37 protein-coding genes are annotated in these 49099 nt (G+C 69.6%); 17 read left to right on the forward strand and 20 right to left on the reverse strand.

Annotated elements, in window-relative coordinates:
- Positions 1–231, reverse strand: a 231-nt coding sequence (locus ON27_RS27485) for a Clp protease N-terminal domain-containing protein (protein WP_043734032.1), incomplete at its 3' end; no start/stop codon positions are given.
- Positions 232–559: 328 nt separating this feature from the next.
- On the opposite strand from ON27_RS27485, the gene ON27_RS27490 reads away from it, so the two are divergent.
- The 4 genes from ON27_RS27490 (at position 560) to ON27_RS27505 (ending at position 4687) form a co-directional block, all read left to right on the forward strand.
- Positions 560–1495, forward strand: a complete 936-nt coding sequence (locus ON27_RS27490; RefSeq protein ID WP_043734033.1) for an NADP-dependent oxidoreductase — start codon at positions 560–562, stop codon at positions 1493–1495.
- A 47-nt stretch (positions 1496–1542) separates the two neighbouring features.
- Positions 1543–2430 carry an LLM class flavin-dependent oxidoreductase gene (locus ON27_RS27495; RefSeq protein ID WP_043734034.1) on the forward strand — a complete coding sequence of 296 codons (888 nt, stop codon included), beginning with the start codon at positions 1543–1545 and terminating at the stop codon, positions 2428–2430.
- A gap of 305 nt (positions 2431–2735) precedes the next feature.
- On the forward strand, positions 2736–3893 hold the full coding sequence (locus ON27_RS27500; RefSeq protein WP_043734035.1) for a globin domain-containing protein: 1158 nt from the start codon (positions 2736–2738) through the stop codon (positions 3891–3893).
- A gap of 29 nt (positions 3894–3922) precedes the next feature.
- The gene (locus tag ON27_RS27505; RefSeq protein ID WP_043734037.1) at positions 3923–4687 is read left to right on the forward strand and encodes an FAD-binding oxidoreductase; all 765 of its coding nucleotides are present in this window, start codon (positions 3923–3925) and stop codon (positions 4685–4687) included.
- A 468-nt stretch (positions 4688–5155) separates the two neighbouring features.
- On the opposite strand, the gene ON27_RS27510 is transcribed toward ON27_RS27505, so the two are convergent.
- The 5 genes from ON27_RS27510 to dnaK all read right to left on the reverse strand — a co-directional run bounded on the left by ON27_RS27510 (position 5156) and on the right by dnaK (position 10965).
- Entirely contained in the window at positions 5156–6325 is a 1170-nt protein-coding gene (locus tag ON27_RS27510) for a globin domain-containing protein (RefSeq protein WP_043734038.1), read from the reverse strand.
- Positions 6326–6851: 526 nt separating this feature from the next.
- The gene (locus ON27_RS27515) at positions 6852–7271 is read right to left on the reverse strand and encodes a heat shock protein transcriptional repressor HspR (RefSeq protein WP_043734039.1); all 420 of its coding nucleotides are present in this window, start codon (positions 7269–7271) and stop codon (positions 6852–6854) included.
- Positions 7271–8428, reverse strand: coding sequence for a molecular chaperone DnaJ (gene dnaJ / locus ON27_RS27520; RefSeq protein ID WP_043734041.1), 1158 nt, complete (start codon positions 8426–8428; stop codon positions 7271–7273). Before dnaJ ends, ON27_RS27515 begins: the two co-directional genes overlap by 1 nt.
- A 24-nt stretch (positions 8429–8452) precedes the next feature.
- Positions 8453–9121, reverse strand: coding sequence for a nucleotide exchange factor GrpE (gene grpE / locus ON27_RS27525; RefSeq protein ID WP_043734042.1), 669 nt, complete (start codon positions 9119–9121; stop codon positions 8453–8455).
- Positions 9118–10965, reverse strand: a complete 1848-nt coding sequence (dnaK, locus tag ON27_RS27530) for a molecular chaperone DnaK (protein WP_043734043.1) — start codon at positions 10963–10965, stop codon at positions 9118–9120. The genes grpE and dnaK overlap by 4 nt, the downstream gene beginning before the upstream one ends.
- Positions 10966–11391: 426 nt before the next feature.
- On the opposite strand from dnaK, the gene ON27_RS27535 reads away from it, so the two are divergent.
- Together ON27_RS27535 and ON27_RS27540 are read left to right on the forward strand one after the other, a co-directional pair.
- A complete protein-coding gene (locus ON27_RS27535) occupies positions 11392–11832 on the forward strand; it encodes a winged helix-turn-helix transcriptional regulator (RefSeq protein ID WP_043734044.1) in 441 nt (146 codons plus the stop codon).
- A 57-nt stretch (positions 11833–11889) separates the two neighbouring features.
- Positions 11890–13053 (forward strand): zinc-binding dehydrogenase, encoded by a 1164-nt coding sequence (locus ON27_RS27540; RefSeq protein ID WP_043734046.1) that lies wholly within the window; start codon positions 11890–11892, stop codon positions 13051–13053.
- A gap of 10 nt (positions 13054–13063) precedes the next feature.
- Here ON27_RS27540 and ON27_RS27545 read toward each other — a convergent pair whose 3' ends face one another.
- From ON27_RS27545 to ON27_RS40080, 5 genes are all read right to left on the reverse strand, one after another.
- On the reverse strand, positions 13064–13708 hold the full coding sequence (locus ON27_RS27545) for an HhH-GDP family DNA glycosylase (protein WP_043734047.1): 645 nt from the start codon (positions 13706–13708) through the stop codon (positions 13064–13066).
- Between the two features lie 141 nt (positions 13709–13849).
- Positions 13850–15403, reverse strand: a complete 1554-nt coding sequence (locus ON27_RS27550; RefSeq protein WP_245560213.1) for a dynamin family protein — start codon at positions 15401–15403, stop codon at positions 13850–13852.
- Positions 15400–17262: a dynamin family protein gene (locus tag ON27_RS27555; protein WP_043734049.1), complete on the reverse strand. Its 1863-nt coding sequence runs from the start codon at positions 17260–17262 to the stop codon at positions 15400–15402. Before ON27_RS27555 ends, ON27_RS27550 begins: the two co-directional genes overlap by 4 nt.
- 37 nt (positions 17263–17299) lie before the next feature.
- Positions 17300–20278 (reverse strand): beta strand repeat-containing protein, encoded by a 2979-nt coding sequence (locus tag ON27_RS27560; protein ID WP_043734051.1) that lies wholly within the window; start codon positions 20276–20278, stop codon positions 17300–17302.
- Complete coding sequence (locus tag ON27_RS40080; protein ID WP_051047039.1) at positions 20208–21137, reverse strand: IniB N-terminal domain-containing protein; 930 nt, start codon at positions 21135–21137, stop codon at positions 20208–20210. Before ON27_RS40080 ends, ON27_RS27560 begins: the two co-directional genes overlap by 71 nt.
- Before the next feature lie 297 nt (positions 21138–21434).
- On the opposite strand from ON27_RS40080, the gene ON27_RS27570 reads away from it, so the two are divergent.
- The 6 genes from ON27_RS27570 (at position 21435) to ON27_RS27595 (ending at position 30925) form a co-directional block, all read left to right on the forward strand.
- Entirely contained in the window at positions 21435–23201 is a 1767-nt protein-coding gene (locus ON27_RS27570; RefSeq protein WP_051047040.1) for an Hsp70 family protein, read from the forward strand.
- Positions 23194–25782 (forward strand): LuxR C-terminal-related transcriptional regulator, encoded by a 2589-nt coding sequence (locus ON27_RS27575; protein WP_043734052.1) that lies wholly within the window; start codon positions 23194–23196, stop codon positions 25780–25782. The genes ON27_RS27570 and ON27_RS27575 overlap by 8 nt, the downstream gene beginning before the upstream one ends.
- A gap of 47 nt (positions 25783–25829) precedes the next feature.
- Complete coding sequence (locus ON27_RS27580; protein WP_043734081.1) at positions 25830–26939, forward strand: hypothetical protein; 1110 nt, start codon at positions 25830–25832, stop codon at positions 26937–26939.
- Between the two features lie 162 nt (positions 26940–27101).
- Positions 27102–28460 (forward strand): S1 family peptidase, encoded by a 1359-nt coding sequence (locus tag ON27_RS27585; RefSeq protein WP_043734054.1) that lies wholly within the window; start codon positions 27102–27104, stop codon positions 28458–28460.
- A gap of 175 nt (positions 28461–28635) precedes the next feature.
- A complete protein-coding gene (locus ON27_RS27590) occupies positions 28636–29898 on the forward strand; it encodes a S1 family peptidase (protein WP_245560215.1) in 1263 nt (420 codons plus the stop codon).
- Between the two features lie 139 nt (positions 29899–30037).
- Complete coding sequence (locus tag ON27_RS27595; protein WP_043734084.1) at positions 30038–30925, forward strand: NRDE family protein; 888 nt, start codon at positions 30038–30040, stop codon at positions 30923–30925.
- Positions 30926–30995: 70 nt separating this feature from the next.
- On the opposite strand, the gene ON27_RS27600 is transcribed toward ON27_RS27595, so the two are convergent.
- Entirely contained in the window at positions 30996–31715 is a 720-nt protein-coding gene (locus ON27_RS27600) for a DUF8020 domain-containing protein (protein ID WP_043734056.1), read from the reverse strand.
- Positions 31716–32176: 461 nt separating this feature from the next.
- Here ON27_RS27600 and ON27_RS27605 point away from each other — a divergent pair, with 461 nt between their 5' ends.
- Complete coding sequence (locus ON27_RS27605) at positions 32177–35314, forward strand: (Fe-S)-binding protein (RefSeq protein WP_043734058.1); 3138 nt, start codon at positions 32177–32179, stop codon at positions 35312–35314.
- 110 nt (positions 35315–35424) lie between these two features.
- On the opposite strand, the gene ON27_RS27610 is transcribed toward ON27_RS27605, so the two are convergent.
- The 4 genes from ON27_RS27610 to ON27_RS27625 form a co-directional block, all read right to left on the reverse strand.
- Positions 35425–35991, reverse strand: a complete 567-nt coding sequence (locus tag ON27_RS27610) for a YybH family protein (RefSeq protein ID WP_051047042.1) — start codon at positions 35989–35991, stop codon at positions 35425–35427.
- 285 nt (positions 35992–36276) lie between these two features.
- Positions 36277–37425, reverse strand: a complete 1149-nt coding sequence (locus ON27_RS27615) for an acyl-CoA dehydrogenase family protein (RefSeq protein WP_043734060.1) — start codon at positions 37423–37425, stop codon at positions 36277–36279.
- The gene (locus ON27_RS27620) at positions 37425–38654 is read right to left on the reverse strand and encodes an acyl-CoA dehydrogenase family protein (protein WP_043734061.1); all 1230 of its coding nucleotides are present in this window, start codon (positions 38652–38654) and stop codon (positions 37425–37427) included. The genes ON27_RS27615 and ON27_RS27620 overlap by 1 nt, the downstream gene beginning before the upstream one ends.
- 186 nt (positions 38655–38840) lie before the next feature.
- Entirely contained in the window at positions 38841–39380 is a 540-nt protein-coding gene (locus ON27_RS27625) for a YdcF family protein (protein ID WP_051047043.1), read from the reverse strand.
- A 140-nt stretch (positions 39381–39520) separates the two neighbouring features.
- Here ON27_RS27625 and ON27_RS27630 point away from each other — a divergent pair, with 140 nt between their 5' ends.
- Positions 39521–40843, forward strand: coding sequence for a UDP-glucose dehydrogenase family protein (locus ON27_RS27630; RefSeq protein ID WP_043734063.1), 1323 nt, complete (start codon positions 39521–39523; stop codon positions 40841–40843).
- Positions 40844–40994: 151 nt separating this feature from the next.
- Complete coding sequence (locus ON27_RS27635) at positions 40995–42302, forward strand: DUF7159 family protein (protein WP_063711381.1); 1308 nt, start codon at positions 40995–40997, stop codon at positions 42300–42302.
- A 57-nt stretch (positions 42303–42359) separates the two neighbouring features.
- Here the strand turns inward: ON27_RS27635 and ON27_RS27640 are convergent, their stop codons facing one another.
- The 3 genes from ON27_RS27640 to ON27_RS27650 form a co-directional block, all read right to left on the reverse strand.
- Positions 42360–43637: a YibE/F family protein gene (locus ON27_RS27640; RefSeq protein ID WP_043734067.1), complete on the reverse strand. Its 1278-nt coding sequence runs from the start codon at positions 43635–43637 to the stop codon at positions 42360–42362.
- Positions 43638–44024: 387 nt separating this feature from the next.
- On the reverse strand, positions 44025–45278 hold the full coding sequence (locus ON27_RS27645) for a pyridoxal phosphate-dependent aminotransferase (RefSeq protein WP_043734069.1): 1254 nt from the start codon (positions 45276–45278) through the stop codon (positions 44025–44027).
- Positions 45279–45378: 100 nt separating this feature from the next.
- Entirely contained in the window at positions 45379–46719 is a 1341-nt protein-coding gene (locus tag ON27_RS27650) for a helix-turn-helix domain-containing protein (RefSeq protein WP_083887839.1), read from the reverse strand.
- A gap of 229 nt (positions 46720–46948) precedes the next feature.
- Between ON27_RS27650 and ON27_RS27655 the strand changes: the two genes are divergently transcribed.
- Positions 46949–47398 (forward strand): hypothetical protein, encoded by a 450-nt coding sequence (locus ON27_RS27655; RefSeq protein WP_043734071.1) that lies wholly within the window; start codon positions 46949–46951, stop codon positions 47396–47398.
- A gap of 81 nt (positions 47399–47479) precedes the next feature.
- Here the strand turns inward: ON27_RS27655 and dcd are convergent, their stop codons facing one another.
- The gene (gene dcd, locus ON27_RS27660; RefSeq protein ID WP_043734072.1) at positions 47480–48079 is read right to left on the reverse strand and encodes a dCTP deaminase; all 600 of its coding nucleotides are present in this window, start codon (positions 48077–48079) and stop codon (positions 47480–47482) included.
- A gap of 112 nt (positions 48080–48191) precedes the next feature.
- Here dcd and ON27_RS27665 point away from each other — a divergent pair, with 112 nt between their 5' ends.
- Complete coding sequence (locus ON27_RS27665; RefSeq protein WP_043734074.1) at positions 48192–48965, forward strand: SDR family NAD(P)-dependent oxidoreductase; 774 nt, start codon at positions 48192–48194, stop codon at positions 48963–48965.
- Positions 48966–49099 lie beyond the last annotated feature (134 nt).

A 49099-nucleotide genomic window follows, 5' to 3' on the forward strand; every position in this document is an offset into this window, starting at 1 on the left:
GGCGCCGGTCGCCCGGGGCAACCGGTCCACGATGTCCTGGGCCTCGCGCCGCACGACCGCCGGGTCCGTTCCGACGGCCTTGAGCAAAGGCGCGGCGATGCCGTCGGTCTGATCCAGCAACGCCACCAGCAAGTGCGCCGGACGAATCTCCGGATTACCCGCCGCGGACGCCGCCTGCAGAGCAGCCGTCAGAGCCGCCTGGGTCTTGGTGGTGGGATTGAACGAGTCCACGAGTCACCTTCCTACTTGTCGATTCGCACGGCGCCGGGCACATCTTCGGACCGAAGCCCTGCTTCGCCTCGCCCGCCTCGACTCGGCGCCGTTCCTTACCGTCCAACGTCCGAAAGGTTGAGTCTGTTCCGCTCAAGTTTGAAATTTTCGCCGCGCCGGTGCGACACCGCCGAATCCTGTCGAACGCTACGCCCCGACACCGGCGAATGCGACGATTCGCGACACCTCCGATGCGATGATTCCGCACGTCGGCGGGCTTCGGATGCCTACGATGACCACGGCCGTCACTTGTTGCAGCACTCTTCAGCCCGAATCAAGGAGCGAATGGATGCGCGCGATCGTGGTACGGAAGTTCGGAGCGACGCCGGAACTGGCCGAGATGCCGATGCCCGAGCCGGGGCCGGGAGCCGTGCGGGTCCAACTCCAGGCGGCCGGGGTGAATCCCTTCGACCGGAAAGTGGCCGCGGGAATCCTGGAAGGCAAACTGCCGCATGATTTCCCGATGATCCTCGGGGTGGACGGCGCGGGCACCGTAGCCACGCTCGGCGCGGGCGTCAGCCGCTTCGCCGTCGGCGACCGGGTGGTCGGCAAGTTCCTCACCCCGCCGGTGGGCCACGGCAGCTTCGCGGAGTACGCCGTGCTGCCGGAAGGCGGCACGCTGGTGCCGATCCCGCCGGGGGTGCCGACCGTCGCGGCCGCGGCGCTGCCGACCGCGGGCGTGACCGCGCAGGACCTGGTGGACGCCACGCACATCGAGCCCGGCCAGACGGTGCTGATCGTGGGCGCGACCGGCGGCGTCGGCTCCTTCCTGGTGCAACTGGCCAATATCGCGGGCGCGCACGTCATCGCGACGGCGCGCGGTAGCTCCGCCGACCAGATGACCCGCCTCGGCGCGGCCCAGACGGTGGACTACACCGCCGGCCCGGTGCGCGACCAGGTCGCGGCCGCGCACCCGGACGGCATCGACGTCCTGTTCGACCTGGTGAGCCCGCCGGAGGCGCTCGCGGAGCTGACCACGCTGGTCCGTGACGGCGGCACGGTCTACTCCACCACCTTCGCCGCCGACGAGGACGCCTTGCGGGCGCGGTCGATCAAGGGCGGCAACATCGAATCGCAGGGCAAGGCGCCCGAGTTGGCCCGGCTGATCCAGCGGGTCGCGGCCGGTGACGTGGTCGTGCCGATCGACGCGACCGTCCCCCTCGCGGAGGGGCCCGCGGTCATCGGAGCGCCAGGGGCGCGCGGCAAGACCGTGCTGGCCATCTGAGCCGGACGGCGGCTCGGCCGTCCCCACGAGACCACCGGAGGTGTGCGATGAGCACCCGACCGCCCGAGTTCGGCCTGTTCCTGATCCCCGAGGCCGACGACTTCCGCAGGCTCGCCGAGCTGAGCGTGTACGCGGACGTGTCCGGACTCGACCTGATCGGCATCCAGGACCATCCCTACCAGCGCCGCTTTCTGGACACCTGGACCCTGATCACCGCTCTCGCCGGACGGACCGAACGGATCACCTTCTTCCCGGACGTGGCGAACCTGCCGTTGCGCCACCCCGCACTGCTCGCGAAGGCCGTCGCCTCGCTCGACATCATCAGCGACGGCCGCATCCAGCTCGGCCTCGGCGCGGGCGCGTTCTGGGACGCCGTCGCCGGGATGGGCGGCCCGCGCCGCAGCGGCGGCGCGGCGGTGCGCGCGCTGGCCGAGGCGATCGCGGTGATCCGCGCCCTGTGGTGGAGCGAGTCGCGGTCGGTACGGGTGCCCGGGGTCCACTACTCCCTCGCGGGCGCGCATCCGGGCCCGCGCCCGCGTCATCATCCCGGCATCTGGCTCGGCGCGAAGGGGCCGCGGATGCTCGAACTGACCGGGCGCGTCGCCGACGGGTGGGTGCCGTCGGCGGCGTGGGCGCCGCCGGAGTTCCTCGCCGAAGCGGGCAGGCGCATCGATGACGCCGCCGCGGCCGCGGACCGCGACCCGCTGTCGGTGCGGCGGGTGCTGAACGTGTCGGGAACCATCACCGCCGACGGGTCCGATCGCGGCTTCCTGGAAGGCCCGCCCGAGCGCTGGGCCGACGATCTGCTGGCGCTGCACCGCGACCAGCGCATCGACGGATTCGTCTTCTGGCCGACCGAAGGGGAACCGGTCGAGCAGATCCGTCGTTATACCGAGCAGGTCGTGCCCGCGGTCCGTACCGCCGCCGGGTCCTGACCGGCCGGGACCGGCGCCTTTCCACACCGGGGAAAGGTCCGGATCTCCGGCGCGGCTCGCCCGCGGTCCCGCTCGTGACGGGTCGGCGACGTCCGCCGTTTGCCCGCCGATTACCGTTTGGCCGGGACTTATGGCACCGAGGGCGCAGCAGGACGTAGTCCGTCTGTCGCCCGCGCCCGGCCGAAGCGAAGGTGAAGGTACGCCTATACCCACACGACCACGGCATTTTCGGGGATACTTGTCGGCGGGAGACCGCCGGTAACGGGTATGTCCCCGCAGAACTGAGGGAAAGGAAGCTCCACGTCGTGGATGCGCGTTCGGCTGCGCTGGTCCGCGCCAATTTCCGTTCGGTGATCGAGTCGCCGAATGGACCCGAGCGGTTGGTCAGTGCGTTCTACGGACATTTGTTCGCCGAGAACCCACGGCTGCGCGAATTGTTCCCGCCCGCCATGGAGATGCAGGCCAAGCGGATCGCCACGGCCATTCAGTATGTGCTCGATCACCTGGAGGACTGGGACCGGGCGCAGAAATTCCTGGAGCAACTCGCTCGCGACCATCGCAAGTACGGCGTGGAGGCCGCGCACTACGACGTGGCGGGCCGCGCGTTGCTCGCGGCGTTCCGCGCCTACAACGGCGCGGCCTGGAACCGGAGCCTGGAGGAGGGCTGGCGCGACATCACCATCCTGATCTCCGCGTCGATGGCCATCGGGGCGAACTCCGACAAGTCGCAGCCGGTGTGGGAGGCCACGGTGGTCGGCCATCGCCGCGTCCTCGAGGACTTGGCCATCGTGCGCCTGCAGTCCGATGGACCGGTGCCCTACCAGGCCGGGCAGTACGTGCCGGTGACGATTCCGCAGCGCCCGAAGATGTGGCGTTATTTCTCTCCCGCGATTCCGTCCAACCCGTACGGCGAGATCGAGTTCCACGTGCGGAAGATCCGCGGCGGCTGGGTGAGCCCCGCGATCGTCAACGAGACCAGGGTGGGCGACCGGTGGCGGATCGCGGGCCCGCTCGGCGGACTGCACGTCGACCGGGACAGCGGCCGCGACGTGCTCATGATCGGCGCGGGCACCGGCATCGCGCCGCTGCGCGCCCAGCTGATCGAGATGGGCCAGCGCGGCATCAACCCGCGGGTGCACTTCTTCATCGGCGGCCGCTACCCGTGCGACCTGTACGACGTGGAGAACATGTGGCAGCTCTCGCAGAGCAACCCGTGGTTGACCATCGTCCCGGTCTGCGAGCAGAAGTCCAATCCGTGGTGGTACCCGCATCCGCCGCAGGACGCACCGTACGGCATGCACCGGCGCCTGATCGGTAACCTTGGCGCCGTGGTCGCGAGCTTCGGCGCGTGGGCGGACCGCCAGATCCAGATCGCCGGCTCGGCCCGGATGATCGCGGACACCCGGCGCGCGCTGCTCGCGGTCGGCACGCCGGAGCAGAACATCAGCTGCGACCCTGTGTAACGAAGGAGGCCCCGTTGGGGGATCCGAGCATGCTCGGTAACGGCGCGCATCAGGCGCCGGAGTGGACCTCGACCGTCGTCGGTCATCATCGGCTGCGTCACGATCTCGCGGTGATCCGCCTGATCGGCGAGTTCGTGCCGTTCGCCGCGGGCCAGTCGGTCGAGGTGCGGGTGCCACAGCATCCCGGCGTGCGGCGCAGGTTCTCGCCCGCGCTGCCGCCCTCGCTGGACGGTAAGCTGGAGTTCCACGTGCGCACCGTTCCCGGCGGCTGGTGCAGCGGCGCGATCGTGGCCGACACCCAGCCGGGTGACGAGTGGCGGATCGGCGCTCCGCTCGGCGGGTTCTGGGTCGACCCGGACGGCGACGAGGTGGTGATGATCGCGGGCGGCACCGGATTGGCGCCGATGCGCGCGCAGATCCTGGAACTGGCGCGCAAGCCGTCGCCGCCGCCCACCTACCTCTTCGTCGGCGGGCGGTCCCCCCGCGACCTGTACGCCGCCGACATGCTGTACTTGCTGGCCGCCGAACTGCCGTGGCTCACCGTGATTCCGGTGGTCGAGAGCTTGGACGACCCGGACTGGGTCGACGAGTGGTACGAGCAGTCCCGCGTCGACATCGGCTTCCCGCCCGACGACCTGCTGTACGGCACGCTCGCCGACGTCCTCGGCTCGCACGGCGCCTTCCACGAGCACCAAGTGCTCGTCTGCGGCTCCCCCGCCATGGTCCAGACCACCGTCGACCGCCTCCTCGCAACCGGAACACCCCCGGAGCGAATCCAATTCGAGGGCCTCTGACCGATCCGCAGACCCGAAACCGACGCGCCGCCGGAACCTCCTGTACCGACCGAGGGCGACCACTCAACTCTGCGTAAACGGGCAGACCACCCACGCCCGCCCAAGGTCGGACCACTGCCCCGTTACGCACCACAGCGCCCTCTTCAGGTTCCGAGCGGCGCAAGACCGAGCAAAGGCCCGCTCACGGCCCGGCTCAAACCGAACCACTGCCCGTCTGCCGACCAACCGACAACGGCGCGCCCCCAGTCCAACGCGCACCACCCACGCGCCCAGCGCACCTCAACGACGACTTTCGAGCGAAGCGAGACCGAGCATCCGCCGTTCGCGGCCCGGCTCGCGTTTGCGCGGCCGCCGCGCAAGCGACGAAGGAGCAAGCGGCGGCCGCGCAAACGCGAGCCCCAAAGGGGCCGCGAACACGCAGCGCCGCAGGCGCTGCCAATCAAACACAGCCCGCGAAGGCGCGGCAAATCAGAACAACGGATCGTGGCGGATGTTCTTGGCGAGCGTTCCCGCCGCCATGAGGCGAAACTTGGTGGTCTGCACCATCGAGGGCGATCCGACGATCTGTACGTCGCGGTCGGACCAGGCGCCGAAGCTCGCGACGACCTTGCCGATCTGGCCGGTGATGCGGGGTTCCAGGCCGGGCAATGTGGTGCGGGGCTCGTCGGGTTCGGCGTACCACCACGGGTTCTCGTCGTGCTCGCTGACCGGTGTGACGGTGAGCCAGCGGTTGGCCATCGCCAGTTTGCTCAGCGTTTCCAGGTCGTAGAGGTCGCAGGGGTGGTGACCGCCGACGAACAGGTGCACCTTCGGGTTGGTCCGCCGCAGCGCCATCGACATCAGTTGCGCGCGCAGCGGCGCGATCCCGGTGCCGCAGCCGACCATCAGCATCTTGCGTTTGGTGTTGCGCGGAACGCCGAGGCCGCCCAGTGGCGAGCCGAGCAGCCATTGGTCGCCGACGACGGTCTGGCCGACGATGGCCGAACTGACCCAGCCGCCCAGCACGCCGCGCACGTGGAACTCGATCTCGCCGTCGGCGTTCGCGGGCACGGCGGGCGAGAGATAGCGCCACATGCGCGGGCGGGAGGGTATCTGCACGCTCAGGTACTGGCCTGCGGCGTAGCGCATCGGCTGGTCCAATTGCAGCCGGACGATGACCAGATTGCGCAGCACTTCGCGGCGCTCGACCACGGTGCCGGTCCAGACCGACGGCGTGGTCTCCTTCTCCGCCGCGCCGATCATGGTGTCGGCGATGATCTTCAGGCCCTCGTCCCAGGCCCGGTCGACCTCGTCGGTCCACATCTCGGTGCCTGCGAACACCTTGACGGCGGTCTTCAGCGCGGTGGACACGGCGGTGTAGTGCGCGGGCTGCACGCCGTACTTGCGATGGTCCCTACCGAGCTGGGCCAGGAACGGCAGCAGTTTGTCGGGCTCCTCCAACCGGTCCAGCGCGTAGGAGATCGCCTTGACCAGGCGATCGCGTTGGGCGTCCATCGCGGCCGGGAAGAAATCGCGGACGTGCGGGTAGTCGGTGAACAAGATCGCGTAGAACGATCTCGCCAGTTTCTCCGGACCCCCGTCTTCCGCAGCAACCGCCTTGAACGTCGTTCTGATCAAAGCGACAGTGCGTGAATCCATTGATCTCACAACCCCATTTCGCACTCGTTCACGAACCATGCCGACGAGTGAGGTGCTGCGGGCCACTCGACAGCAGCCGATGGGAAGGAGTGTAGGCGAGGTTTGCCAGCTACGGAATATTTCGATTGGATATCAAGCGTGTAATTTCGTCAAAACCAGGACGCCCAGCGGGACACGCCAGAGAAACCGACTGCAAGACGGTGGATCTCCCGCAAAATCAGTCGTAGAACTGCCGAATTCCTATGCGCGGCTTGCGAATTACGTCCCGATTGGTCTGTTCTAGCGACCTCATGGCAACACCCAAGTAGCCGAATGAAGTGCGAAACGGGCAAACCGCGCCGACACCATCGATCAATCTATGGCGAAAACGTCCAGTTGATAAGACAACGAAATAACCACTGCCGTACCTCCGCCGCTAAACATGTTCTAGTTTACTGTCAGCAAATGTAAGCGGGGCGGGCCCGAAACGACGACGGCCCCGGTCTCGGATCGCTGTGCGACCGAGGCCGGGGCCGTCATCGTGCTGTTATCGCCGGTGCCTGCTGTCGTCGCGACGATGGCGCGGCTGCCAGACGACCAACGCGGTACTGCGTTGCGGCGGGGCGAGATCGGGACGGTACCCGGCCCGGGTCCGCTCCAGTTCGGCCGACAGTTCCGCCACCTGCTGACGCAGTTCCTCCACCTGATTGGTCAACTCGATGATGCGCTTGATGCCCGCCAGGTTGACACCCTCGTCCTGGGACAGCCGCTGCACCTCGCGCAGCAGCTCGACGTCCCGGGCCGAGTAGCGCCGCCCACCGCCCGAAGTCCGTTGCGGCGTTACCAGTCCCAGACGGTCATACGTGCGCAGTGTCTGCGCGTGCATGCCGGCCAGCTGGGCCGCCACCGAGATCATGAAGAACTCGGCGCGCGCCCCGCCGGACGCGTTCTTCGGTTCCGAGGACATCACGCACCTGCCCATCCTGCACGTGGATCGAAGCCACTGGCCCGCTCGGCCTCCCGATAGCGCTCGAGCGCCTCGACGGCCTCCCGGTCCAGCTTCTGCGGCACCGCGACCTTCACCGTTACCAGCAGGTCGCCCGCGCCGCCGCCGCGCTTGGGCACGCCGCGGCCGCGTACCCGCAGGATGCGGCCGTCGGCGGTACCCGGAGGCACCTTGACGCCGACTCGCCCGTCGAGCGTGGGCACCGAAACCGTGGTGCCCAAGACCAATTCACTGTAACTGACCGGAAGCACCAAGGTCAGGTCGTCGCCGTTGCGGCCGAAGACCTTGTCCTGGCTGACGTGGACGGTCACGTAGAGGTCGCCCGACGGCGCTCCGCGCAGGCCCGCCTCGCCCTGACCGGCCAGCCGGATCCGTTGCCCGTCACCGACTCCCGGGGGAATCCGCACCGTGATGGTGCGCGTGCGGTTCTGGATGCCGTTGCCGTGGCAGTCGACGCACGGGTCGTCGATGATCGAACCGCTGCCCCGGCACTCGTCGCAAGGCTCGCTGAAGCCGAACGCGCCCTGGTTACGGCTGACGACGCCGGTGCCGTTGCAGATCGGGCAGACCCGCGGGCTGGTGCCCGGTTTGGCCCCGCTGCCGTGACACGTGGTGCACGGCGACGGACTGGTCATCCGCAGCGGAACCGTGACGCCCTGAGCCGCCTCCCGGAAACCGAGGGTGGTCTCGGTCTCCACGTCGGCGCCGCGCCGGGGACGGCTCGAGGTTCGCGTGCCGCCCCGGTTGAACAGACCGCCGAGCAGGTCACCGAGACCACCGTCGCCGGCGCCCGCGCCGCCGAAGATGTCTCCGATGTTGAACTCCTGCGAGAAGCCGCCACCCGCGCCGGGGCCGAACCCACCGCGACCGTAACCGCCACCCGCGAAGAGTTTGCGGGTGTCGTCGTACTCTTTGCGCTTGGCCGGATCCGACAGCACGGCATGCGCCTCGCTGACGGCCTTGAACCGCTCCTCGGCTTTGGGGTCACCGGGGTTGGCGTCCGGGTGCAAGTCGCGCGCGAGCTTGCGATAGGCCTTCTTGATCTCGTCCTGCGAGGCGCCGGAGGAAACACCCAGCTCCTTGTAGAAGTCCTTTTCGATCCACTCCCGTTGGCTCACCGAGCATCTCCTCCTCTCGCGTCCTTATTGTTCGTTCGCGCCGGCATCAACATCCGATGCCTCTTCGGTCGGTCGATCCGTATTCTCCGTCAGATCGGCTACGCCGTCGGTTACCCCGACCAGCGCGTGCCGAAGCACCCTATCGCCGAAGCGATAGCCTTTGCGCATCACAATGCCGATCACCGGATCGTGGCCGGAGCCCTCGTGCTGCACGGCCTCGTGCAGGGTCGGGTCGAAAGGCTCGCCTTCCGAACCGAACTCCTCGAGGCCCTGCTTGAGCAGCGCGGCCGACAACTTGTCGGCCACCGACCGCAACGGACCGGACTCCAGGTCGCCGTGCGCCCGCGCGCGGTCGAGATCGTCGAGCACACCGAGCAATTCGGTGACCACCGACGCCTTGGCGGAATCGATCGCGGTCTTGCGGTCGCGTTCGACCCGGCGCCGGTAGTTGGCGTACTCCGCGGTCAGCCGCTGCAGGTCGGCGGTGCGCTCGGCGAGCTCGCCGCTGATGGTGTCGGCGAGCTCCTGCGCGTCGCCGCCGTTGCCGTTCTGCGCACCGTCGCCCGACTCCGCGGCCTGCGCGGCCGCGGCGCCGTTGTCCGCGGCCGGCCGGCGGATCTCACCGGTATCCGGGTCGATCTTCCGGTTGTCGACGAAGGTGATCGGCTCCTTCTCGGGGTTGCCCTCGGTCACTTCTTCTCCGTGTCGACCGGCTCGTCCACGACCTCGGCGTCCACGACCTGGTCATCCGACGCGGTGCTGGACGCGCCGTTGCCCTGCGCCGCCGCGTCCGCGGCGGACGCTTCGTAGATGGCCTGGCCGAGCGCCTGCGACTCGGTCGCCAGCTTCTCGACGGCCGCCTTGACCGCGGCGATGTCGGTGCCCTTGAGGGCCTCGTTCGCCTCGGCGATGGCCGCCTCGACCTTGGTCTTGACCTCCGCGGGGACCTTGTCCTCGTTCTCCTTGATGAACTTCTCGGTCTGGTGCACCAGCGACTCGGCCTGGTTGCGGGTCTCGGCCTCCTCGCGACGGGCCTTGTCCTCGGCCGCGTGCGCCTCGGCGTCCTTGACCATCCGGTCGATCTCCTCCTTGGACAGGCCGGAGCCGTCCTGGATCTTGATCGTGTTCTCCTTGCCGGTGCCCTTGTCCTTGGCGGTGACGTGCACGATGCCGTTGGCGTCGATGTCGAAGGTGACCTCGATCTGCGGCACGCCGCGCGGGGCCGGCGGGATGCCGGTCAGCTCGAAGGAGCCGAGCAGCTTGTTGTGCGAGGCGATCTCGCGCTCACCCTGGAACACCTGGATCTGCACCGACGGCTGGTTGTCGTCGGCCGTGGTGAAGGTCTCCGAGCGCTTGGTCGGGATGGTGGTGTTGCGCTCGATGAGCTTGGTCATCACGCCGCCCTTGGTCTCGATGCCCAGCGACAGCGGGGTCACGTCGAGCAGCAGGACGTCCTTGACCTCGCCCTTGAGCACACCGGCCTGCAGGGCCGCGCCGACGGCGACGACCTCGTCCGGGTTCACGCCCTTGTTGGGCTCCTTGCCACCGGTCAGTTCCTTGACCAGGTCGGAGACGGCGGGCATCCGGGTGGAGCCGCCGACCAGCACGACGTGGTCGATGTCGGACACCTTGATGCCCGCGTCCTTGATCACGGACTGGAACGGCGCGCGGGTGCGGTCGAGCAGGTCCGAGGTGATCTTCTGGAACTCGGCGCGGGTCAGCTGCTCATCGAGGAACAGCGGGTTCTTGTCCGCGTCGACGGTGATGTAGGGCAGGTTGATCGAGGTGCTCTGCGAGGAGCTGAGCTCGATCTTGGCCTTCTCGGCGGCCTCACGCAGCCGCTGCATGGCCATCTTGTCCTTGGTCAGGTCGATGCCCGAGCTGGCCTTGAACTTGTCGACCAGCCACTGCACGACCCGCTCGTCCCAGTCGTCACCACCGAGGTGGTTGTCGCCGGAAGTGGCGCGGACCTCGACGACGCCCTCGCCGATTTCCAGCAGCGAGACGTCGAAGGTGCCGCCACCGAGGTCGAAGACCAGGATGGTCTGTTCCTTGTCGCCCTTGTCCAGGCCGTAGGCGAGCGCCGCGGCGGTGGGCTCGTTGACGATGCGCAGGACGTTCAGACCCGCGATCTGACCGGCTTCCTTCGTGGCCTGCCGCTGGGCGTCCTCGAAGTAGGCGGGCACGGTGATGACCGCGTCGGTGATCTCCTCACCGAGGTAGGACTCGGCGTCGCGCTTCAGCTTCATCAGCGTGCGCGCGCTGATCTCCTGCGGCGTGTACTTCTTGCCATCGATCTCGACGCTCCAGTCCGTGCCGATGTGCCGCTTGACGGAGCGAATGGTGCGGTCGACGTTGGTGACGGCCTGGTTCTTGGCCGGCTGGCCGACCAGCACCTCGCCGTTCTTCGCGAACGCGACGATCGACGGGGTGGTGCGCGATCCCTCCGAGTTGGCGACGACGACCGGTTCGCCGCCTTCGAGAACGGCGACGACCGAGTTCGTGGTCCCGAGGTCGATTCCGACCGCACGAGCCATTGTGGTTCCTCCTAGTTGACGTACCGATGTGTGCAGGTGCCGGGCGAGCGACCGCCCTGCGGCGCCCGGTGCGGAACGCCGCGAGACCTCGCCCCTGGCACCTCACGGAGCACGGCCCCAGCAACACTGAGCGTGGTCGGCTCAATCCTGCCCGGCGGAACTCTGCGAGTCAACCGAAACTTGAGCCGTACACACTCAATGCTGTCGAAAGGCTCAACGGGTGACACGCGCGATTAATTCCCGAACGGCGGCACGAATGCGCGCGCCCCGCCAGTCCGGGGTCAGCCGACCCGCGACCGACCTCGACGCGAAGCCGGTCGCAACGGCCGCGAGGCCGCCAACCAGCCGAGACGGCGCCGAACAGTTCCCGGCAGTGTTGTCGGTTCCTTCTTGATACCGTCGCTCGAGCTGGCAGAATCGGCTTCCATGGACGCACCGGCGACGCCTTACCACTGCGATGGCGAGGGCGACTACGACGTTTTGCAGTGGGACGCCAGAGCGGACTGCGAAGTGCGGCAGATCCTCGATCGGGTGGCCGACAAGTGGTCGCTGCTGGTGATCGCGCTGCTGGATCAGCGCAGTCTGCGGTTCACCGAGCTGAAGCGCGCGATCGATGGCGTCAGCCAGCGGATGCTCACCAAGACCTTGCGGCATCTGGAGCGCGACGGCTTGGTGCGGCGCACCGTGTACCCGACCATCCCGCCGCGGGTCGACTACGCGCTCACCCCGCTGGGCGCGAGCCTGCACACCACGATCAATGCGCTGGTCACCTGGACCGAGACGCATCAGAACGAAATCGCCTCCGCCCGGCACGCCTACGACCGCCGGGCGGCCGAGGACGTCACGGCGGGCGCCACCGCGCAGTAGGGTGACCGCGGGCGGTCCGGCCGGGCCGCCCGTGCGCCGTCGAGCCGAGGAGTCGCCATGCGGGCCGTCGTCGTCACCGCCGCCGAGTTCGAGGTCGTGGAGCTGCCCTCGCCGCGGCCCGGCTCCGGTCAACTGCTGATCGACGTGTCGCGCTGCGGCATCTGCGGCTCGGACCTGCATGCCCGCACCCACGCCGACGAACTGGCCGACCTGGCCGTGGCCACCGGCTACGAGCACTTCATGCGCTCGGCGCAGAGCGTGGTGCTCGGGCACGAATTCAGCGGCACCGTGGTCGATTACGGGCCGGACTGCCGCAAGCGGTGGAAGCCGGGGACCCCGGTGGTGGCCCTGCCGATAGTCCGGCACGGCAAGCAACCGCACCTGGTCGGGCTGTCGAGCGCGGCGCCGGGCGGCTACGCCGAACAGGTGGTGGTCCAGGAATCGATGACCATGCCGGTGCCCAACGGCTTGTCCGCCGAACACGCCGCGCTGACCGAACCCATGGCGGTGGCCTGGCACGCCGTGCGCAAGGCGGGCGTCGGCAAGGGACGAACCGCGATCGTCATCGGCTGCGGGCCGATCGGTCTCGCGGTGATCAGCATGCTGAAGGCCGCCGGTGTGCGCACCGTGGTCGCGAGCGACTTCTCCCCGCGCCGACGCGAACTCGCCACCGCGTGCGGCGCCGATGTCGCGGTCGACCCGGCCGGCGAGTCGCCCTGGGAGGCCGCCCCGAAGAAGGGACGGATCAACGGCGTCACCGACATCCTCGGGCTCGGCTTCGACACCATGGACCGCCTGCGGCGGGTCCCGAACCTGCCGTGGTGGTACGTCTTCCGGCTGGCGCACACGATGAACGCGGGCCCGGCCGGACCGGTGATCTTCGAATGTGTCGGCGTGCCGGGGATCATCGATCAGATCCTGACGGCCGCACCGCCGCTGTCGCGCGTGGTCGTCGTCGGGGTGTGCATGGAGACCGACCGCTTCCATCCCGCGATGGCGATCAACAAGGAGATCGAACTGCGGTTCGTGCTCGGCTACGACCCCGGCGAGTTCCGCGACACCCTGCACATGCTCGCGGAGGGAAAGGTCGACCCGAGCCCGCTGATCACCGGGACGGTCGGGCTGGACGGCGTCGCGGAGGCGTTCACCGCCCTCGGCAACCCGGAACGGCACGCGAAGATCCTGATCGACCCGCGCGGCCGCGCCACCGTACCGGTCTGACGGCGCTCGCTCAGGGCGCGGCGGCCAGAACCTCGTCGGCGATCTTCTCGTCCAGCGTCACCCGGACCAGGGCGGCGGCCAGTTCCGCGGTGTGATGATCCGGCGCGAGGCGGGCCAGTCGATCGGGATCCTCCGGCAACTGGACGCGCTTGGCGCCGCGTAGTACGCGTTCGTCGAAATGCGGCCGGACCCAGGTCCAGACGTCCTGGATCTCGCGCAGGAAGATATCGGCCCCGGTAGGACCGATGCCATCGAACTCCTGGAGCAGTTCGGCGGCGCGCTGCGGGTCGTTTTCCGCTTTCTTCGCCAATTCCCGCAGGTCACCGTGATAGCGGTCGAGTACACGCGCGGCGTTGTGACCCAGCCTCGTCGCGGTGCTCTCGTCGTAGCGGCGATAGTTCCCCCGGCCCAGCGCGTCGACCAGCTCTTGCCAGTCGGCGTCCGCCACCCGGTGCGGCGTCCGGTAGCCGCCGCCGATCAGCTCCCGCGTAGCCGCGATCGCGATCTCGGCGGAGATGCGGGCACTGAGCAGCTGGGAAAGCATGAGCAACTGGAAAAGCGCGGCCGGCTTGTCGTCGAGCGTGATACCCGCTTCCTCGGCATATCCCGTACCCGCACGGACGAGCAATTCGTGTACGACGTCCTCTTGGCTCATCGTTACCTCCTCTCGCTACCAGGGCGCATACCCGGGCCCACGTCGACTACACCGCCGATCGACGCGGATGCGAGGCTCCTCGCAGGTCACAGGGCCGCTGGCGCTCGGAGCAGGCGCCGTGGGGCTACGGGAAGCGGCGGCTCACTCCGGCAGCAAGCTCAAGGTGCCTTCCGCGCTGCGGGCGGCGGTCAGACAGGCGGTCGCGGTGAACTGGTCGGCGAGCGGGTGGCGGGCCCGGGCACGCCACTTCCGGACCGCCGCGACCGCCTGGGCGCGCTGCGCGGCGGGCGGGGCGTCGATCGGGAGACCGAGACGCAGGTGGGGCGCGATGCCGGAGCCGCCGATGAGGCGGTGCAATTCGGCGAGATCATCGGCGGGCAGTGCCAATTCGTCGGTGCGCAGGCGGCCGAGCAGGCGCAGCTCGGCGAAACCGTGCACGTCCGCGAGCAGCGTGCGCACCCTCGGCATCAGGCGGTCGGCCTGCGTGCCGCGACAGGCGGTCAGCACCCGGGCCAGCGCGGTGAGCGCGGAATGGGCTTTGAGCTGGTCGGCGCGCTGACCGAACTGCACGTCGAGTACCGAGCGCAATTCGTCCACGCCGCTGCGGCTGGTCAATTCGGCGGCGAGGGTGGCCGAATCCCGTACCCCGAGCCGGATCAGCGTGACCGCCATGCGGATGCCGAACAGGCCGAACCGCTCGGCGAGCTGCGCACGCAGTTCCGGCGGCACCGGAAGCGGTACGTCGGCGCGTGCGAACCGGTCCGCCGACAGCAACGCGGCGCTCAGTTCGTCGACCGGGACGCGCGCCAGGGTCTCGAAAGCCGCGAACTCCTGCTGCCGCAGCGTCGCCGCCGCGAAGGCGAGCAGCCCGGCGACCGGGATCACGGCCTGGCACAGACCCGTTCGTTCCAGTTCCCCGGCGAAACGCGTGGCGACATCGCGCGCCGAGTGCAGCGCGTCGATGCGGCCCGCCCCGATCTCGTCGGCCCGCGAGACCACGCCGACGATGCCGAGCGGACCGGCCGCTCCCGGGCCGCCGTTGGCCGCGGCGGTTCCGGCGCCCACGCGCTCGAGGAACTGCACGTCGGTGGCGTCCAGCCGGCGCAGCAGATAGACCACCGCGTCGGCGCCGGGTATGGCGATTCCCTGCTCGGAGCGCTCGTCGTCCGCACCCGGAGTCAACAGACGCGCGGTGCGCCGGGACACCTCGCGCGACAGCGACGACGTACCCGGGGTGTCGATGATGGTTGTGTGCGCGAGAGCGGCGGCGGGCCACTCGACCTCGAGATGGTCGACCTCGCGCGCGGCCGGGGCGTTCCAGTTCAGCCGGTCCAGGTCGAAGGTCAGGCCGTGCGTCCCGCTGCCGCGCCGGACCACCACGTGCGCACGGGCGCCGTCGGGCGCGTACGCCGTGACACTGGGGGTCGAACCGTATCGGTACCAGGTGACCACCCGCGTGCACTCGGTGGCGTCGGTCGGGGCGATATCCTGCCCGACAAGGGAATTCAGAAGGGTCGATTTGCCCGCCTTGATCGAACCGGCCAGTGCGACGCGCAACGGCTGGTCCAGTCGGCGGGCGCAGTCGGCCAGCAGGGCACGCGGGCGCGGCTCGCCCGCCAGCGCCGCCTGCGCCGCGCCGACCAGCTGATGCGCCTCGGCGACGATTCCCGGCACCGCGCCACCATCACGTCTCACGGGGCTACCGTACCGGCGGGTCCCATCGGTAGTGCGGTCTGCATGGCGTCGGCGTATCGGCGCAGCTCGGCGACCACGCGCAGCTGCTGTTCCAGCTGTGCGCCGCGTTCGGCGCGCCGGGTGGCGACCATGTTCGCCGCCTCCTGCGCGGCCCGCAGCGACTCATCGATCGAGCGCAGGCTGCGTTCGGCGACGCCCGCGTAGTGGTCGCGCAACGCGCGATGGATGCGGTGCAGCCGGTCCTTCGACTCCTTGCCCGCCTGGAACGCCACGTCGTCGACGAAACGGCGCACCGCCGCCTTGGCCTCGTTGCGTCGCTTGGCCAGCCGGGCCTGTTTGTCGTCCCGGAAAGCCTTGCCTCCCACGATCAATCCGGCGCCGATCGAGATCGGGTTCAGCAGGGCCAGCCCGGCGAAGGTGCTGGCCAGCCCCACCATGAGCACGCCGCCGTAGGAGCCGCGCATGCCGACGAGCAGCTTGCTGCCGAACCCGATGTCCGGTTCCAGATCCGCGAGCGTGCCGGAGATGGCGCGGCCGGTGTCGGCTCCCGCGCCGGGGCGCACGTCCGGCAGGTCGACGGCGCCGAGCTCGGCGAAATGCTCGGCGACGCGTTCGGCGAGTTCGACCGCGCGGGAGTGGGTCCACAGCAGGTTGTCGCCGAGAGCGGTGTCGACGGTGCCGGTGAGGTGTTCGGCGATGCGGTCCCAGTGCCTGCCCGGGTCGTGCTCGTCGATCCATTCCTCGGTGGTGCGCGCGATGTTGCGCAGGCGATCGCGCAGATCGTGGTCGACGTCCCCGGCCAGGTCGGTGATGCCGTCGGCGAGCGTCTGCTGCCACGCCGCGGTCCTGCGGTGCAGTTCCTCGGCCGCGCCACGGGCGGATTGCAGCTCGCGCACCGCCGCCGCGCCTTGGGCGGGATCGCGGACCGCCACCAGCTCGCTGCCCAGGGCCAAGGCCAGATGCTCTGCCGCGGAACGGATGTCGCGGGCCACCGCGGCGCGCGTGGCCAGCTGATCGCGCGCCACCACCTGGTCGCGCAGGAATTCGTAGAGCACGCCGAAGCCGGATTCCACGCCCAGCTGCCGGTCCTGCAACCGCATCGCGTGGCTGCGCAGCAGCGCGGACACCGGGATGATCGGCACGTCGAGTCCGGCCCGCGCGAGATGACCCACATCGGCCTGGTGCACCTGCCGCCAGTGCGGGTACAGGTCGGTCTTGGTGAGCAGCAGCGCGACCGTGGGGCACAGTTCCCGTACCTGTCGCAGGAAGGTCAGCTCGGGCTCGGTGAGCTCGGTCGACGCGTCCGACAGCACCAGCACCGCGTCCGCCGCGGGCACCAGCCCGAGCGCGCCGGCGGCATGGGCATTGCCGTGCCCGCCGACGCCCGGGGTGTCGATCAGCACGATGCCGTCGGCCAGCAGGGCATTGGGCACCTGGACCTCGAGCCGAACGATCCGCCGTCCCTGCGCGAGCGGCGAGCGCGGGTCGATCGCGCCGATCTCCGCGATCGGCACCGCCACCCTGGTCTCCGCCCCGCTGGAGTCGCCGTGCACCGCGAGCACCAGCTCCGCGTGCGGCTGCGGGCCGTTGGCGAGCAGCATCGGCACCGTGGTGGTGGCGTCGTCGCCGACCGGGCAGATGTCCAGGTTCAGCAGCGCGTTGACGAAACGGCTCTTGCCCTGACCCAGCTGTCCGGCGACGACGATGCGCCTGCGCGGGTCGCGGACCCGGTCGGCCGCCACTTCCAGGCGGCCGACCAGATCGTTGCGACCCGCGGCACGGGCCGCCGCGACGGTTTCACCGAGTACCGACAGCAGCGGTACCGCCGGTGGAGTGGCGTTCGGCGCAGGCGTCCCCATCGCGGTATGGACCTCTTTCCGTATTACCGGGCAACTGTCAGTGCAGGAATGTATCGCCACCCAGGTCGGCGCTGGTCGAGCCGCTGAACTCCGTGCTCGCGTGGCTCTCGCCGAACAGGCCCGAGTCGGCGTTGCCGCCGGTCGTGCTGTCCAGACCCGAGCCGAAGGCGCTCGACATGTCCAGCGAGGACCAGGTGTGCGCGGTCGAGCCGACGCCGCCACCGAGACCGGCCCCGGTGTCCACCGCGCCGCTCGCCGAGCCCGCCAGACCGGAGGTCGCGTCCGCCGTGCCGCCGAGACCGGCCGTGGCGTCGAAGCCGGAAGTGGCGTGCGAACTCGCGTTGCCGCTGATTCCGCTGTCCAGGCTCGAACCGAGGTGCGCTCCCGCGCTCGACGCGCCTTCGAGACCGGTCGACAGACCGCTGCCGAGGTTGCCCGCGGCGCCGATTCCGGTGGACAGGCCCGTCTCCAAGCCCGCGCCGCCCGTGCTGTCGATTCCGGTGGACAGGCCGGAGCCGAGACCGGCGCCTGCCTGAGCACCCGCGTCCAGCCCAGCCGACAGACCCGAACCCAACCCGGCACCCGCCTGCGCACCCGCATCCAGCCCAGCCGACAAGCCGGAGCCCAGCCCGGCACCCGCCTGCGCACCCGCGTCGAGGCCAGCCGACAGACCGGAGCCCAGCCCGGCACCCGCCTGCGCACCCGCGTCGAGGCCGGCCGACAAGCCCGAACCGATACCCTCGCTCGCGTCGACGACGCCGTTGAGCCCGGTCTCGAGGCCGGTACCTGCCTGTATCGCGCCGTCCACGCCGCTGGACAGGCCGCCACCCAGACCGGTGGACAAGCCCGTCTCCAGGCCGGTCGTCGCCTCGATCCCGGCATCGAGCGCCCCGCCGAGACCGGATTCCAGGCCCGTGCCGAGCTGCCCGCCGGTGTTCAGCGAACTCTCCAGCCCGCCGCCGAGTTCCGCTCCGGTGCTCACGGCCGCGCCGAGACCGGTCGCGAGCCCGGTCTCCAGGCCCGTCGCCGCCTGCGTTCCGAAGTTTCCGGCGCCACCGACGGCGGAGGAGAAGTTGCCGCCGAGTCCGGCGGTCAGGTTGCCGGAGCCCTGCGCCGCGGTGTCGATACCACCGGTGAGGCCCGTCGTCGCCTGACCGGCGCCGTCGAGCGCACCGCCCAGCCCGGTCTGCAAACCGGAGCCGATCTGCGCCCCGGCGTCGGCCGCTCCGTGCAGTCCGGTGGACGCCCCAGCACCCAGGTCGGCACCCGCCTGCTCACCGCCGCCCAGCGCGGCGTCCAGGCCGGTGGTCACGTCACCGGCACCGTGCGCCGCGCCCTGCAAGCCGGCGCCCAGCCCGGCACCCGCCTGGCCACCCGCATCCAGGGCAGCGTCGATGCCGCTGTTCCAACCGCCGGCCGCGTCGACGGCACCTTCCAGACCCGCGCCGAGACCCGTCGTCAGGTCACCGGCCGTGCCAATGGTGCTCTCGAAACCCGCGCCCAAGCCCGTTGTCGCGTCCACCGCACTCTCGAAACCACCGCCGAGACCGGCCTGCGCACCGCCGCCGAGGCCGGTGGTCACACCAGTCGCCGCGTCCACTGCCCCTTCCAGGCCCGCACCCGAACCGGAACCGGCGGCGCCGCCCGCACCGAGGGCCGCATCGAACCCAGCGGACAGACCACCGGCCGCACCGGCACCGAGACCAGCGGTCAAGTCGGTCGCGGCACCGGCAGCGCCGTCGAAGTCCGCACCCCATCCGGTGGTCACATCGGCAGCGCCATCGACAGCACCGCCCAGTCCCGCGCCGATACCCGTCGTCAGGTCGCCGACCGAACCCACAGTGCTCTCGAAGCCTGCGCCCAGGCCGGTGGTCGCGTCCACACCAGTGCCCAGACCGCCCGCCGTGTCGAGAGCGCCTTCCAAACCACCCCCGAGGCTCGCTCCCCCACCAGCACCCAGACCGGCGGTCAAATCAGTCGCCGCACCCGCGCCTTCCAAACCACCCCCGACGCTCGCTCCCCCACCAGCACCGAGACCGGCCGTCAGATCAGTCGCCGCACCCGCAGCACCCAGACCCGCGCCAAGACCCGTGGTCAACCCACCGGCACCACCCAACGCGCCTTCCAAGCCAGTACCCAGACCGCCCGCCGCATCGAGAGTTCCTTCCAAACCACCCCCGAGGCTCGCTCCCCCACCAGCACCGAGACCAGCCGTCAGATCAGTCGCCGCACCTGCGGCACCTTCCAGACCCGCGCCCAAGCCCGCGGTCAGATCTGTCGCCGCGCCGAGGCCACTTTCCAGACCCGCATTCAAACCGGTGGTGATATCCGTCGCGCCGCCGATCGCGCCGTCGAGACCCGCGCCGAGCCCCGTCGTCGCGTCGACAACACCCTCCAAACCACCCTCTAGGCTCGCACCGGCACCGGCACCGGCACCGAGACCGGCCGTCAGATCAGTCGCCGCACCCGCGGCACCTTCCAGGCCCGCGCCGATTCCTGTTGCCGCGTCGATGGTGCCCTCCAGGCCCGCGCCCAAGCCCGCGGTCAGATCTGTCGACGCGCCGAGGCCGCTCTCGAGCCCCGCGGTCAAGCCGGTGGTGATGTCCGTCGCGCCGTCGATAGCGCCGTTCAGACCTGCGCCGACACCTGTAGTGATATCGGTCGCACCGCCGATCGCGCCGCCCAGACCCGCGCCGAGCCCCGTCGTCGCGTCAACGGCTCCCTCGAGACCCGCACCCAGACCGGCGCCGAGATCAGCGCCCGCCTGCACACCGCCACCCAGGCCCGCGGTCAGATCGGTAGCCGCGTCCACAGCGCCGCCCAGACCCGCGCCGAGCCCCGTCGTCGCGTCGACAGTTGCCTCGAGACCCGCACCCAGACCCGCGCCGAGGCCGGTCGCCGCGTTCACCACGCCACCCAGGCCCGCGCCGAGACCGGCACCCAGATCAGCGCCCGCTTGCGCTCCGGCGCCCAGCGCGGCGTCCACGCCCGTGGTCAGACCGGCTGCCGCGTCCACCGCACCCTGCCAGGCCCGCGCCGAGCCCGGTCGTCAAACCGGTCGTCGCGTCTACCACGCCGCCGACACCCGCGCCGAGGTCCGTCGTCACCCCGGCCGCCCCGTCCAACGCGCCCTCCAGGCCCGCGCCCAGACCGGTGGTCAACCCGGCTGCCGCGTCCACCGCGCCCTCCAGCCCTGCTCCGAGACCGCCGCCCGCGCCGAGAGCCGCGTCGATGCCTGTCTCCAGGCCCGCGCCGGCGTTTCCCGCGCCTTCGAGGTCGACGCCCGCGCCGATGCCGCTGATCACCTGAGCTCCAGCGCCGAGCAGGCCGCCCACGGCGGCGGATAGATCGGCCCCCGCGTTCACCACGGTGTCGAGCCCGGCGGCCAGTCCGGCGCCGAGCCCCGCGCCGATCTCGAGTCCCGTTTCGATCGCGGTGTTCAGGCCCGCGCCCACATCGACACCGCCACCGAGGTCGACGCCCGTGCCGAGACCCGCACCGAGGTCGACGCCCGTGCCGGCACCGAGGTCGACGTCCACGCCGCCACCAGCGCCCGCACCCAGATCGACACCGAGATCCGCCCCCAGGTCGACACCGGCACCGGCCACCGCCGCGGCACCCACGGTGCTCGCCGCGCCGACCGCTGCCGCCGCACCGGTCTGCGCGCCCGCCGCGACGATGGCCTGCAACTGCGATCCGCCGGTGACCAGCGCCGACTCCGCGACCATCGGGGCGCAGAGGGTGATGTCCTCCGGGGTCACCGCGCTCAGGCCGGCGTTGGCCAGCGCCTGGGTCGGGTTCGCGCAGTAGGCGACCGCGGCCTCGTTGTTCCGCAGCAGACCGAGGATGAACTCCAGAATCGCGTTGGGTGTCATGAGAATCGTCTCCTGAGTCCCGGCGGACCTCGATGATCCGCAGTCGTTGGAATGCAAATCACGCTAGGAGCGCATCCCGTTACGCCGAAACGGGGCGAACCCCTACGACCGGCCGGGGGCGCCCGATAGGGGTGGGAGCGGAATTAGGGGAATTTCCCTAAACGATCCCCTAACGAGGTAACGGCTGACGACCAGCAACCGACAGAACGGTTGCGTAGGCAACTACAACGCCCAGCGCACCATCTCGGATACACAGCAGCGACACCGGACCAGACAGCTTTTCGAACGGGGTTCTGAATGACACAGCGCCTGGCGCTCGGCATCACTGTCGGGGCGTCGAATTCGGTCGCCGTGGCGGCTACGGAAGATGGCGACGGCATCGGTCCGTCCGGCGGCGGTCACCTTCGCTCGCATCCGAGCGTGTTGCGACTGTCGGAGGACATGGCGCCCACGCTCGGTGCGGGCGCTCGCTCCACCGGCCGCCATTCCAGTGACGTCCTGCTGGAGGGCTTCCTCGCCAGGGTCGGCGATCCGGTCGGCATCTTCGCTGAGGACGGCTCCTCGTATTCCGCGCCCGACCTGGTGGCCACGGCGATCGGTTGCCTGGTCGACGAGATAGCCGCCGAGACCGGGCACGACGCCGACCGGGCGATGGTCGCCTGCCACCCGGCGTGGTGGTCGCGGCACACCGTCGACATTCAGCGCGACGCCCTCGAGCGGGCCGGGCTCGGCGAGGTGACCCTGGTCCCGGAGCCGACCGCCGCCATCCGCTGGCTCGACGCCGCGCACGGCAGGACCGACGAAGGCGCGGTGGTGGTGTTCGATCTCGGGGCGAGCGGCTCGACCGTCTCGGTGGTACGCACCGGCGAGCACGCCAGCCTGCTGGGCACGCCGCTGCGGAACACCGACGTCGCCGGAGCGGAATTCGATCTGCTGACCATGCGCTACGTATTGGCAAATGCCGTGCTCGCCGCGGATTTCGATCCGTTCGATCCGGTAGTGGAACGCGAATTATCGGCTTTGCGGGAACGCTGCAGAAAAGCGAAAGAAGAGCTTTCCATAAATACCGCGACGGTTGTTCCGGTACGGGTGGACCCCGGGGATCCGTACGGCAGCACCGTGCGGCTGGTGCGCGGCGAACTGGAAGACCTGCTGCGCGGACCGCTGTCGAGTTCGATCGATTCGATTCGCGACGCGGTGCACCGTGCGGGCATCGACATCGGGGATGTCGGCCGGGTCCTGCTGACCGGAGGCGGCGGCGCCATCCCGCTGGTCGCCGAGCTGATCTCCTCCGAGTTCGGCTTGCCCGTCGTGGCGGCTCCCGACCCGGAGCACACCACGGCACGCGGCGCGGCGCTGCTGGCCGCCGATCTGCTCGCCGCGGAGACCGATCAGCTCCCCATGATCGACCCGGGCGTCGAGGACGAGACCGTGCCGCAGCCCAGGGCGCTGCCCTCCGCCGGCCTGGCTGCCTTGCCCGAGGACCGCCCCGCGCGCGGCCGCGCGCTGACCAGCAAGCGGCGCCTCGCGGTGGTGGCGGGCGTCGCGGTCGCCATCGGCCTGCTGACCACCGGAACTCTCGCCATCGGCACCGGCATCCAATCCGGTCCGACCCCTTACCCCTCGACCGAGCAGTCCCCGAGCGGCGCCGCGCAGGTCGCCGCGACGACGGGGGCGCAGACCGGCGACCCGTCCGCTCCCTCCGGCGTCGCCGCCACGAACTCCGCGAGCGCCACCGGCCGGCCGAAAACCGAGGCGCCGCAAGCCGGCTCGCCTTCGTCACCGCCCCAGGGCACCAGCGTGGCCGTGGTGAACAGCGAGTCGAGTCCGGATCAACCCGCCCCCGCGCCGGCGGACTCCCCGGCGCCGCAACCCGCGCCGCAGCCGCAGCCCCAGCCCGCTCCCGCGCCCGCCCCGGCGCCGACCAACCCGTCGCCGCCCACCCAGCAGCCGCCACGACCCACGCCACCCACCGCGCCGAGCCTGCCGACCGGCGTGCTGGGCGACACGCTCGGCACGGTGCTGCGCGCGCCGGGGGAGATCCTGGGAGGCTCCGGTGGCTGATACCGCGTTCGACACTCTTCCGTGCGCCCGGGACATCTTCCGCGAGCTGGACTCCGCCGACGACCAGCCGGTGGTCTACCTCATCCGCGGTCGCTCGCAGACCGGCAAGTCGACACTTCTCGCGGAGATCCGGGCTCGGCTGCGCGCCCGGGGCATCCCGTTGCAGGACGACACCGCCGCCCTTCGGTCCGCGCACATGCGCAACGGCGCGCACTCGGCGACCCGCACCCCGGCCGCGAGCGCCACGGCAGGCGTGACGACCGACATCGCCCGCCCGGCCCTGGTCATCGACAACGCTCACACGCTCGGCCAACTCGATCTGGAATATCTCTGCGCGGCGGTGGAGTCCGGGCGTCGCACGGTGGTGGTCGCCGCCCAGCCGCGCCCGCACGACTCGCGGCTGCGGATGCTCGCGGAGGCGGTGGCCCGGCGCGGCAGGGTCGTTGACCTGCGCCCGCTCGGTGTCGCGGACATGGCGCCGTTCGCCAGGGAGCTGGGCATGATGGTGCCGCGCCAGGTCGCGCAGCACATCCACGTGCAGACCGCGGGTATCCGCGGCGGTGTGGTGGCCGCGCTCACGGCCGCCTGCTCGGCGCGCCTGGACGCGGGCATCGCGGCGGTCGACACGGCCGTCGCCGCCTGGGCGCGCGGGTTGCTGGACAACTTGGAGCCCGACCTGCTGGAGACCCTGGTCGTCGCCACCACGGGAACGGGTCTGGATTCCACCGAACTCACCGAGGTGCTCGGCGTGCAGCAGGCCGTCGCGCAAGATCTCATCGACCGCGCCAGGGCGAGTGCGCTGGTGACCGACGCGGACCTGCTGATCGAACCCGCCGTCGCTCCGCTGCGCACGCTGCTCGGCGACCGCAGGTTCGTCGCGGTCGAGCGCCGGTTGCTCGGCGCCCGGCTGGAGGCGGGCCTGCTGCGGGACCGCACCGCGCTGCAACTGGCCGAGTCCGGCGTCCGCGACCAGCGTCTGGCCGATTTCCTCATCACCGCCGCCGAGCAGGCCGGCCGCGACGCGGTTCGCTATTACGCCGCCGCGGCCGCCGCCGGGGCCGAACTCGATCCGATCGCGCTGCGCTGGGCCGAAGCGGCCGCGCGGACCGGCGACGGCGACACCGCCATGCGGCTGGCCGAGCCGATGCTGGCGCGAACGGGCAGCACGGGCGCGGACCTGGCGCAGGCCGTGCGGATCTGCGCCGCGGTGCTCACCCGCCGAGGATTGGTCGGGCGGGCGGCGCAGCTGTACACCTGGCTCGGCGGCGACCGGGTCGGCCCCGACTGGGCGGTCGGCGCCACGGTGTTGTGCCTGGCGGGTGAGGTGGCGGACGCCAGGGAGATGTCGTCCTCGGCGACGCAATGGCCTCCTACCGAGGCAGGAGCGCACGCGCGGGTGATCGCGACCGCGCTCGCGGACACCCTCGCACCGGGCAACAGCACCGCGGCGGCGGTGTCGGCGCTGGTGCGGGCCGCGCACGCGGACGCGGGCGTGGACCGTTTCCTGCCCTGCACGGCGGCCTCCATCGCGACGCTGCTCTCGCTCGGCACCGGCGAGCCGCGCCGTGCGCAGGACGCGTTGCGGCGGGCCACCGCGAGCGGGTTGCGCTGCCATCAGCTCGACGTGCTCGCGGCCTGGACGGCGATGCTGGGCGGCGACGAGAGAGCTGCCGCGGCCACGGTGGCCGCGCTGAACCACGACGAGCTCGATGTCCGCGACCGGCTGCTCGCCCACGGTGTCGCGGTGGGCTTGGCCCGGCGCAGCGGTGATCACACCGCGCTGGCCCGCGCGTGGCAGGCGGCGTATCCGCTGTTCGACGACGTGCAGGCCGACCTGCTCGCGTTGCTGCCGATCGGCGAGCTGTGGCTGGCCGGTATCCGGATGCGGGACGAACGACGGATCGCTCCCCTGGTGGACGCCGCGCTCGCGCTGCTGCGGCGGTTGGGCGACCCGCCCGCCTGGTCCAACGCGTTCCACTGGTACGGCGTGCAGGCCGCGATCGCGCACGAAAGCCCCGAGGAGCTGTTGCCGCACGCGCGAGCGTTGAAAGCGGCGGCCGAAGCGGGCGACCAGCACGCCGCCGTGCTCGCCGACGCGGGCCGCACCTGGGTGCTCGTGCTGCGTGGGCAGGTCGCGACCGCCCCGGTGCACGCGGCGGTCGCCGCGCTCACCGAGATCGGCATGACCTGGGACGGCGCCCGGCTGGCCAGCGAGGCGGCGCTGGCCGCGGCCGACTCGACCACGGCCACCGCGCTGCTCAAACTGGCCCGCACGGTCCGCGCCGACGCCCGTCCGCAGGAGCCGCAACCCCGGCCGTCGGCGCCGGCCTCGCACGACGGCGACGCTCCCCCTCCGTCGCCGGCGCCGCCGCAAGCCGCGATCCTCAGCGAACGGGAACGCGAAGTCGCCGAACTGGTTCTGCTCGGGCTCACTTATCGCGAGATCGGTGCGCGGCTGTACATTTCCGCGAAGACGGTCGAGCATCACGTGGCGCGCATTCGACGCCGGGTCGGTGCCCGCTCCCGATCGGAGTTATTGTCGATGCTCCGCGCCATGGGACACGGCTCGCTTCTGGTGTGACCGGGGTGCGGTTCCGTCAGCGGGAACGCCGAAGCGAGGTAGGTGAGATGGCCACTGGGGTTGGCCTGCGCGTCGCCGAGGACGAGTGCACTGCGGTCATCGTCACCGATGGCGACGAGCAACCGCGGTACATCGTCCGGGAGTCGATCCTGCACATGTCCGAAGACGGTGACGCCGAACTGGGCGGTCCCCCGTCCACCGGTCACGCGCACTCGATCACCGGGTTCGTGCCCGCCGTCGGTGACCCGGCGGGCATCACGGTCGACGACGGCGAGGCCTACCGCGCCGAAGACCTCGTGGCGACCGCCCTGTTCTGCTTGATCAACTTGGCCGCCGAACATCTCAGCGGTCCGGCCGAGTTCTACGCGACGTATCCGGCCGACTGGCCCGCCGAGCACGTGCGGTCGCTGCGTGACGCGCTGGACTACCTCGGACTGCGCTCGGTGCTGCTGGTCAGCGAGGCTGAGTTGCCCAGTGCCGAAACCGGGGCGGGCGGTGGCTCACTGGCCGAGGACGCGGCGCGCGGGGCGCTGGCGGCCGTGCTGGCCACACCCGCGGGCGCGACCCCGCCCGACCCGTCCACCGCGGAGAACTCGACGGTCGACACCATCGTCATCCCGGCGGTGCCGAGCACGGAGGCGCAGCCACAGGCGTATTCGGCGGCGATCCCGATCTCCGAACCGGTCGCCACCGCCGACCCCGAGCCGGTCGAGAAACCGGCGCCCGCAACGGTTCCCGCGAAGAAGCCGAGGCGTACGCCGTTGCTGATCGCGGGCGCCGCCCTGATCGGATTGGTGCTCGGCGGCATCGTGGTGGCCCTGCTGTTGCGCGACAGCGGCCGGACGCCAGTGCCTCCGCTGCCCGACGCGCAGTCGGAGCAGACCTCGGTGCCCGTCCCGCCCCCGCCGCCGGTCCCGTCCGAGACGACGCCCGCCACCGCCGAGCCGGCCGAGCCGCCGGTGGTGATCACCGAGACCACCACGCCGGAGACCACCACGCCGCCTCCGCCGTCCAGCGAGCCGCCGCCCACCACGACGACGCCGCCCACCACGACGCGTTCCTCGACGGTGCGCAGCACCACGACCACCGGATACCCGTTCCCGCAGCTACCGCAGATACCCACCATCCCCGGCATGGGAATACCGGGTAGTCGGTGATTAGTACCGTCCTTCCCGGGTTTGTGGCTTAGAGTGTTGGCGCTGACCGTGTTGTCGGATGAATTCCCGCACCGGTCGGTTGCTGGACGAAGACTGTGCGCCAACGGATTCTGCCCGTTGCCACGGATTTAGCTGGCACGTGCGTGCCGACGAAGGGACTTCATGCGCAAGTTGGTGGCGCGTCGCGCCGCGGTCAAGGCTGTCGCCATCGCTTCGACCGTTCTCCTGGCTCCCTTGTTCGGCACGACGACCGCCGCGGCGGCTCCCGACGCGCCGGCGCAACTCGCCGCGGACAATCTGCCGCCGGAACTGGTGCAGGCCATCGCGCGGGACCTGAAGATGACCCCGACCGAATACCTGGACCGCGCCGCGCGTGCCCAGCAGCTGCGCGACTACGCGCGCGATTTCCGTTCGGAGCGGCCGGATTCCTACGCGGGCGCCTGGATCGGCGCCGACGGCAAGCCCGTCGTCGCGGTCACCTCGCTGGACGCGGCCAAGATCGCCGCGGCCGATGGCTACCAGACCAGGCTCGCCCCGGTGTCGGCGGACAGCCTGGAGGGCTCGCTGGTGCAGCTCAACCAATGGGTCACCGGTCTGCCGCGGGAGATCTCGCAGGCGATCAACTCGGTGGCCATCGACTTCCTGAACAGCCAACTGGTGCTGAGCGTCGCCAACACCCCCGCGGGCCACATGCTCAACCTGCCGACCCTGCTGGCGAACATCAAGGTCATCCTGTCGCCCAACGCCGGCGGCCCGGTCGAGCGCAGGCCGATGGGCGGGGACACCTACATCAGCGCTCCCGGTTCGCTCGCCGACGCGTCGCTGCGCGCCGTGGACGTGTGCTCGTTCGGGTTCAACAGCATCGACGCCTCCGGCAACGCGCTGAACATCAGTGCGGGCCATTGCGATCCGAATCTGGGCAAGGGCAACCAGGAGGCCGCCGTCTACCTGCCCAACGTCCGGGACATCCCGGCCAGCCCCGAACTGGGCACCTTCGTGCGCGCCTCGCTGGGCGGGCAGTCCGCGCTGGACTACTCGGTGATCAAGCTGAACGAGCGCGCGGTGCGGGCGGGCATGGACCAGCCCTCGGTGCGCGGCGCCAACGGCACCACGCTGGCGATCACCGGCACGGCCGACCCGATCACCGGCGCCCCGGTCTGCAAGTCCGGTCAGTCGTCCACCTTCACCTGCGGCTTCGTCGTGGCCGATCGGGTGGAGACCCAGCTCTACACCGCCCAGGGCGAGAGCAAGACCGTCCGCGGGTTCGCCAGCTCGGCCTGCACGCTCGGCGGCGACAGCGGCGGCGCGATCGTGTCCGGCACGCTGGCGCTGGGCATCACCAGCGGTTCCAACGCCGCGGACGCGCCGAACTGCAACGAGGCCAACATCGCCCTCGCCCAGTACGGCGGCACGGCTTCGCTCGGCATCCCGATCCGGGCGATCCTGGCCGATGTCGACGCCTCCTCCGGCGGCGGGATCGGCAGCGGAATCGCCGTGCGCACCCGGTCGAACGCGGGCTGACCGCGCGCCCGAATCATGTGGTAATCCACATATCCTAGGCCGCAGGGCTATGGGGGAGTCGAGAACCACAAGATGAGTAGGCATACCGCGCGAAACCCCATATAGTCTGCTCATGCTCCTGCCACGTATAGGTCCTCCCCGATCAGCTGCGCGACAGACCGGAATCCGAAAAACAGTGATCGCCGCCTCGGCGGCGATACTGCTGTTCGGGCCCACGGCGGCAGTGGCGACGGCGGAACCCGATCAGGCTCCCGGCCTCCCCGCCGAACTGGTCGCCGCGGTGACCCGCGATCTGAAGATCTCCCCCGCCGAGTACCTGCACCGCGCGGAGCTGGCGCAGCAGGTGGCCGCGTTCGCCACCACCGCTCAGCGGCAGTACCCGTCCGTGTTCGCCGGCTCCTGGCTGGACGACGCGGGCAAGGCGGTCGTGGCGCTGGCCCAGGGTCCCGGCGCCGACGAGGCGAAGAAGGCCGCCGAGTCGGCCGGTTTCGAGGTCCGCAACGTCGCCAAGAGCGAAGCTGCCCTGCGTGGCGAGAAGAGCGCGTTCGAGCGGTGGCTGGAGGGCCAGCCCGAAGCGGTGCGGTCGCTGGTGCGCGGCGCGGTGGTGGACACCGTGAACAACGCGATCGCGGTGCGCGTCGACCAGGCGGGCCTGCCGATGCCGAACTTCATCGACCCGGCGCGCGTCATCGTGATGGCCCCGCCGGTGGCGGGCGAGCAGGCCACGTTGCAGGCCGATGAGATCGCCGGTGAGGCGCGCGGCCCCCTCGCCGGTGGCGACGGCTACGCCTCGGTCGCCGGCCGCAGCTCGCTGCGCTGCTCGCTCGGCTTCAACGGCACCGACCGCAACGGCAACACGGTGAACATCACCGCGGGCCACTGCAACCCCGACATCCCGTCCGCGGGCAGCGGCAACGCCGCCGGCGTCTACGAGATGAGCGGCGAGCGCCTCGGCCCGCAGCTCGGCGTGTTCCAGAAGTCGGTGCTCGGCGAGCAGGACTACTCGATCATCCGGGTCAACGACCAGGTCAAGGACCGCTTCGCCAACAATGGCGTGCGGGCGCCCGGCGCGGCTCCGATCGCGGTCGACGGCGTGGCGACCCCGGTCGTCGGCGCTCCGGTGTGCAAATCCGGTGCGCGCACCGGCTTCAGCTGCGGCGTGGTCAACGCGGTCGACCAGACCGTGCAGGTCGGCGACCGGGAGCTCACCCAGAGCTTCTCGGCCAACATCTGCGCGCTGCCCGGCGACAGCGGCGGCCCGATCGTCACCGGCCGCCTGGCGCTCGGCATCTCCAGCGCGTCGTCGGTGGCGGACTACCCGATCTGCGAGATCCCGAATCTGATCGGCGCCCTGACCGGTAACGTGCCGCAGCTGTTCGCGCAGCCGGTGCACGTGGTGCTCTCGGACAACCCGGGGCTGCGCGTGCGCACCAACTGACCGCAGGAACGCGAGAAGGCCGACAGCCGTTGCGCTGTCGGCCTTTTCGCCGTCTCAGGGGCTTTTCGCTGCCCTTTCGCGGCCCCCTGCGCGGGAAACGCCGCATGGAGTGCGGTACCGGTCCGGCATGCTGGTCGGCATGTGTTTGGTGTTGATCGGCTGGCGCGCGCATCCGGAGTACCGGTTGATCGTGGCGGCCAACCGGGAAGAGTTCTACACCCGGCCGACCGAGTCGATGCGCTGGTGGCCGGAGGCGCCCGGCCTGCTCGCCGGACGGGATACCGGGGCCGTGGGCCGTGCCGCGGGCGAGCCTCCCGGCACCTGGCTGGGGCTGGGCACCCACCCGCACGGTGACAATCGTTTCGCGGCGGTCACGAATGTGCGCAGTCCCGCCGATCAGCGCGCCGACGCCCGATCCCGTGGCGCGCTGCTGATGAACTTCCTGCGCGGGGCCTCCGATCGCGGTCCGGCAGGCGAGTTCCCCGGACCGGAGAAATACGTCCTCGACGTCGCCGTCGCGCCCGACGACTACAACGGCTACAACCTGGTGGTCTCCGACCTGCGCACGCTGTGGTGGCATTCCAATCGCAGCGCCGCCGAGCCACGCGAGTTGACTCCGGGCTTCCACGGCCTCTCCAACGGCACGTTCGTCACATCCGGAGGTCTTGACGTGGGGGAGGCGAATTTGACCGCGCCACAGCCCATCTGGCCCAAAGTGCGGGCCGGGGTGACGGAACTGCGGGAGGTGGTGCGGACCGAGCCCGGCGCGGTGGACCGCTACTTCGACGTGCTGGCCGACCGCACCGAAGCCCCCGACGAGCTGTTGCCGCGGACCGGGGTTCCGCACGAGATGGAGCGGGCGCTCTCGGCGCGGTTCGTCGCGCACACCGTGCACGGCACCCGGGCGAGCACGGTGCTGGTGGTCCGCGAGGACGGGACGTTCGAGATGGTGGAGCGCTCGTTCGGCAGGCAGGGCGAGGAGCTGGGCGAGGTCGTCGTGCGCGGCCTGCTGGATCTCACCGGGTGAACGAGCGGCGGCCCGCCCTCCGAGGAGAGCGGGCCGCCGAGTGATCTGACGCCGTAGGTCTGGCCGGACCTTACTTCGTCGGGGCCTCCGCGGGCTTGTCCGCCCACTTCGTGGTGCCTTCCGGCGCCTGCAGCGTGTTGATCAGGTCGATACCCGCGACAGCCAGCATGGGGCCGCCGACCGCCACGGTGCCGAGGATGCCGCCGATGCCCGCGCCCGCGATCGCGGCCGGGATGCAGCCGACGCCGAGGAACGGCAGGCCGAGGATGCAGCCGATCACCGCGCCGCCGATGACGCCGACCGCGGTGCCGAGGAAGCCGCCGACAGCGGTCGCGATGCCGAACTGGCTGGCGAACTCGTTCTGCGCGCGCTGGTTCTCGATCGGCGAGGCGATCGGCTGCGCGACGACGTTGACCGTGGTGGCCGGCTTGTCCTTGGGAACGTTGACGTTCTGGTCAGGCGTGAGCTCGAGGACCGTGGCGTCTTCCTTCACGACCGGCTTCACCGGGACGACGGTGTCGGCGACCTTGAAGGCGATCGGCAACGTCAGTACCTCGTTGCCCTGCGAGTCCTTGATCTTGTAGACGTCGTCTTCCTTGACGTCCTCGGAGGACTTCGCCAGTTCGAACGTGCCGCCCTTGAGCGTCGTCACGACGGTCTTCTCCACCAGCTTGACCGAGTACCGGATGGGGTCGGCGGCCGGCTCGGCGTCGGCATGGGCGGTCGCCGATCCGATGGTCATCGCACCGATGACCAGCGCGGCCGCCGCGGTGGTTCTGCGGAATTTCATTCAGTTTCCAATCCATCATCAGGTCGTACGTAACCGCTGGTCATCAGCACGCGAGAGCTCTTATCCAGCTAATCCGGGTGATCGGCACCGGATCCTCCCCGAGCAGTGTGAAGACGGTCGCAGCTATCAGAACGTCGTGAGCCTAATAGAACGTCGGGTTTTAAGCGAGATCCCTTATCAGCCATGGGGACTAAGCCAATCCTTACCGACTGGACGGAATGCTTGGACGTTTACGGTGGTGATGGGCCACCCACCAGTGGGATCGGTGCAAATTGCTGTGAGATTGATCACAGGTAAACAGAGGGTCAAGCCCCAGCATATGGGGCTATAGCCCAAAAGCCGATCGTACGATGGACATGGTTGTTACTGGCGGGTAACTTACCTGCAGTTAGGATACGAGCGAACCGAGGCGGTAGCGGAACGCAGCCGCGCCCGGGGTGCCTCTAAAGAAAGGTCGCGACATGAATGCCCTGACAGTGACGCTGGGCACGATTGGGGCGGCGCTCAGCCTTCTGTGTTGGGCGTCGTTCATCGGCGGCGTCCGCAATATCGCGCGCGCCATCATGATCGGACAGCCCGCGCCGGACCGCTGGCGGCCCTTCTTCCCGCGCTTCAAGCAGATGCTCGTGGAGTTCCTCGCGCACACGCGCATGAACAAATTCCGCACCGTCGGCTGGGCGCACTGGCTGGTGATGATCGGCTTCCTCGGCGGCGCCATGCTGTGGTTCGAGGCGTACGGGCAGACGTTCGACCCGGCGTTCCACTGGCCGATCATCGGCAACACCGCGATCTACCACCTGTGGGACGAGATCCTCGGCATCGGCACCGTGGTCGGCATCCTCACGCTGATCATCCTGCGTCAGCTCAACCATCCCCGGTTGCCGGAGCGGCTCTCCCGGTTCAGCGGTTCCAAGTTCGGGCCCGCCTACGTCATCGAGGCGATCGTGCTGCTCGAGGGCCTCGGCATGGTCTTCGTGAAGGCGGGCAAGATCGCCGCCTACGGCCATGCCAACCCGGCGACCGACTTCTTCACCATGCAGGTCGCCAAGCTGCTGCCCGCCAACACCACGATGGTCGCGCTGTTCGCCTTCGTGAAGCTGATGTCCGGCATGGCGTTCCTGTACTACGTCGGCCGCAACGTCACCTGGGGTGTGGCCTGGCACCGCTTCTCGGCGTTCCCGAACATCTACTTCAAGCGTGAGGAAGACGGCGGCGTCGCGCTGGGCGCGGCCAGGCCGATGATGTCGAAGGGCAAGCCGGTCGACATGGAGACCGCCGACCCGGACACCGACACCTTCGGCGCGGGCCGGATCGAGGACTTCACCTGGAAGGGCTGGCTGGACTTCACCACCTGCACCGAGTGCGGTCGCTGCCAGTCGCAGTGCCCCGCCTGGAACACCGGTAAGCCGCTGTCGCCGAAGCTGCTGATCATGTCGCTTCGCGACCACGGCTACGCCAAGGCCCCCTACCTGCTGGCCGGCGGCCGCAAGGACATGGGCGGCGACGAGATCGGCCTGGTCGACGCCGAGGGCAACCCGAACGAGGCGAAGCTGGCCAAGATCGCCGAGTCCGCCAAGGCCGAGGCCGAGCGGCCGCTGGTCGGCGGCGCGGACGTCAACGGCATCATCGATCCCGAGGTGCTGTGGAGCTGCACCACCTGTGGCGCGTGCGTCGAGCAGTGCCCGGTGGACATCGAGCACGTCGACCACATCATCGACATGCGCCGCTACCAGGTGCTGATCGAGTCGGAGTTCCCCTCCGAGCTCGCGGGCCTGTTCAAGAACCTGGAGAACAAGGGCAACCCCTGGGGCCAGAACGCCAAGGACCGGCTCAACTGGATCAACGAGGTCGATTTCCAGATCCCGGTCTTCGGTCGGGACGCCGACAGCTTCGACGGCTACGAGTACCTGTTCTGGGTGGGTTGCGCGGGCGCCTACGAGGACCGCGCCAAGAAGACCACCAAGGCGGTCGCCGAACTGCTCGCCACCGCGGGCGTGAAGTTCATGGTGCTCGGCGCGGAGGAGACCTGCACCGGCGACTCCGCCCGCCGCGCGGGCAACGAGTTCCTGTTCCAGCAGCTGGCGCAGCAGAACATCGAACTGCTGAACTCGGTGTTCGACGGCGTCGAGGATCGCAAGAAGAAGATCGTCGTCACCTGTGCACACTGCTTCAACGCGTTGAACAACGAGTACCCGCAGGTCGGCGGCAGCTACGAGGTCGTGCACCACACTCAGTTGCTCAACCGCCTGGTGCGCCAGAAGCAGCTGATCCCGGTGGCCTCGGTCTCGCAGAACGTCACCTACCACGACCCCTGCTACCTGGGCAGGCACAACAAGATCTACAACGCGCCGCGTGAGCTGATGGCCGCCTCCGGCTCGAACCTGGTCGAGATGCCGCGGCACGGCGAGCGGTCCATGTGCTGTGGCGCCGGCGGCGCGCGGATGTGGATGGAGGAGCAGCTCGGCAAGCGCATCAACATCGACCGGGTGGACGAGGGATTGAGCACCCTCGCCGCGCCTTCTGGTCGCTCCGCAGGCTCCGCTCCTGGGAAGATCGCGACCGGCTGCCCGTTCTGCCGCGTGATGCTCAACGACGGCGTCACCGCGCGCCAGGAGAAGGGCGAGGGCGAGGGCGTCGAGGTCGTCGACGTCGCGCAGCTGATGCTCGACGCCATCGAACGCGTCGAGCCCGCGGTGCTGACCGAGAACCTGACCGTCGTCCAGGAGCCGAAGGCGCCCGTGGCGGAACCCGAGCCGGAGCCCGAACCCGCCCCTGCCGCCGAGGCTGCCGCACCGGCCAAGGCCGCGCCGACCGGCGGCGGTCTGGCCATGAAGGGCCCGGCCAAAGCGCCCGGCGGCGGTGGTCTCGCCATGAAGGGCCCGGCCAAAGCGCCCGGCGGCGGCCTCGGTATGAAGGGCGCGGCCAAGGCGCCCGGCGCGAAGGCTCCCGCTGCGGAACCGGCGGAAGCCGAGGCCACCTCGGCGCCTGCCGCTCCGGTCAAGGGCCTCGCCATGAAGGGTCCGGCGAAGGCTCCGGGTGGTCTGGGGATGAAGGGCGCGGCGAAGGCCCCCGGCGCCAAGGCCGCCGCGGCGCCCGCCGCCGAATCCGCGGCGGATGCTCCGGCAGCCGAAGCTCCCGCGGCCAAGCCGGTCAAGGGTCTCGGCATGAAGGGCGGCGCCAAAGCGCCCGGTGGTGGTCTCGCCATGAAGGGCGCGGCCAAGGCGCCCGGCGCCAAGGCCGCGGAAGCGTCGGCGGCCCCGGCAGGCGAAGAAGCACCCGCCGAGGCGGTTGCGGAACCGGCTGACGCCAAGCCGACCGAAACGAAGCCGACGGTGCCCGCCAAGGGTCTGGCCATGAAGTCCGGCTTCAAGCGGCCCGGCCCGAAGGCACCCGGCAAGGCGGCCCCGGCCGCGACGGCTCCCGCGACGGACCCGGCTCCCGCCCCGGAGACTCCGGCATCGCAGCCCGAAGCCGTGGCCGAGCCGGAGCAGTCCAACGGCGCGAACGGCAACGGCAAGCACGAGGTCGCTCCGCCCACCGCCAAGCCGGGCGGTCTCGGCTTCAAGTCCGGTGCGAAGGCGCCGGGCCGGAAGAACTGAACACGACGATAAGAGCCCGGGTCCTATCGGACCCGGGCTCTTTCGTTCTCCGAGCCGCTCGGCAGATGTCCGGGCGAGCGAAGCCGGACTCGGAGATCTTCCCGTTCAGGTCAGCTCAGGATGTTGGAGCCTGCTTCTCGCCGGTCCCTCGCGAAAGCCCTACGCCACAGCGCACGGGGGCCGAACCGGTTGAGCAAGTCGGCCATGATCAGCTGAAATACGACCTTGCCTCCGCCCTTGGCAGGAGAGTCCTTTTCCGACGCCAGCCAGACTTGAAAGTTCGCCGGGTTGATCGGGATCGAGATGTGTTCGTGCGTGATCGACCACTTGCCGTTCGACCGTCGAAGGCAAACAGTCTCTCGCACCCATATCGACAGCTCGATACCGCCTTTGTGCTTTCCCGAGTCCAGATGAAGCATATTGGCGAATGCGACGTCATCACCCGTGACGATGGTCAGATCGTGCGTCTCCAGGCCGATAGGGCCGTCGTAGCCGTCGAACCAACGCAAGAAGTTACGGCGTACTTCGTCGGTTCCAGTGAACCGGAGAGGGGCGACGGCGTCGTAGTAGACGATGTCGGCGGAATAGAACGACATGAGTCGATCGATGTCCTTCGACCGCTGGGCGTCGGTCCGGCTCGCCAAGAGCGCCCTGATCTGTGGCTCATTCGAAGTCATCGTGTCTCCGTTCGAGAAGTCCGACCAGAGCCAGCTCCCTGGCGTCGGTCCCTGTGGTGTCAGTAGCCCGACGACGCGACAAGGACAGATGTGAGGCGACGCCACCGCGGGCGACCGGATCGAACACCTCTGGGCCGTCCGCCACCCCGAAAGCTCCGCTTGTGGACGATCGGCAGGACGGACAGGCCCGTCCTCAGCGCGAAGAGATCCGCGTCGCGGTGAGCGCGATCCCGGCGGAGGTCCCGGCACGCCGGTGCGAGCACCGGCGGTCCAGGACCGACCGCGTCACGGCCTGGTCAGAGCCGCGTACCGGGCGAGGTGCTCGTCGCTGGAGCCGAATTCGTGCTCGATCACGGTGAGCCGCTTGAAGTAGTGACCGATGGCCAGCTCTTCGGTCATGCCCATCGCGCCGTGCAGTTGTACGGCGTTCTGACCGATGAACCGCGCCGCCCTGGCGACGGTGACCTTCGCCGCCGAGACGGCGCGCGCTCGCTCCTCGGCCGAGGAACGCAGCGAATGAACGGCCAGATGGACCGCCGCGATGGCCTGTTCGAGCTCGATGTGCATGTCGACCATGCGGTGCTGCAACACCTGGAAACCGCCGATCGGCTGACCGAACTGCTGGCGCTGCTTGGCATAGTCGATGGTGTCGGCGAGCACTTTCCGCATGCAGCCGACCGCCTCGGCGCAGATCGCCGCGGTCGCCTCCGCGATGGTCGGCTCGATGACGGTCCAGCCGTCGGACTCCGTGCCCAGCAGCGCGTCGGCGGGCAGGCGCAGGCCGGTGAACACCAGATCGGAGGCGGTCCGGTCGTCGATGGTGCGGTAGGAGTGCACTTCGACCCCGGCCGGGGGATCGCCCGCGTCGAATTCGAGCAGGAACAGCGAGATACCGGCCTCGTCCCGCCGGGCGCCGGACGTACGCGCGGTGATCAGCAGGTGGGTGGCCAGCGGGGCGCCGGTCACGACGGTCTTCGCGCCGTCGAGCACCCAGTCGTCGCCGTCGCGGCGGGCGGTGGCCGACACGTCGTAGGGCGCGTGCCCGGAGGTCGGCTCCAGCGCGGCGAACGCTACGCGCGCGTCGCCGGAGACGATCCGGCGCAGCACGGCGTCGGCCCGCTCACCACCGGAACGCTCGAGCAGTCCGGCGCCGATCACGACCGTGTCGACGAACGGCTCGACCACCAGCGCCCGGCCGAGTTCCTCGGCGATCACCATGAGTTCGACCGGACCGCCGCCGGTGCCGTCCACCCGCTCGGGCAAGGTCGCGCCGAGGATGCCGAGCTCGTCGGCGAAGCCGCGCCAGACGGCGGGCTGCCAGCCGGCCTCCGATTTCGCCGCGGCGCGGCTCTTCTCCAGGTCGTAGCGGGCGCCGAGGTATCCGGCGATCGCGGAGCGGAGCATTTCCTGCTCGGCGGTAAGCGTGAAGTCCATCAGAGCCCCAATGCTGCTTTGGCGAGGATGTTTCGCTGAATCTCGTTGCTGCCCGCGTAGATCGAGCCCGCCCGGTCGTTGAAGTACCGCAGCGGAGCGACAGCCTGCCATTCCGCGCCACTGTGGTAGCCGTCGGCGGGCGGCGTGAACTGGGCGATCGGCCCGCCCGGCAGCGTGGCGTGCGGCTGGTAGACCCGCCCGCGCGGACCCGCGGCTTCCAGCGCCAGTTCGGTGAGCTTCTGGCTGAGTTCGGTGGCGAGGATCTTGAGCATGGACGAGGCCGGTCCGGCGTTGTTGCCCTGCGCCATCGCGGAGATCGTGCGGAATTCCAGGACCTCCAGGACCTCGGTGCGAATCCGCAGGTCCGCCAGCTTCGCCGCGAACGCGCGGTCGTCGATCAGAGGCCTGCCGTCCAGGCCCGGCTGCTGCGCCGCGGCGGTCGCGATGTCCTGGGCCATGACCTGCAACCAGGGGGCCGCGACCCCGCCCCGCTCGTGCACGAGCAGGTATTTGGCGACGGTCCAGCCGTCATCGATCCGGCCGAGCACGTTGGTCTTGGGCACCCGCACGTTGTCGAAGAAGACCTGGTTCTGCACCTGCTCACCCGAGGTCATCACCAGCGGCCGGATCTCGATGCCCGGCGCGGTCATGTCGATCAGCAGGAACGTGATGCCCTGCTGTTTCTTGCCCGTGCGCGAAGTGCGCACCAGGCAGAAGATCCAATTCGCCTCGGTGGCGTGGGTGGTCCAGATCTTGCTGCCGGTGCACACGAAGTCCTCGCCGTCGTCGACGGCGGCCATGGCGAGCGCGGCCAGGTCCGATCCGGCCTCCGGCTCGGAGTAGCCCTGGCAGAAGAAGACCTCGCCGGTGAGGATGCGCGGCAGATAGAACGCCTTCTGTTCCTCGGTACCGAACGCGACGATCGCGGGCGCCACCATCTTGATGCCCATCGGCGAGAGCGCGGGCGCGCCGGCCAGCGCCGATTCCCGCTGGAAGATGTAGTGCTGGGTCAGGCTCCAGTCACATCCGCCGTGCTCCACCGGCCAGGCGGGCGCCGCCCAGCCGCGCTCGTGCAGGATCTGCTGCCACGCCATGCTCGCCTCGTGGTCGGGATACACGCTCGTCGCCAAGCGCCCGGCCCGCCGCAATTCCGGCGTCAGCTTCGCGGCGAGGAATTCACGCACCTCGTCCTGAAACGCCAGATCCTCCGCTGACCAGTCGTATTCCATCTGCCCTCCCAGAGGGTGTGCACCGTTGCTTCCATGGCGAACATCCCGCCACCACGAGACAGAATGTACGGCCGCTTCTCTCAGCGAGTCAAACTGACGTCATGCGCCCGCAGATTGCTCGCCCACCGCGGCCCCGATGCAGGCAGCCGGGCTCGGCTATCCGTCGGCACACCTCGCACGAACCGCTCAGCAGTCTTCGAAGAAGGCTTTCACATAGCCCAAGGATTGGTAGGCGTAGTCGTAGGCCCAGCGGGGGATGGAGAGGGCGGGTTCGGGGTCGGTGAAAAGGAGTTCTCCGTCCCAGCACTTTCGCAGGATGTAGCGGGCCCGGGAGATGTGGGGGGTGAAGGTGACGACGATGACTCGGCGCCAATTGTGGGCGCGGGCCAGGCGGGCGAGTTCTCGGCCCTCGCCGCGGGTGGTGCGCGGAGACGGGTCGAAGCACAGGACCTCGAAGCTGTAGCCGCCGTGGCAGATGCGGTTCAGCATGGGGCTGTTCTCATAGGGGTTGGAGAACACCACGCGGGGCGCGTACCCTTCGCGCGCCAGCCGCAGGCCCAATTGCTCACGCCCGTCGTGTGCTCCGCCGAGAACGAGAACGGCGTCCGCTCGTGCGGGCGGCTCGGCCTGCGGACGCACGTAGACCGGCCACAGCGCGATCGTGGCGACGACGACCGCCAGACCGGCGCCGAGCGCGGCCACAGCCCACCGATGACGTCGCACCATGCCGATGCTAGCCGGGTGCGTCACCATTCCCCCAGGTCAGCGTGCCCGCCTGGGCGATGTCGCCGCATGTACATCTGCTGTTGCCCGGACCCTTGCCTCACTGACGTGGCGTGTCCACCGGCGGGGCTTACCAATCGATCATGCGATGCACAGTCTTCGGAACCGGGTATCTCGGGGCCACGCACGCGGCGTGCATGGCCGAACTCGGGCACGACGTCATCGGGGTGGACGTAGACCCGGGCAAGGTCGCGAAGCTGTCCGACGGAGTGGTGCCGTTCTACGAACCGGGCTTGGAGGATGTGCTGCGGCGCAACCTCGACGCGGGCCGGTTGCGGTTCACCACCTCCTACGCCGAGGCGGCCGCGCACGCTGACGTGCATTTCCTCGGCGTGGGCACCCCGCAGAAGAAGGGCGAGTACGCCGCCGACCTGAAGTACGTGCACGCGGTGGTGGATACGCTCGCCCCGCTGTTGGAACGTCCCTCGGTGATCATCGGCAAGTCCACGGTTCCGGTCGGCACGGCCGCCGCGCTCGGAACCCGCGCTCGCGCACTCGGTCCCGCCGACGTCGAAGTGGCGTGGAATCCGGAATTCCTCCGGGAAGGCTGGGCGGTCAAGGACACCCTGCGGCCGGACCGGCTGGTTCTCGGGGTCGACCGGGAGCGCGCGGCCGCCGGGTGGGTGGAAGATCTGGTGCGTGAGATCTACGCCGATCTCCTCGCCGCCGACGTCCCGTTCCTGCTGACCGACCTGGCCACAGCGGAATTGGTGAAAGTTTCGGCCAACGCGTTTCTGGCGACCAAGATTTCGTTCATCAACGCGGTGTCGGAAGTGTGCGAGGCGACCGGCGCTGACGTGACCATGCTGGCCGACGCGCTCGGCTACGACCAGCGGATCGGCCGCCGATTCCTCAACGCGGGCCTGGGCTTCGGCGGTGGTTGTCTGCCCAAGGACATCCGCGCGTTCATGGCCCGCTCCGGTGAACTCGGCGCCGACCACGCCGTCGCCTTCCTGCGCGAAGTGGACAACATCAACATGCGCCGCCGGGCCAAGGTGGTGGACATGGCCGCTCGCGCCTGCGGCGGCTCGCTGCTCGGGGCCAATGTCGCGGTGCTCGGCGCGGCGTTCAAACCGGAATCCGACGACGTCCGCGACTCCCCCGCGTTGAACGTGGCCGGCATGATCCAGCTGCACGGAGCCGTAGTGACCGTCTACGATCCCAAGGCGCTGGAGAATTCGCGCCGGGTGTTCCCCACGCTGAACTACGCGACATCGGTCGCCGAGGCGTGCGAACGCGCCGACGTGGTGCTCGTCCTCACCGAGTGGGACGAATTCACCGCGCTGCAGCCCCGGGACCTGGACCGCGTGGTGCGCGCCCGCTCGATCATCGACGGCCGGAACTGTCTCAATCGTGCCACTTGGAGAGCAGCCGGATGGGTGTACGCGGGACTCGGCACACCGTAGAGTTGCGGGGCGAGGCGGGCTACTGCCAGACAGACGACCAGTCCTGCCTTAAGCACAGCTGATCGCCGGCGGTAGGGTCCGTCCAGCGGGTCTCCGCCGACGGACGGCGCAGGCTCGCATGTCGTGAAGTGTGAAACGAGATGGGCAGCTGATGAGTTCGGTACTGGGAGTTTCGGTGGGGGCCGGCGCTGTCCGTATGGCGCGACCACACGCCGCCAACCCCCACGGGCATGTCTCCCCCCACACCTTCGATCTGCAGACCATTCCGGTCATCGACCAGAGCGTGGAAGAACTGGCCGCCGAAGCGATCGGAGTCACCCTCGAGGCCACGCCGGGAATCGGCGCGACCGCGATCGCCTACCGCAGTGAGCAGCACGCTCGCGCCATCCGCGCGGCCCTGGCCCGCCAGCAGGTGACCAATTACGAACTCGTGCCCGAGATCGCGGCCGCACTCGAGTTCGCGCAGGCCACCGGCGATATCCGGGGAATCTCCTCACTGGTCGTCTATGACCTCGGCAGCTCGGGCCTGACGGTGAGCGTGGTCGACACGCAGACTCGTGAAGTACGCCACAGCGAGCGCACCAGCGATATCAGCGGCGACTATCTCGACTCCTTGATTCGCGAGCAGCAGATCGCGTCGGGCCGGATCGCGCACCCCCCGAACGCGGCGGGCCTGGCCGCCCTGGACGCGCTGTGCCGGGAGGCCAAGGAACAACTGACCACCAACACCGCGGTGGCGCTGCCCAGCGAACAGGGATTGGTCCTGCTGGCGCAGGAGAACTTCGAATCGCTCATCATGCTGGCGATCGAGTCGTCGGCGCGGATGGCGCGCGACGTGATCGTGCGCTCGGACCGCCCGGTGCACGGTGTGCTGGCCATCGGCGGTTGCGCCCGGATCCCGCTGGTGGCGAAGGTGCTCGAACGCTGGATGGGCGTGCCGGTCATCGTGCCGGACAGCCCGGAGACGGTGATGGCGCGCGGCGCCGCCCTGCTGGCCAGACCGGTCCGCAAAGAGGTCCCGGTCGCGAGCGCCGCGCTGGACGACGAGCTGTCACCCGCGTGGTTGTCGGCGCCGGCGCAACGCGGCAAACGCGAGATCAGCGGCGCCGTGCTGACGGTCAGCGCGCTGGCCGTGGTCGCCGCGATCGGGCTCGGCCTCGGCTACGGACCGCAGGTGCTGGAACGGGATTCGCACACCAGCGAGAGTTCGCCGTCGTTATCGCCCACCACCACACCGCGCACGACCAGCTTGGATCCGCAGGTCGCCGTCGCGCCCGGCACGACGGAGTCGCCCGCGCACGAGTCGGTGGCCGCGCCGCCTCCGAACCGGCGGCAGACCACCAGCGAAGCGCCGCCGACGCCCGGCCCGAACACTATTGTGGTGCCCGGCCTTCCGCCGATCGTGGTCCCCACGATCCCGCCGGAGGTGTTCCCCTTCCCGCCGCCGCCGCCGCGCTGACTCCACTGGGCGTCCGGGCCGTCCGGCTCGGACTCGGCGGCGGATGCACAACCGAACTCAAACCCTGGCGTGCCGAGCACGGCGCGGGGGCGGCGGCGGGCTCGATTCCTTCGCCTTGAACGGGCGGGCCAGCAGCACCGCGATGCCGGTGGTCAGCGGCACCGAAAGGGCCAGCGCGATGCCGCCGACCGCCGAGCGCGCGATCTCGATGGCCACCGCGTCACCGGCCAGCACGTCGCGGATGGACCGCCCGGCCACACTGAACAGCAGCAGCAGCGGCAGCGCCCCACCGGCGTAGGCGAGCACCAGCGTGTAGACGGTGCTGGCGATGTGGTCGCGCCCCACCCGCATGGCGGCGGCGAAAACCTCCCGCCGGGAGGCCGACTCGTCGAGGGCGGCCAGCTCGAACGCGGCCGATGCCTGGGTGATCGTGACGTCGTTGAGCACGCCGAGGGAGCCGATGATGAACCCGGCCAGCAACAGGCCGGTGATGCTGACGTGCTGGATGTAGGTGGCGACGTTCGTGTTCTGTTCCTCGGAGAGCCCGGTGAGGCTGGTCATCTCGATCGTGAGCCAGGACAGCACGGCGGCGAGCAGCATCGAGGTCAGCGTGCCGAGCAACGCCGAACTGGTGCGCAGGTTCACACCGTGCGCCAGGTACAGCACCGAATAGAGGATGAGGGAGCCGGCGACCAACGCGACCGGGATCGCGGGCTTGCCGTCCAGCAGGGCCGGGAGCATGAACAGCACCAGGACCGCGAAAGCGAACACCAGGCCGAGCAGCGCGCGGACGCCGCGCCAGCGCGCCACCGCGATGATCACCACCACGAACGCCACGGCGATCAAGGTCAGCGGCAGCCCGCGCGAGTAGTCCTCGAACGAGTACAGCGGCGTTCCGCTGGGATCGGTCTGGCGCACCAGCCGGAGCTCGTCACCCGCGTGCAGGTCGGGTTGTCCTGGGCCGGGGGCGATCTCCAGCAGGGTGTGGTTGCCCTTGTGCGGCCCGGACTCGATCGAGATCAGGCTGCGCTGACAGGTGTAGGCGTTGGAGCGCGGCGGCTCGGGCTTGTCGACGAACACTTTGCCGAGCGACGGACTGCCGCACGGTCCGACATCCTGCAGGACCACGGTGCCCGCCTCGGTCTGCACCGCGCCGCCGCCCGCGTTCTGCATCGGCAGCGGGATATCGATGTGTTGCTTGCTCGGCCACAGCGCGATCGCGCCGATGACGACGGCGACCCCGATCACGGTGAGTAGCCCGATGACCACCCGCGCCGCGGTCGCGCCTATCGCGATCGGCCCCGAGTGATCGTGGTGATGGTGGTGGTCGCTCACCGCGCTCCTACCTGTCAGATGTGTTTCCGCCCGGAGCGAGCCTAAAGGATTTCATTTTCAAGTCCCTCGCGGCCACCGAACAGCGGAAACACGGTCAGAGCGATCCGATCGCAAAGAAATGGGATTTGGAGGGGGCGGCGGAGAGCAGGGGGATGTCTCCGCCGCCCGCAGGGCAGGCGGCCCAGGGGGGTAGGCGGCCTAACCCAAGGCCGGATGTGCCCAGGGGGGGTAGGCAATCCGGCCGGGCACTCTAAGTGCCGAGGACCACTGTACACAAAAGTACTTCTTTTGCGCTAGTTGGTCGCCAATCCCGGCAGATATCCGTACGCCGAGTTTGTTTCCGGGCTGGAAGCGGGGCGAGTATATTGCCCGCCGGATGCCTTTCCACTACTGGCGATAGCTGGCGAGGAAGTTGCCGAAGCGTTCGATGGCGACCGCGAGATCCCGCGCCCAGGGCAGCGTGACGATCCGGAGATGGTCGTGATCGGGCCAGTTGAACCCGGTGCCCTGCACCATCAGGATCTTCTCCTGCAACAGCAGGTCCAGGATGAGCTTCGAGTCGTCGTGGATCTCGTACACGTTCGGATCCAGCTTCGGGAACGCGTACAGCGCGCCCTTCGGCTTCACACACGTCACGCCGGGGATCATGTTCAACCGCTCCCAGGCGACGTCGCGCTGTTCGAGCAGCCTGCCGCCGGGCAGGATCAGATCCTCGATGCTCTGATGCCCGCCGAGCGCGACCTGAATGGCGTGCTGCGCGGGCACATTCGGACACAACCGCGACGAGGCGAGCAGGTCGATGCCCTCGAGGAATCCGGCCGCGTGCTCCTTGGGGCCGGTGATCGCGAGCCAGCCCGACCGGTAGCCGGCCACCCGGTACGCCTTGGACAGACCGTTGAAGGTCAGGCACAGCAGGTCGGGCGCCACGGTGGCCAGCGAGATGTGCTTGGCGTCGTCGTAGAGGATCTTGTCGTAGATCTCGTCGGCGAGCAGCAGCAGTTGATGTTTGCGCGCGAGGTCGGCGATCTGCTGGAGCACTTCGGCGGAGTACACCGCCCCGGTGGGATTGTTCGGGTTGATCACCAGCAGCGCTTTGGTCTTGTCGGTGATCTTCGATTCGATATCGGCGATATCGGGCTGCCAGCCGTTGGCCTCGTCACACAGGTAGTGCACGGGCGTGCCGCCGGCCAGGCTGGTCATCGCGGTCCACAGCGGGTAGTCCGGCGCCGGGATCAGCACCTCGTCGCCGTTGTCCAGGAGGGCCTGCATGGTGATCGTGATCAGTTCGGAGACGCCGTTGCCGAGGTAGACGCCGTCCACGTCCAGCTCGGGAAAGCCGGGCACGAGTTCGTAGCGGGTCACGATCGCGCGGCGCGCCGACAGGATGCCCTTGGACTCGGAGTAGCCCTGGGCATACGGGAGCGCCGCGATGATGTCGCGCATGATCACGTCCGGCGCCTCGAACCCGAACGGGGCCGGATTGCCGATATTGAGCTTGAGGATGCGGTGGCCCTCGGCCTCCAGCCGTGCCGCGTGCGCGTGTACCGGTCCACGGATTTCGTAGACGACGTTCTGTAGCTTCGTGGACTGCTCCAGAACACGCGGGGGGCGGTGCGGATGATGAGGACTCACCCGTCCCATGGTGCCATCCGTCGCAACCCGATAAATCGCCTGTCCGCGGTCACCACCGAGGTCCGTGCCCAGGACGGTGGCCGCGGCGACGCGAGATGTGACGCGTCACTCAACCAGCCGAGCCGCCCGGCGGGATGCTCTTGGCCGCGGTGGAGCCGCAGAACTCCTCGATCCGCTCGTCCAGCCTGCGGGCCTCGATCGCGTCGCGGAAGGCCGGGGCCGCGATCCGCCTGCGCACACCGGTCAGCCGCTCCTCGAGCTGTGCGATGCGCTTGTCCTCGTCCAGCCCGAGCACCGGCTGCAGCGCCTCCGCCGCGCCGTCCAGGCTGCCGTTGATCAGATGAGCGGCCGCGCAGTCGACCCTGGCCAGGGCTTCCGCGCCGTAGGAGCGCTGTTCGGAGGGCCCGTTCGAGTACAGCTCGATGGCCCGCTGCGTGGCGCTGAGCGCGGGCTCGGCCTGACCGAGATGGATATAGGTGGCGCCCGCGTAGTAGTTGGATTTGGCGTCGTTGAACCCGAAGACGCCGCCCACCTCGTCGTGCAGGGCGTCGGTGGCGGCGATCTCGCGGGCGTCGTCGGCCGCCCGGACGCAGCGGTCGGTGTCCGCGGCGCTGCCCAGTGCCGACCAGATCCGCGCCTCGATGTTGAGCAGTCGCACGTGCGCGGTGGCGGACTCGGCGAACTCCTGCCCGCTCTGCGCGAGTTGGACCGCTCGGCGCGGGCGCTGCGACCAGTACTCGATCAGCGCGTGCATGCCGCGCGTCCAGGCGCGAAGTCCATTGTGCCCGCACAATTCCGCGTAGGCCCACGCGGCGCGGATCTGCTCGCCCGCCGCGTCGTAGTGGCCGAGATCGGTGCTGGCGTTGGCGAGCAGGCCCGAAAGCGTGCCCGCCAGAAGATACAGATGACTGGTATCGGCCGGCCGCTGATGACCTTCCAGCAGCCGGTACACCCGGCGGCGCACCCGCACCATCTCCACCATCATCGGAACCGGCGGAATATGCACATAGTCGTTCGCGATGCGTGTGACATCCGCGTCGAGCTGTTCCAGCGTACTGGCGCCGACATTGGTGCTCTCGGCTTTGCCGGCGTGCTCGCTGGCCTCGTGGGCAGCCGCCATGATCAGATCCCTCTCCGAAATAGCCGCTAACGCAACACCTCTCATCGCACCGGCGTCTATGAGAGCCAAAAGGTCCGCGTCGCTCGAATAATGCACGCGCCCCGGGGCATCGGTACGCGCGTCGAATTCCGGCGGGACGGCTCGATCGACCAGAGGCTGATCGATCAATGCCGCGAACCGTGCCCGCACCACATCGTCGGACCTGGCCAGCGAGGTATCCAGAGCGGCTTGGTTGATCGGCCGTGGATGGACCCGGATGCCCCCGGCTTCCCACTTCGAGACCAAGCGTTCGTGTACGCCCAAATGGGCGGCGAATTCCCTGATGCTCATCCGCTTGGCATCGCGAAGGGCGCGGGCCTCTCTGCCTGACCAATGCCTGACCACGGTGTCATCCTTCCGAACGAACTCCCTCCCAGAGTACGAGCGGTTTGTGAGCACGGCCACAAGCGAATTACGGCCTCTATCAAAGGCAGCGGAAGGGCAGCGCAAGGCGGGCAGGCAGGCGGTGCCGAATCCGGCTGCGGGCCGCGACCATTGAAGCGGAAGGCAAGGAGTCGCCGTGAATGTCGAGAAACTCAGGACCGTGGACGATTGGGTGGCGTTCTATCGGCACGAGTTCGGGTTGCCGGTCACCGAGCGTGGCGGCTTCGCCATGCTACCGGTCACCGGACGCGTTTGCGTCGTCCACCTGCCGACCGCGCGGGCCGAGAAGGTCCGCGTCGCACTGGAACAACAGGGAACGAGGGGTCCCATGTTGGCCAGGCAGATCCGATGGAGTTTCCTCGCCGAGCCCGACAGCCGACCGGGACCCCAGGTGCTCGAGGTGCTCAATCGGCTGGATATCGGCCTGCCCGCCGTCGGCAGCGCCGTGATGTTGCCGACCGGTCTCGGCCGCTGGACCCGGGAAGGGTGCTTCTGGGTCAGCCCGCCGAACCGCGGTGACACGCTTCCACCGCTGTCCGTCATCCTCACTACGGCGCTTGCGGTGGGAGCGGGCGGCGGGGACTGATCACCTCCGCGATCAGCTCCCCGCTGCCGCCGGCCGGGTCCGCTTCTCCCCCACAGTCGACGAGGCGGACCCGGCCTCGGCTCAGCGTGATTCGGCGGCGTCGATCACCGCGGCCGAGATCGGGAAGTTGAGGTAGGACCGCGACGGGGTCGGTCCGCGCTGGCCCTGGTACTTGGAGCCCGCCACGGCACTGCCGTACGGATGCTCGGCCGGGCTGGTCAGCCGCAGCAGGCACAACTGGCCGATCTTCATGCCGGGCCACAGCGTGATCGGCAGATTCGCCACGTTGGACAGTTCCAGCGTGATGTGCCCGCTGAAGCCGGGATCGATGAAACCCGCGGTCGAGTGGGTCAGCAAACCCAAGCGGCCCAGGCTGGACTTGCCTTCCAACCGTCCGGCCAAGTCGTCGGGCAGCGAGCACACCTCGAGCGTGGAGCCGAGCACGAACTCACCGGGGTGCAGCACGAACGGCTCGCCCTCGGCCGGCTCCACCAGGCTGGTGAGCTCGTCCTGCCGCTGCGCGGGATCGATGTGGGTGTAGCGGGTGTTGTTGAACACCCGGAACATCCGGTCCAGGCGCACGTCGATGCTCGACGGCTGGATCAGGTTCTCCAGCAGCGGCTCGACGCCGAGACGCCCCGCGGCGATCTCCGCACGGATGTCACGATCGGAAAGCAGCACGCGACGAGCGTAGCGCCTGTTCGGTGGGCCTCCTCAGGCGCACGGTGATAAATAGAGAGCGATATCCTCGCATTCATTCGGGCGACGCCGCCCGCGACCGAAGGGATGAACCATGACCGAGGGCTCGCTGTTCGACCTCACCGGCCACGTCGCCGTCGTCACCGGAGGCAACTCCGGCATCGGCCTCGGGTTCGCGCGCGGGCTCGCCAAGGCCGGGGCCGACCTGTGCATCGTGGGCCGCAACGCCGAGCGCAACCAGGCGGCCGCCGCCGAACTGCGCTCCTTCGGCGGGCGCGTGCTCGCGCTGAGCTGCGATGTGGGCGAGGAACAGCAGGTGGTCGACACCTTCGGCCGCGCGGCAGCCGAACTCGGCCGGATCGACTCCTGCTTCGTGAACGCCGGTGTCATGCAGGGCTTCATCCCGTTCGTGGAGACCGATCTCGCGGAATTCCGCCGGGTGACCTCGATCAATCTCGACGCCGCGTTCGTGACGCTGCGCGAAGCGGCGAAGGTCATGCTCGCGCAGGGCGAGGGCGGCAGCCTGGTCGCCACCGCGAGCCTCGCCGCCCGGCAGGGCGTTCCGCGCGGTCAGTCCTACGCGGCCAGCAAGGCGGGCTTGATCGCCATGGTCAACTCGATCGCGGTAGAACTGGCCAAACACGGCATCCGCGCCAACTCGGTGCTGCCCGGGTGGGTCGAGACGCCGATGACCGAGGGGGCATTCGCCTGGGACCGCTTCCGCGAACGCGTGCACCCGCGGATACCGGTCCAGCGCTGGGGTCAGCCGAGCGATTTCGAATCGGTCGCCGTCTACCTCGCCAGCCCCACCAGCGCCTACCACACCGGCGACACCCTGCTGATCGACGGCGGCTACAGCATGTTCTGACGTCTCCCGGCGCTGCTCAGCGTGCCGCGACCGCGCGGACGGCCCTCGCTTGCACCGCCCCACCGTGCGCGCTATCGGCCTCACCGGGCATGGCGTCGAGCCAGCGGATCGCGGCGGTCGGTCCGGGGCTAGGG

Source organism: Nocardia asiatica NBRC 100129, from assembly GCF_000308415.1.
Taxonomy (GTDB): domain Bacteria; phylum Actinomycetota; class Actinomycetes; order Mycobacteriales; family Mycobacteriaceae; genus Nocardia; species Nocardia asiatica.

Coding starts and splice junctions, on each gene's coding strand:
- ON27_RS27595 (WP_043734084.1), top strand. CDS start 30,038: ATGTGTTTGGTGTTGATCGGCTGGCGCGCGCATCCGGAGTACCGGTTG.
- ON27_RS27510 (WP_043734038.1), bottom strand. CDS start 6,325: ATGGATTCACGCACTGTCGCTTTGATCAGAACGACGTTCAAGGCGGTT.
- ON27_RS27555 (WP_043734049.1), bottom strand. CDS start 17,262: ATGGGGACGCCTGCGCCGAACGCCACTCCACCGGCGGTACCGCTGCTG.
- ON27_RS27495 (WP_043734034.1), top strand. CDS start 1,543: ATGAGCACCCGACCGCCCGAGTTCGGCCTGTTCCTGATCCCCGAGGCC.
- ON27_RS27505 (WP_043734037.1), top strand. CDS start 3,923: ATGCTCGGTAACGGCGCGCATCAGGCGCCGGAGTGGACCTCGACCGTC.
- ON27_RS40080 (WP_051047039.1), bottom strand. CDS start 21,137: ATGACACCCAACGCGATTCTGGAGTTCATCCTCGGTCTGCTGCGGAAC.
- ON27_RS27650 (WP_083887839.1), bottom strand. CDS start 46,719: ATGAGCATCAGGGAATTCGCCGCCCATTTGGGCGTACACGAACGCTTG.
- ON27_RS27645 (WP_043734069.1), bottom strand. CDS start 45,278: ATGGGACGGGTGAGTCCTCATCATCCGCACCGCCCCCCGCGTGTTCTG.
- ON27_RS27600 (WP_043734056.1), bottom strand. CDS start 31,715: ATGAAATTCCGCAGAACCACCGCGGCGGCCGCGCTGGTCATCGGTGCG.
- ON27_RS27630 (WP_043734063.1), top strand. CDS start 39,521: ATGCGATGCACAGTCTTCGGAACCGGGTATCTCGGGGCCACGCACGCG.
- dnaK (WP_043734043.1), bottom strand. CDS start 10,965: ATGGCTCGTGCGGTCGGAATCGACCTCGGGACCACGAACTCGGTCGTC.
- ON27_RS27580 (WP_043734081.1), top strand. CDS start 25,830: ATGGCCACTGGGGTTGGCCTGCGCGTCGCCGAGGACGAGTGCACTGCG.
- ON27_RS27490 (WP_043734033.1), top strand. CDS start 560: ATGCGCGCGATCGTGGTACGGAAGTTCGGAGCGACGCCGGAACTGGCC.
- ON27_RS27615 (WP_043734060.1), bottom strand. CDS start 37,425: ATGGACTTCACGCTTACCGCCGAGCAGGAAATGCTCCGCTCCGCGATC.
- ON27_RS27625 (WP_051047043.1), bottom strand. CDS start 39,380: ATGGTGCGACGTCATCGGTGGGCTGTGGCCGCGCTCGGCGCCGGTCTG.
- ON27_RS27610 (WP_051047042.1), bottom strand. CDS start 35,991: ATGACTTCGAATGAGCCACAGATCAGGGCGCTCTTGGCGAGCCGGACC.
- ON27_RS27605 (WP_043734058.1), top strand. CDS start 32,177: ATGAATGCCCTGACAGTGACGCTGGGCACGATTGGGGCGGCGCTCAGC.
- ON27_RS27535 (WP_043734044.1), top strand. CDS start 11,392: ATGGACGCACCGGCGACGCCTTACCACTGCGATGGCGAGGGCGACTAC.
- ON27_RS27620 (WP_043734061.1), bottom strand. CDS start 38,654: ATGGAATACGACTGGTCAGCGGAGGATCTGGCGTTTCAGGACGAGGTG.
- ON27_RS27540 (WP_043734046.1), top strand. CDS start 11,890: ATGCGGGCCGTCGTCGTCACCGCCGCCGAGTTCGAGGTCGTGGAGCTG.
- ON27_RS27635 (WP_063711381.1), top strand. CDS start 40,995: ATGAGTTCGGTACTGGGAGTTTCGGTGGGGGCCGGCGCTGTCCGTATG.
- ON27_RS27545 (WP_043734047.1), bottom strand. CDS start 13,708: ATGAGCCAAGAGGACGTCGTACACGAATTGCTCGTCCGTGCGGGTACG.
- ON27_RS27570 (WP_051047040.1), top strand. CDS start 21,435: ATGACACAGCGCCTGGCGCTCGGCATCACTGTCGGGGCGTCGAATTCG.
- ON27_RS27665 (WP_043734074.1), top strand. CDS start 48,192: ATGACCGAGGGCTCGCTGTTCGACCTCACCGGCCACGTCGCCGTCGTC.
- ON27_RS27585 (WP_043734054.1), top strand. CDS start 27,102: ATGCGCAAGTTGGTGGCGCGTCGCGCCGCGGTCAAGGCTGTCGCCATC.
- ON27_RS27515 (WP_043734039.1), bottom strand. CDS start 7,271: ATGTCCTCGGAACCGAAGAACGCGTCCGGCGGGGCGCGCGCCGAGTTC.